General features: G+C 71.1%; 56 protein-coding genes and 1 pseudogene (2 of these 57 cut by a window edge). 27 read left to right on the top strand and 30 right to left on the bottom strand.

Features of this window, described 5'->3' with window-relative positions:
• The 7 genes from ABFX55_RS49080 to ABFX55_RS49050 all read right to left on the bottom strand — a co-directional run.
• A protein-coding gene (locus ABFX55_RS49080) for a FecCD family ABC transporter permease (RefSeq protein ID WP_346131493.1) crosses the window boundary here: on the bottom strand, positions 1–803 show its 5' portion. Its footprint begins 157 nt before the window's first position; the window shows 803 of its 960 coding nt (coding positions 1–803); the start codon lies at positions 801–803; its stop codon lies off the left edge, out of view.
• A 71-nt stretch (positions 804–874) separates the two neighbouring features.
• Complete coding sequence (locus tag ABFX55_RS49075) at positions 875–1,831, bottom strand: ABC transporter substrate-binding protein (protein WP_346131068.1); 957 nt, start codon at positions 1,829–1,831, stop codon at positions 875–877.
• Between the two features lie 196 nt (positions 1,832–2,027).
• Entirely contained in the window at positions 2,028–2,888 is an 861-nt protein-coding gene (locus ABFX55_RS49070) for a Gfo/Idh/MocA family protein (RefSeq protein WP_346131066.1), read from the bottom strand.
• Between the two features lie 5 nt (positions 2,889–2,893).
• Complete coding sequence (locus ABFX55_RS49065) at positions 2,894–3,694, bottom strand: SDR family NAD(P)-dependent oxidoreductase (protein ID WP_183658492.1); 801 nt, start codon at positions 3,692–3,694, stop codon at positions 2,894–2,896.
• Positions 3,691–4,878, bottom strand: a complete 1,188-nt coding sequence (locus ABFX55_RS49060; RefSeq protein ID WP_346131064.1) for a cytochrome P450 — start codon at positions 4,876–4,878, stop codon at positions 3,691–3,693. Before ABFX55_RS49060 ends, ABFX55_RS49065 begins: the two co-directional genes overlap by 4 nt.
• Positions 4,824–5,825: a phosphotriesterase family protein gene (locus ABFX55_RS49055; RefSeq protein ID WP_346131062.1), complete on the bottom strand. Its 1,002-nt coding sequence runs from the start codon at positions 5,823–5,825 to the stop codon at positions 4,824–4,826. Before ABFX55_RS49055 ends, ABFX55_RS49060 begins: the two co-directional genes overlap by 55 nt.
• Positions 5,816–6,565, bottom strand: a complete 750-nt coding sequence (locus tag ABFX55_RS49050; protein ID WP_346131060.1) for a phytanoyl-CoA dioxygenase family protein — start codon at positions 6,563–6,565, stop codon at positions 5,816–5,818. The genes ABFX55_RS49055 and ABFX55_RS49050 overlap by 10 nt, the downstream gene beginning before the upstream one ends.
• A gap of 90 nt (positions 6,566–6,655) precedes the next feature.
• Here ABFX55_RS49050 and ABFX55_RS49045 point away from each other — a divergent pair, with 90 nt between their 5' ends.
• From ABFX55_RS49045 to ABFX55_RS49040, 3 genes and pseudogenes are all read left to right on the top strand, one after another.
• Positions 6,656–7,312 carry a hypothetical protein gene (locus ABFX55_RS49045; RefSeq protein WP_346131058.1) on the top strand — a complete coding sequence of 219 codons (657 nt, stop codon included), beginning with the start codon at positions 6,656–6,658 and terminating at the stop codon, positions 7,310–7,312.
• A gap of 95 nt (positions 7,313–7,407) precedes the next feature.
• A pseudogene (locus tag ABFX55_RS50125) lies at positions 7,408–7,842 on the top strand (LLM class flavin-dependent oxidoreductase); the annotation flags it as partial.
• Positions 7,843–7,927: 85 nt separating this feature from the next.
• Positions 7,928–8,320 (top strand): hypothetical protein, encoded by a 393-nt coding sequence (locus tag ABFX55_RS49040; protein ID WP_346131056.1) that lies wholly within the window; start codon positions 7,928–7,930, stop codon positions 8,318–8,320.
• Between the two features lie 3 nt (positions 8,321–8,323).
• On the opposite strand, the gene ABFX55_RS49035 is transcribed toward ABFX55_RS49040, so the two are convergent.
• On the bottom strand, positions 8,324–9,268 hold the full coding sequence (locus tag ABFX55_RS49035) for a zinc-binding dehydrogenase (protein ID WP_346131054.1): 945 nt from the start codon (positions 9,266–9,268) through the stop codon (positions 8,324–8,326).
• Positions 9,269–9,375: 107 nt separating this feature from the next.
• Between ABFX55_RS49035 and ABFX55_RS49030 the strand changes: the two genes are divergently transcribed.
• Entirely contained in the window at positions 9,376–9,957 is a 582-nt protein-coding gene (locus tag ABFX55_RS49030) for a histidine phosphatase family protein (RefSeq protein ID WP_183658480.1), read from the top strand.
• On the opposite strand, the gene ABFX55_RS49025 is transcribed toward ABFX55_RS49030, so the two are convergent.
• The 4 genes from ABFX55_RS49025 to ABFX55_RS49010 form a co-directional block, all read right to left on the bottom strand.
• Positions 9,935–10,696: a hypothetical protein gene (locus tag ABFX55_RS49025; RefSeq protein ID WP_346131052.1), complete on the bottom strand. Its 762-nt coding sequence runs from the start codon at positions 10,694–10,696 to the stop codon at positions 9,935–9,937. The genes ABFX55_RS49030 and ABFX55_RS49025 overlap by 23 nt on opposite strands.
• Positions 10,697–10,811: 115 nt before the next feature.
• Entirely contained in the window at positions 10,812–11,069 is a 258-nt protein-coding gene (locus tag ABFX55_RS49020) for a hypothetical protein (protein WP_183658475.1), read from the bottom strand.
• 87 nt (positions 11,070–11,156) lie between these two features.
• A complete protein-coding gene (locus ABFX55_RS49015; RefSeq protein ID WP_183658472.1) occupies positions 11,157–11,393 on the bottom strand; it encodes a DUF397 domain-containing protein in 237 nt (78 codons plus the stop codon).
• On the bottom strand, positions 11,394–12,215 hold the full coding sequence (locus ABFX55_RS49010; RefSeq protein ID WP_183658469.1) for a helix-turn-helix domain-containing protein: 822 nt from the start codon (positions 12,213–12,215) through the stop codon (positions 11,394–11,396).
• A gap of 224 nt (positions 12,216–12,439) precedes the next feature.
• Between ABFX55_RS49010 and ABFX55_RS49005 the strand changes: the two genes are divergently transcribed.
• Positions 12,440–12,949, top strand: a complete 510-nt coding sequence (locus ABFX55_RS49005; protein ID WP_346131049.1) for an ATP-binding protein — start codon at positions 12,440–12,442, stop codon at positions 12,947–12,949.
• Between the two features lie 1,810 nt (positions 12,950–14,759).
• Complete coding sequence (locus ABFX55_RS49000; RefSeq protein WP_346131047.1) at positions 14,760–15,545, top strand: helicase-associated domain-containing protein; 786 nt, start codon at positions 14,760–14,762, stop codon at positions 15,543–15,545.
• On the opposite strand, the gene ABFX55_RS48995 is transcribed toward ABFX55_RS49000, so the two are convergent.
• Both ABFX55_RS48995 and ABFX55_RS48990 read right to left on the bottom strand, forming a co-directional pair.
• On the bottom strand, positions 15,529–16,548 hold the full coding sequence (locus ABFX55_RS48995; protein ID WP_346131045.1) for an ABC transporter substrate-binding protein: 1,020 nt from the start codon (positions 16,546–16,548) through the stop codon (positions 15,529–15,531). The genes ABFX55_RS49000 and ABFX55_RS48995 overlap by 17 nt on opposite strands.
• Positions 16,549–16,591: 43 nt before the next feature.
• Complete coding sequence (locus ABFX55_RS48990) at positions 16,592–17,527, bottom strand: ABC transporter substrate-binding protein (RefSeq protein WP_346131043.1); 936 nt, start codon at positions 17,525–17,527, stop codon at positions 16,592–16,594.
• A gap of 79 nt (positions 17,528–17,606) precedes the next feature.
• Between ABFX55_RS48990 and ABFX55_RS48985 the strand changes: the two genes are divergently transcribed.
• The 4 genes from ABFX55_RS48985 to ABFX55_RS48970 all read left to right on the top strand — a co-directional run bounded on the left by ABFX55_RS48985 (position 17,607) and on the right by ABFX55_RS48970 (position 21,779).
• The gene (locus ABFX55_RS48985) at positions 17,607–18,662 is read left to right on the top strand and encodes a FecCD family ABC transporter permease (RefSeq protein ID WP_346131041.1); all 1,056 of its coding nucleotides are present in this window, start codon (positions 17,607–17,609) and stop codon (positions 18,660–18,662) included.
• Positions 18,659–19,672: a FecCD family ABC transporter permease gene (locus ABFX55_RS48980; protein ID WP_346131039.1), complete on the top strand. Its 1,014-nt coding sequence runs from the start codon at positions 18,659–18,661 to the stop codon at positions 19,670–19,672. Before ABFX55_RS48985 ends, ABFX55_RS48980 begins: the two co-directional genes overlap by 4 nt.
• Positions 19,672–20,475 (top strand): ABC transporter ATP-binding protein, encoded by an 804-nt coding sequence (locus tag ABFX55_RS48975; RefSeq protein ID WP_346131038.1) that lies wholly within the window; start codon positions 19,672–19,674, stop codon positions 20,473–20,475. The genes ABFX55_RS48980 and ABFX55_RS48975 overlap by 1 nt, the downstream gene beginning before the upstream one ends.
• A gap of 83 nt (positions 20,476–20,558) precedes the next feature.
• Entirely contained in the window at positions 20,559–21,779 is a 1,221-nt protein-coding gene (locus tag ABFX55_RS48970) for a DNA glycosylase AlkZ-like family protein (RefSeq protein ID WP_346131492.1), read from the top strand.
• A 23-nt stretch (positions 21,780–21,802) separates the two neighbouring features.
• Here the strand turns inward: ABFX55_RS48970 and ABFX55_RS48965 are convergent, their stop codons facing one another.
• Complete coding sequence (locus ABFX55_RS48965) at positions 21,803–22,462, bottom strand: TetR/AcrR family transcriptional regulator (RefSeq protein ID WP_346131037.1); 660 nt, start codon at positions 22,460–22,462, stop codon at positions 21,803–21,805.
• Between the two features lie 36 nt (positions 22,463–22,498).
• Between ABFX55_RS48965 and ABFX55_RS48960 the strand changes: the two genes are divergently transcribed.
• Positions 22,499–22,834, top strand: coding sequence for a rhodanese-like domain-containing protein (locus ABFX55_RS48960; protein WP_183658433.1), 336 nt, complete (start codon positions 22,499–22,501; stop codon positions 22,832–22,834).
• Between the two features lie 44 nt (positions 22,835–22,878).
• Entirely contained in the window at positions 22,879–23,811 is a 933-nt protein-coding gene (locus tag ABFX55_RS48955) for an endonuclease/exonuclease/phosphatase family protein (protein WP_346131036.1), read from the top strand.
• A 16-nt stretch (positions 23,812–23,827) separates the two neighbouring features.
• Here the strand turns inward: ABFX55_RS48955 and ABFX55_RS48950 are convergent, their stop codons facing one another.
• Complete coding sequence (locus tag ABFX55_RS48950; RefSeq protein ID WP_346131035.1) at positions 23,828–24,391, bottom strand: DUF1349 domain-containing protein; 564 nt, start codon at positions 24,389–24,391, stop codon at positions 23,828–23,830.
• 19 nt (positions 24,392–24,410) lie between these two features.
• Positions 24,411–25,100 carry a spherulation-specific family 4 protein gene (locus tag ABFX55_RS48945; RefSeq protein ID WP_346131034.1) on the bottom strand — a complete coding sequence of 230 codons (690 nt, stop codon included), beginning with the start codon at positions 25,098–25,100 and terminating at the stop codon, positions 24,411–24,413.
• 108 nt (positions 25,101–25,208) lie between these two features.
• On the opposite strand from ABFX55_RS48945, the gene ABFX55_RS48940 reads away from it, so the two are divergent.
• The gene (locus tag ABFX55_RS48940; protein WP_346131033.1) at positions 25,209–25,529 is read left to right on the top strand and encodes a GroES family chaperonin; all 321 of its coding nucleotides are present in this window, start codon (positions 25,209–25,211) and stop codon (positions 25,527–25,529) included.
• A 14-nt stretch (positions 25,530–25,543) separates the two neighbouring features.
• On the opposite strand, the gene ABFX55_RS48935 is transcribed toward ABFX55_RS48940, so the two are convergent.
• The 4 genes from ABFX55_RS48935 to ABFX55_RS48920 all read right to left on the bottom strand — a co-directional run bounded on the left by ABFX55_RS48935 (position 25,544) and on the right by ABFX55_RS48920 (position 30,641).
• Complete coding sequence (locus ABFX55_RS48935; protein WP_346131031.1) at positions 25,544–26,449, bottom strand: TolB family protein; 906 nt, start codon at positions 26,447–26,449, stop codon at positions 25,544–25,546.
• A 12-nt stretch (positions 26,450–26,461) separates the two neighbouring features.
• Positions 26,462–27,328 (bottom strand): TolB-like translocation protein, encoded by an 867-nt coding sequence (locus tag ABFX55_RS48930; RefSeq protein ID WP_346131030.1) that lies wholly within the window; start codon positions 27,326–27,328, stop codon positions 26,462–26,464.
• A gap of 61 nt (positions 27,329–27,389) precedes the next feature.
• The gene (locus ABFX55_RS48925) at positions 27,390–27,830 is read right to left on the bottom strand and encodes a TIGR02611 family protein (protein WP_346131028.1); all 441 of its coding nucleotides are present in this window, start codon (positions 27,828–27,830) and stop codon (positions 27,390–27,392) included.
• 201 nt (positions 27,831–28,031) lie between these two features.
• Complete coding sequence (locus ABFX55_RS48920; protein ID WP_346131026.1) at positions 28,032–30,641, bottom strand: cellulose binding domain-containing protein; 2,610 nt, start codon at positions 30,639–30,641, stop codon at positions 28,032–28,034.
• A gap of 202 nt (positions 30,642–30,843) precedes the next feature.
• Here ABFX55_RS48920 and ABFX55_RS48915 point away from each other — a divergent pair, with 202 nt between their 5' ends.
• The 4 genes from ABFX55_RS48915 (at position 30,844) to ABFX55_RS48900 (ending at position 35,171) form a co-directional block, all read left to right on the top strand.
• A complete protein-coding gene (locus tag ABFX55_RS48915) occupies positions 30,844–31,746 on the top strand; it encodes a phosphotriesterase family protein (protein ID WP_346131024.1) in 903 nt (300 codons plus the stop codon).
• Positions 31,747–32,010: 264 nt separating this feature from the next.
• Positions 32,011–33,189, top strand: coding sequence for an ROK family protein (locus ABFX55_RS48910; protein WP_346131023.1), 1,179 nt, complete (start codon positions 32,011–32,013; stop codon positions 33,187–33,189).
• Between the two features lie 223 nt (positions 33,190–33,412).
• Positions 33,413–34,459, top strand: coding sequence for a sensor histidine kinase (locus tag ABFX55_RS48905; RefSeq protein ID WP_346131021.1), 1,047 nt, complete (start codon positions 33,413–33,415; stop codon positions 34,457–34,459).
• Between the two features lie 16 nt (positions 34,460–34,475).
• Positions 34,476–35,171: a response regulator gene (locus ABFX55_RS48900; RefSeq protein WP_379479177.1), complete on the top strand. Its 696-nt coding sequence runs from the start codon at positions 34,476–34,478 to the stop codon at positions 35,169–35,171.
• Between the two features lie 11 nt (positions 35,172–35,182).
• Here the strand turns inward: ABFX55_RS48900 and secY are convergent, their stop codons facing one another.
• Positions 35,183–36,454, bottom strand: a complete 1,272-nt coding sequence (gene secY / locus ABFX55_RS48895) for a preprotein translocase subunit SecY (RefSeq protein WP_346131018.1) — start codon at positions 36,452–36,454, stop codon at positions 35,183–35,185.
• Between the two features lie 85 nt (positions 36,455–36,539).
• Here secY and ABFX55_RS48890 point away from each other — a divergent pair, with 85 nt between their 5' ends.
• Entirely contained in the window at positions 36,540–37,136 is a 597-nt protein-coding gene (locus ABFX55_RS48890) for a P-loop nucleotide/nucleoside kinase family protein (protein WP_346131016.1), read from the top strand.
• Here the strand turns inward: ABFX55_RS48890 and ABFX55_RS48885 are convergent.
• A complete protein-coding gene (locus ABFX55_RS48885) occupies positions 37,078–37,686 on the bottom strand; it encodes a TetR/AcrR family transcriptional regulator (protein WP_346131014.1) in 609 nt (202 codons plus the stop codon). The genes ABFX55_RS48890 and ABFX55_RS48885 overlap by 59 nt on opposite strands.
• Positions 37,687–37,725: 39 nt before the next feature.
• On the opposite strand from ABFX55_RS48885, the gene ABFX55_RS48880 reads away from it, so the two are divergent.
• Positions 37,726–39,882: an ATP-binding cassette domain-containing protein gene (locus ABFX55_RS48880; RefSeq protein WP_346131013.1), complete on the top strand. Its 2,157-nt coding sequence runs from the start codon at positions 37,726–37,728 to the stop codon at positions 39,880–39,882.
• On the opposite strand, the gene ABFX55_RS48875 is transcribed toward ABFX55_RS48880, so the two are convergent.
• The 4 genes from ABFX55_RS48875 to ABFX55_RS48860 are packed head-to-tail and all read right to left on the bottom strand — an operon-like array spanning position 39,860 to position 43,743.
• The gene (locus ABFX55_RS48875) at positions 39,860–40,630 is read right to left on the bottom strand and encodes a putative hydro-lyase (RefSeq protein ID WP_346131011.1); all 771 of its coding nucleotides are present in this window, start codon (positions 40,628–40,630) and stop codon (positions 39,860–39,862) included. The genes ABFX55_RS48880 and ABFX55_RS48875 overlap by 23 nt on opposite strands.
• A gap of 9 nt (positions 40,631–40,639) precedes the next feature.
• Positions 40,640–41,866, bottom strand: a complete 1,227-nt coding sequence (locus tag ABFX55_RS48870; protein ID WP_183658381.1) for a sugar ABC transporter permease — start codon at positions 41,864–41,866, stop codon at positions 40,640–40,642.
• Entirely contained in the window at positions 41,859–42,623 is a 765-nt protein-coding gene (locus tag ABFX55_RS48865; protein ID WP_346131009.1) for an ATP-binding cassette domain-containing protein, read from the bottom strand. The genes ABFX55_RS48870 and ABFX55_RS48865 overlap by 8 nt, the downstream gene beginning before the upstream one ends.
• A gap of 1 nt (position 42,624) precedes the next feature.
• Positions 42,625–43,743, bottom strand: coding sequence for a sugar ABC transporter substrate-binding protein (locus tag ABFX55_RS48860; protein ID WP_346131008.1), 1,119 nt, complete (start codon positions 43,741–43,743; stop codon positions 42,625–42,627).
• A 118-nt stretch (positions 43,744–43,861) separates the two neighbouring features.
• Here ABFX55_RS48860 and ABFX55_RS48855 point away from each other — a divergent pair, with 118 nt between their 5' ends.
• From ABFX55_RS48855 to ABFX55_RS48840, 4 genes are all read left to right on the top strand, one after another.
• Positions 43,862–45,649 (top strand): sodium:solute symporter family protein, encoded by a 1,788-nt coding sequence (locus ABFX55_RS48855; protein WP_346131006.1) that lies wholly within the window; start codon positions 43,862–43,864, stop codon positions 45,647–45,649.
• Positions 45,650–45,723: 74 nt separating this feature from the next.
• Positions 45,724–46,767, top strand: a complete 1,044-nt coding sequence (locus tag ABFX55_RS48850) for an AAA family ATPase (protein WP_346131004.1) — start codon at positions 45,724–45,726, stop codon at positions 46,765–46,767.
• Between the two features lie 16 nt (positions 46,768–46,783).
• Positions 46,784–47,830 carry a vWA domain-containing protein gene (locus ABFX55_RS48845; RefSeq protein ID WP_346131491.1) on the top strand — a complete coding sequence of 349 codons (1,047 nt, stop codon included), beginning with the start codon at positions 46,784–46,786 and terminating at the stop codon, positions 47,828–47,830.
• Entirely contained in the window at positions 47,827–48,477 is a 651-nt protein-coding gene (locus ABFX55_RS48840) for a hypothetical protein (protein ID WP_346131002.1), read from the top strand. The genes ABFX55_RS48845 and ABFX55_RS48840 overlap by 4 nt, the downstream gene beginning before the upstream one ends.
• Here ABFX55_RS48840 and ABFX55_RS48835 read toward each other — a convergent pair.
• Entirely contained in the window at positions 48,471–48,707 is a 237-nt protein-coding gene (locus ABFX55_RS48835) for a hypothetical protein (RefSeq protein ID WP_346131001.1), read from the bottom strand. The two genes, ABFX55_RS48840 and ABFX55_RS48835, sit on opposite strands and share 7 nt — an antisense overlap.
• Positions 48,704–48,919: a DUF6158 family protein gene (locus tag ABFX55_RS48830; protein ID WP_346130999.1), complete on the bottom strand. Its 216-nt coding sequence runs from the start codon at positions 48,917–48,919 to the stop codon at positions 48,704–48,706. Before ABFX55_RS48830 ends, ABFX55_RS48835 begins: the two co-directional genes overlap by 4 nt.
• A gap of 98 nt (positions 48,920–49,017) precedes the next feature.
• On the opposite strand from ABFX55_RS48830, the gene ABFX55_RS48825 reads away from it, so the two are divergent.
• The 4 genes from ABFX55_RS48825 to ABFX55_RS48810 all read left to right on the top strand — a co-directional run bounded on the left by ABFX55_RS48825 (position 49,018) and on the right by ABFX55_RS48810 (position 54,720).
• Positions 49,018–49,947, top strand: a complete 930-nt coding sequence (locus ABFX55_RS48825) for a LysR family transcriptional regulator (protein ID WP_346130998.1) — start codon at positions 49,018–49,020, stop codon at positions 49,945–49,947.
• Positions 49,948–50,035: 88 nt separating this feature from the next.
• Positions 50,036–51,481, top strand: coding sequence for an alpha-lytic protease prodomain-containing protein (locus ABFX55_RS48820; protein ID WP_346130996.1), 1,446 nt, complete (start codon positions 50,036–50,038; stop codon positions 51,479–51,481).
• A 114-nt stretch (positions 51,482–51,595) separates the two neighbouring features.
• Entirely contained in the window at positions 51,596–52,627 is a 1,032-nt protein-coding gene (locus ABFX55_RS48815) for an LLM class flavin-dependent oxidoreductase (protein ID WP_346130995.1), read from the top strand.
• A gap of 977 nt (positions 52,628–53,604) precedes the next feature.
• Positions 53,605–54,720 (top strand): ligand-binding sensor domain-containing protein, encoded by a 1,116-nt coding sequence (locus ABFX55_RS48810; RefSeq protein WP_346130993.1) that lies wholly within the window; start codon positions 53,605–53,607, stop codon positions 54,718–54,720.
• A 60-nt stretch (positions 54,721–54,780) separates the two neighbouring features.
• On the opposite strand, the gene ABFX55_RS48805 is transcribed toward ABFX55_RS48810, so the two are convergent.
• Positions 54,781–54,858: the 3' portion of a CU044_5270 family protein gene (locus ABFX55_RS48805; RefSeq protein ID WP_346130992.1), read on the bottom strand. 822 nt of this gene lie beyond the right edge of the window; only the last 78 of its 900 coding nucleotides appear in the window; its start codon lies off the right edge, out of view — the gene reads right to left on this strand; the stop codon is at positions 54,781–54,783.

The raw sequence follows: 54,858 nt of genomic DNA, 5'->3' as shown, positions 1-54,858 counted from the left end.
AGCGGCAGGACGACCCGGTAGGAGCCGCCCGCGAGGCGGCGCACGACGTGCGGGACGACGATGCCGACGAAGGCGATGAGCCCGCTGACCGCGACGGCCGCCGCGGTCGCCAGGCAGGCGGCTACGAGCACGACGAGCCTGACCCTCGCGGCCCTGACGCCGAGCGCGGTCGCCTCGTCGTCACCGACCGACAGCACGTCCAGCATCCGCCCGTGCAGCAGGAGCACGGCGGTCGAGACCAGCGCGTAGGGGGCGATGAGCGCGATCTGGTCCCACCCGCCGTGCACGTCACCGAGGATCCAGGAGTAGATGCGCTTGAGCTCCTCGACCTTGAGCTGCTGGATGAACGTCTGGATGGCGGTGAGGAAGGAGGTGACGGCCACGCCCGCCAGGACCAGGGTGACGGTGCCACCGGACCGTCCCGCGGTGTTGCCGAGGGCGTAGGCGAGCAGGACGCCCCCGACCGCGCCCGCGAACGCGGCGGGAGGGATGGCGGCCCCGCCGCCGGGGACGAGCACGATGACCATCGTGACCGTGAGCCCGGCGCCCGCGGCGGCGCCGAGCAGATAGGGGTCGGCCAGCGGGTTGCGGAACACGCCCTGGTAGCCGCCGCCCGCGATGGCGAGCAGCCCGCCGACCGTGGCGGCGACCAGCACACGCGGCAGCCTGATCTGCCACAACAGGCCCTGCTCGATGGGGGCCAGCCCCGCGTCGATCTCGACGCCGGGCAGCCAGTCGAGCACCTGCAGCACGACCTGCCAGGGCGAGATGCCCGCCGCGCCGCCCAGCATCCCGGCGATCATGGAGAGCGCGAGGACCACGAGGGCGGCCACGATCCAGAGGGGCCTGGCCCTGGCGGGCGCGTGCGCGACCACTAGCGGCCGTTGGCCTTCTGCACGGCCTGGCCGATGGTCGTGGCCAGATCGACGATGCGCGGACCCCAGCGGGAGGCGATGTCGTCGTCGAGCTGGACGACGCTGTCGTTCTTGATCGCCTTGAGCTCCTTCCAGCCCGGCCGCTCGGACAGCGTCTGCCTGCTCTGCTTGCAGCACTTCACGTCGGCCAGGAAGATCAGGTCGGGGTCGGCCTGTGCGACGAACTCGGCCGACAGCTTGGGATAGCCGCCCGCCGCGTCGGGGGCCTTGTCGGCCACGTTGACCAGACCGAACATCGAGTAGATCTGGCCGATGAAGGTGTTGGAGGTCGCGGCGTAGGGCGTGGTGTCGAGCTCGTGGTAGTAGGTGAGCTTCTTGCCGTCCGTCGCCTGGGCGGCCAGCTTCTCCATCGCCGACTTCATGTCCGCGACGACCTTGTCGGCCTTGTCCTTGTTGCCCGTGGCGAGGCCGAGGTCGGCGATCTCGTCGTAGGCGTCGTCGATCTTGGTGGCGGCCGGCTCGACGAGGACGGGCACGTTGACCTTGGCCAGCTCGGCGGCGATCGTGTCGTCGGAGGCGATGACCAGGTCGGGCTTGTGGGCGATGATCGCCTCGACGTTCGGCTTGAAGCCCGACAGGTCGGTCTTGGGCGCCTCGGCCGGGTGGTTGGACAGCGCGTCCACCGCGACGACCTGCGGGCCCGCGCCGATCGCGAAGAGGGATTCGGTCGCGGTCGGCGAGATCGAGACGATGCGCTCGGGCCGCTTGGCGATCGTGATCTCGCCGTTGGCCGCCTGCACCTTGGCGGGGAAGGCGGCGCCCTGCGAGGCGGAGGGGGCGGAGGAGGGGGCGTTGGACGAGGGAGCGCCGGACGGGGTCGCGCTGGTCTGGCCGCAGCCTGCCAGCATGACCGTTCCCAGCAGCGCGCCCGCGAAGGCCGTGCGTACGGGCCTCACGAGGAGTCCTTTCTGTCGGAACCGAGAGACCCGCGAAAACGCGACGGATCACCCTTTTCCACGAGGGTTGATGACGTCAGCGCAGCGGCAGGCGACCTGGCTTTGACAGTTGCGGGACAGCGCCGGAATCACACCGGACTTCGCTGCGGCACTACGCGTCGGACAAACGTTATCAATTCTCCCCGTGGGCCCGAAGTCAAGGGGTGTTGAGCTGGGCCTCCGCCTCCGCGATGACTTCCTGCAGGTGGAGACCGCGCGCCGCGTCGAGCGGGTGGCCGCCGCCCCGGCGTACGGTCATGGCGAACTCCTCGGCCACGACGGAGAGCGGGTCGTCGTCGAAGTGGGGCAGGCGGGCGCTGCCGAGCGTGCCGTAGACCTCGACGCGCTGCGGCGGCAGGTCGCCGGCCGCGGCCATGGACAGCGACACCTCGCTGACCGCGCCGCCCTCGTGCTCCAGCAGCAGGCCGACCCACCTGAGCGGGTGGCCGTGCGCGCGGACGCCGACCACCCTGCCGAGCGCGGCGTCGAGCAGGTCGATGACGTGCGGGCCGACGTCGAGGAGCGCGCCGCGCTCGAGCCGCCAGGGCGTGGCGAAGGGGCCGCCGCTGGTCAGCGCGCCCGAGATGTTGGCCGCGTGGCCGCCGAACGCCTCGATCTGGGCGCACCTGGCCAGGAAGTCCTTGGTCTGTGGGGCGTAGCGGAGCGTGAGCAGCATCTGGGAGGCGACGCCCGCCTCGGCCACCGCGTCGGCCAGCCTGCGCGCGCCGTCGAGATCGGCCGCGAGGGGCTTCTCCAGCAGCAGCGCCTTGCCCGCCTTCGCGGCCTTCACGGCCAGCTCGGCCTGGACGGCGGGCGGCACGCAGAAGGCCACCGCCTCCACCGCGTCGAACAGCTCCTCGATCCGCTCGTGGACGGGGGCGCCCAGCCTGGCCGCGGCCTCGGGACGGCGCGCCCACACGCCGGCGAGCCTGGTGTGAGGCCCCTTGGCCAGCATGGGCGCGTGCGCCATCTCCGCCCAGGGTCCAGCGCCGATCAGTCCTACCGCGACAGGCTCCATGATCTTCACTCTAGGCCCTGCCATGTGTGGATGGCGTGCTCGGGCCGGTGCGCGGAGGTGCCCGAATCGATGACCAGGCTCTGTCCCGTGACGCAGCGCGCCTCGTCGGAGGCGAGGAAGGCGACCAGCGCGGCCACGTCCTCCACCTCGCACGGCCACGGCAGCAGGCGCTCCGCGGCCTTGTCGGCCAGGCGGGAGGGGCCGAGCGCGAGCCTGGCGGCCTCGGTCATGACGAGGGCGGGGGCGACGGCGTTGCAGCGGACGCCGCGGGAGCCGTACATGGTCGCCACATAGCGGACGAAACCGGTGAGCGCCGCCTTGGAGGTGCCGTAGGCGGCGTGGTCGACGTCGCCGAGGTAGCCGGAGAGGGAGGAGGTGATCACGATGGCCGAGCCGCTGCCCATGGCGGGGACGGCGTGCTTGACCATGAGCATCGCGCCGCGCAGGTTGACCGCCATCGTCCTGTCCCACACCCGGACGTCGAGGTCGGCCAGGTCGCCGTCGCGGCCGTAGACGTCGGGGTCGAGGCAGGCGGCGTTGGAGTGCAGCACGTCCAGGCGGCCGAAGCTGCCCACCAGATCGGCCACCGCCGCCGCGACCTGCACCTCTTCGGAGACGTCGCAGGCGATGGCCATGGCGGTGCCGCCCCTCGCCCTGATCGCCGCCGCGGTGCTCTTGGCGGCTGCCGAGCGCAGGTCGGCCACGCCGACGCAGGCGCCCTCGGCGGCGAGCCTGGCCGCGCAGGCGGCGCCGATGCCCGAGCCCGCCCCCGTGACCAGCGCCACCTTGCCGTCGAAGCGGCTCACCACTCCACCAGCAGGGACGGCAGTCCGCGCCCGACGATCGACCTGCGGTAGGCGACGGGCGTGCCGGGGACCAACTTGAGCTCGGGCAGGCGGCGGCCGAGCACCTCCAGTGCGGTGCGCAGCTGCAGCCTGCCGAGCGCGGCGCCGACGCAGAAGTGGATGCCGTAGCCGAAGACCATGTGCGCGTCGGCATTGGCCCTGTCGATCACGAAGGTCTCGGGATCGGGGAAGACGGTCTCGTCGTGGGCGGCGGAGTCGGTCGACAGCAGCACCAGCTCCCCGGCCGGGATGCGCACGGCGTGCAGTTCGACCTCGGCGGTGGTGTGGCGGAAGGAGCCGAGAGAGGCGCCGTCGATCCGCATGCACTCCTCGACCGCGTTCGGGATCCGCTCGGGCGGCACCGGCCAGAGGCCCTCGCGCAGCAGGCGCAGCACGCTGTTGCCGAGCTGGTTGGGCACGGTGTCGTTGCCGCCGAGCAGGATCGTGGAGATCAGCTCGACCACCTCGCGGTGGGTGAGCTCCTTGCCGATGAGGGAGGTCATCAGCGAGGTGAAGTCGTCGCGCGGCTCCTTGGCCCTGGCCGCGACCAGCCTGTCGACGTAGTCGAGGTAGGTGAGGAAGCTGTCGGCCAGCTCCAGCTGCCTGTCCGGCGGCTGGGGCGAGAGGAACAGCTGGAACCAGTCCTTGACCCTGTGCTGGACGAAGCTCTCGTCGGACTCCGGCACGCCGATGAAGGCGGCGGTGAGCTTGACCGAGGGCTCGTGCGCGATCTCCTGGACGAAGTCGGCCTCGCGGCGCCCGGCCAGCCGGTCGAGCAGGTCCTCGTTGAGCTCGCGGAAGCGGCGCTCCATGGCGGCCACCGCGCGCGGGGTGAAGGCGCGCGAGACCGAGCGGCGCAACCGGGTGTGGTCGGGCGGGTCCACGTTGGCCACGAAGCTGGACAGGAACGAGCCGTGCTCGCCGAGCTTGCTCCTGGTCTCCTGGGTGAGGCTGCGCGAGATCGTGAGCGAGCCCTTCGAGGAGAAGACGCGCGGGTCGCCGTAGGCCGCGCGCACGTCGGCGTACCTGGTCAGGACGTAGGCGCCCAGGTGTGGGCTGCGGAAGACCGGCTGCTCGTGCCGCAGCGTTCTCAGGAAGTCGTACGGCGAGGCGACGTGCCAGTCCTGGGTGACGTCGAAGTCCATCCGAGGATCCTCCGCGGGTTGTCGACGAGCATCTGGTGGATCTGTTCCTCGGTCACGCCACGCCTTCGCAGCTCGGGCAGGACGTCGGCGGGAATGTGGAGCAGGTGGTAGTTGGGGTGGCGACGCCGTACGACGTCGGGGTCGAACCTGTCGTTGAAGCAGTAGGAGTCGTGGGACAGCACGAGCCTGCCCGCGTGGCCGCGCTCGCACAGGGCGGCGACCACCGAGCACCTGTCGGCGAAGGAGCTGATCGTCTCGATGCCGAAGCGGTCCATGCCGAGGAAGGAGCCGTTGGCGATGAGCTCCTCCAGGTAGGCGAGGTCGGTGGAGTCGCCGGCGTGGCCGATGACCACCCTGGTGAGGTCCACGCCCGCCTTGGCCAGGACGCGCTGCTGCTCCAGCCCTCCCGGCTGGGCGCTGTGGGTGGTGATGGGCGCGCCGGTGGCCACGTGCGCCTCGGCCACCGCCCTGAAGACCCGCTCGCAGCCCCGCGTCATGCCGAGGTGGTCGGAGGCGCACTTGAGCATCGCCGCCCGCACGCCCGTCCTCCCGATGCCCTCGGTGAGGTCCCTGACGAAGAACTCCGCCAGCCGGTCGGCGCCGCCGAACAGGCTCCCCGGGCCGCGGTTGCCGAAGTAGGGCGGCAGCGCGTCGTAGGTGTAGAGCCCGGTGGCCACCACGATGTTGACCTCGGTCAGCTCGGCGACCCGCTGGACGGCGGGCACGTAGCGGCCGAGGCCGACCACGGTGAGGTCCACGATGGTGTCGATGCCCGCCGCCTTCACCGCGTCGAGCTTGGCGGCGGCCTCGCGCGCCCTGACCTCCAGGTCCCACCCCTCGGGGATGTCGGGCCAGTTCCAGAGGATCTCAGGGCTCAGGCCGAAGACGTGCTCGTGCATGAGCGTGGCGCCGAGGTCGCCGACCTCGCCCTTCACCGTCACAGGCATGGGAACCTCGGGTGGTCGAAGGGCTGGTTCACCGCGAGCCCCAGCCCGTCGGTCTGGCCGTACGGCATGCCGGTGTAGAGCGCGTCGGCGTCGAAGTAGGTGGCGGTGAACGACAGCCTCGGGCTGTCGCGCCGGTTGGCCGGCGCGCCGTGCACGGTCAGGGCGTGGTGCACGGTCGCGTCGCCCGCCCTGAGGTCGAGCGGCGGTGAGGTCTCCAGCTCCTTGAGCCACGGATGCTGGGTGAGCTGGTCGTCGCCCGCCCTGGTGAAGCTCCTGCCGAGCAGGCCGTGGCGGTGCGAGCCGCTGTAGAAGCGCAGCGAACCCATGTCGGCGGGCACGTCGACCAGCGCGAGCCAGATGGTCAGCATGGCCGAGCGGTCCATGGGCATCCAGGGGAAGTCCTGGTGGAACTCGGTGGCGCCGTGCTCGCCCGGCTCCTTCACCAGCAGGTTGGTCACCTGCAGCCGGACGGAGGCGACACCGTGCAGCAGCCGCACGGCGTTGGGCGCCAGAGCGGCGCTCAGCTCGCCGAACAGCGGGTCGTCCGCCGCGACGTCGCGGGACTGTCCGAAGGCCTGGTCGACCAGCGTCGCGTGGACCCTGGACCTCTCGCCGATCCTGGCCAGAGCGCGTTCGCGCAGGACGGACACGCCTGCGGGGTCGAGCAGGCGCGGCAGCCGTACCCAGCCGTCGGTGTGGAAGAAGGCGACCTCGTCGTCGGTCGCGGGGCGCACGTCCATCCCCACAGTGTCTGAGCAAGCGCTTGGTAAAACAAGATTGAGTAGGGACCTACTCATGCGCCGGATCGGCGCCGGGCGGAGTCTCTGAGCATGACCAGCCTCGACACGACTCCCCGGTCGGGAGCCGACACCTTCGCCCGCTACGCCATGATCGCCTCGGCGGTCGTCGCACCCCTGACGCTCGGACTCACCCTCCTGCTCGCCCCCGGCGACATCACCGCCGAGGGCGCGGCCTACGTCGGAGGCTTCGTCGCCGAGGCGGGCTCCTACCCGACCGCGGCCTGGCTCTCGGCCCTCAGCGCGATCACCATCATCCCCGGCGCCCTGGCGGTCGCGAGGGTCGCCCGGGCGGGCAGGCCGGCTCTCGGCCTGGTCGCCATGATCCTCGCCTTCGTCATGATCGTGCCGGTGGGGGGCAACTCCGACGACGTCCTGTACGCGGGCGTCCAGGCGGGAGTGGATCCCGCCACCCTCACCAAGATCTACACCGCCTACGGGGAGAGCCTGCCCACCTCGATCTTCGGCATGTCCTTCTTCCTCGGTCTGCTCGGCTTCCTCCTGCTCGGCGTCGCGGCCCTGCTCGGCGGGACCGCCCCCCGATGGGCGGCGATCACGTTGATCGTCGCTCCCGTGCTGGTGCCCGTCCCCTGGTTCGCAGGGCTGGGCGACCTCGCGGCGGGCGGCGCCTGGCTGCTGATGGCGATCGGGATGGGCGGCGTCGCGCTCGGCCTGCTGAACGAGCGGTGACCTCCACGGCGGGCCGTACAGGACAGGAGGGGAACCCTGTACGGCCCGCCCTCCTCCGCCTAGCCTGTCTACCAAACGCTTGCTAGGGAGACGGGATGCGGCGGTTCAGGTTCGCGGCGGTCGTACGGCAGGCCGAGTCGGGCAAGGCATGGGCGGACAGGGCCAGGCGCCTTGAGGCCACGGGCTTCGACGTGCTCCTCGTACCCGACCACCTCGTCGGCCCCCGCCTGGCGCCTTTCGCGGCCATGACGGCGGCCGCCTGCGCGACCTCCAGACTGAGGGTCGGCACGCTGGTGGCCGCCAACGACTTCAGGCACCCCGCCGTGCTGGCCAAGGAGAGCGCCACCCTCGACCTGCTGTCCGACGGCCGCCTGGAGCTCGGGATCGGCACCGGTTGGATGGCGGCCGACTACAGCGCGGCGGGGCTGCCGCTCGCCCCTCCCGGCGTGCGGGTGGCCAGGCTGGCCGAGGCGGTGACCGTGCTCAAGGGGCTGTGGGGCGAAGGCCCCTTCTCCTTCTCCGGCGCGCACTACCGGATCGAGGCGCTGGACCAGCAGCCCAAGCCCGTCCAGCGCCCGCACCCCCCGGCTCCTGCTGGGCGGCGGCGGCCCCCGCATGCTCACCCTGGCCGCCCGCGAGGCCGACGTGGTCAATCTCGGGATGCGGGTGCGCGCCGACGGCACGGGCCCCGACGGCGCGGACGCGGGGCTCGCGGCGTTCCTCTCCAAGCTCTCCCTGGTTCGCGAGGCCGCAGGGGAGCGCTACGACCGGCTGGAGCTCGGGACCAGCATCCAGCAGGTGGGCACGGCCGGCCCGGTGGAGTCGTGGAGCGCGGCCGACCCCTCGGGACAGGGCGAGACTCCGCAGGTGCTGCTCGGAACGCATCGCGACATGGTCGACAGGCTCCGCCACTGGAGGGACGGCTACGACCTGTCTTACTTCGTCCTCCACCACGAGCGCGACCTGGACGCCTTCGCCCCGATCGTCGAGGAGCTGTCCGGCCGCTGAGGGTCAGGGGATCAGGACGACCTTGCCCGTCGTGGCGCGGCTCTCCAGCGCGGCGTGCGCGGCCGCGGCCTCGGCCAGCGGGAAGGCGTGGATCTCCGGCGACAGCCGGCCGGCGGCGGCGGCCTCGAGGGCGCGCTCCTCCAGGCCGCGCAGCCCGCCGGGCCAGCCGAGGATCCGCTCGATGGCGTAGATCGAGGTGATGTCCCTGGCCTTCACCTCCTCGGGCGTGGGCCCTTCGGCCTCCTCGCGCGAGGCGTTGCCGTACACGATGTGCCTGCCACCGGGGGCCAGCAGCGAGAACGCCTCGCGGCCCCTGCTGCCGCCCACCCCGTCGAAGACCAGGCTCACCTCTCCGACCTGCGCGCTCCAGCCCGGCACGTCGTAGTCGACGGCGGGCCCCTGCACCTTCGCCACCTTCGCCGGCCCTCCCGCCGCCCCCACGACCCTGGCGCCGAGGTTGCGCGCGTGCTGAACGAGCAGGCGGCCGATGCCACCGGCGGCCGAGTTGACCAGGATGACGTCGTCGGCGGTGGGCGCGGCCAGGTCGATCAGCGCCATGGTGGTGGTGCCCGTCACGATCATGGCCGCCGCCTCCTCGAACCCGAGCTCGCCCGGCACGGCGTGCAGCGACTCGACCGAGGCCACACTCAGCTCGGCGTACCCTCCGGGCCTGCTCCTGCCGGTCACGACCCTGCGGCCGATCCACGACCCGTCGACGCCGGGCCCGACGGCGTCCACCACGCCCGCCACCTCACCGCCGAAGACGGCAGGCAGCTCGGGCACCGGCGGGCCGATCGTCACCCCGGTGCGCAGCAGCGTCTCGATGAGGTGCACGCCCGCGGCCTTCACCGCGATGCGCACCTCCCCCTCGCCGGGCACAGGGTCCTCGACGCTCTCGTAGGAAAGGTTCTCGGCGGGGCCGAAGGCGTGCAGGACGACGGCGTGCATCAGCTTCTCCATTCGTGGTGCTCGCCACCCACGATGCAACCTCAAGCCGAGTTGAGGTCAACCCGGGGGGCAGGCGGGCGGGCGCGGTCGGAGATGATGGTCCTGATATGGACGAGATGATGCTCTTGAGACACGGCGAGACCGAGTGGAGCAGGGCGGGCCGCCACACCGGCCGCACCGACCTGCCGCTGACCCCCCACGGCGAGGACCAGGCGAGGGCGCTGGCCCCGCTGGTGAAGGCGCGCTCCTTCGACCTGGTGCTGGTGAGCCCCGCGGCCAGGGCGCGCCGTACCGCCGACCTGGCAGGACTGACTGACTACGAGGTCGACCAGGACCTGTGGGAGTGGGACTACGGCGGCTACGAGGGCATCACCACGCCGACGATCCGCGAGAGCCGTCCTGGCTGGTACCTGTGGAGGGACGGCGTCGTCCCCGGCGACCACGACCATCCCGGCGAGAGCGCCGAGCAGGTGGCGGCCAGGGCCGACCGGGTGATCGCGCGGGCGAAGGGGGCCGAGGGCCAGGTGGCGCTGGTCGCGCACGGTCACTTCCTGCGCGTGCTCACCGCCAGATGGCTGGGCCTGCCGCCGCAGAACGGCAGGTTCTTCAGGCTCGACACCGGGACCTACTCCCGGCTGGGCTTCGAGCACGCCGAACCGGTGATCCTCAACTGGAACGCGCCGGTGTAGGCGAGAGCCTGCTACCGGGGAACGGCACCAGAAGCGTCTCCCTCCAGGGCCCCGACAGGTAGTCGCGGGCCCGCTTGCCCCAGGTGAGCAGCCGCTCGTCGGGAACGGCCTCGTCGTCGAGCCCGAGGGCGGCGTCCCTGGCCCGCTGCGTGGCCAGGTGCGCGTCGAGGGTGGTGCCCCAGACCGTGACGACCTCACTGTCACAGAACAGCACCTCGTACAGGCCGACCAGCGTGTGGCCGTGGTCGGCCAGGATGGGCAGGCGTTCGGAGCGGACGGCCTCGAGATAGTCGAGGGCGGCGCCCGGCCGTACGGAGGCGCTCTCGAAGACGAACAGCGGAGCGGGCCGCGCCGAGGACAGCGCGGGACTGCCGTGGACGGCGCCGAGCGGCCTGGAGAAGGCAGAGAAGCGCAGGTCGTCGATGTCGGACAGGAACAGGCGCGAGTCGACGCCCGAGTAGATCTCCATCATCTGCCGCCAGCCGCCCTCCCACCCGCCGTGGCAGTCCCACAACGTGACGGCCTTGAACTGCTGGTGGCCGGTGATGCCGACGGCGTAGAAGGCGCCCACGAGGTCGATCTCGCGGGAGCGGATGGACATCCCCTCGGTCAGTTCGGGCGCGGCGCGCCCGGCGTCCTCCTGCTTGTAGCGCGTCAGCCAGGTGAGGTACTCCAGCGGCCTGCGGGAGTTCATCGGCCGGAAGTCGACCTCCTCGAGCAGGTGGATCCCTCGTCGCACACGGGCCTCCCGAGATCGAACCAAGCGATTGCTCGGGTTCGAGCGTATCTCAACGAGCGACGTGCGCAACTCTCTCCATGGTCGGCGATCGGCCGAACCGGCACGTTCCTGTTGATCAGGCCACGGCAGGCACCGGCTGGGGCCCGCGCCCCGTGAGCCACTCGAGCACCCTGCGGTGCCCCGAGGCGGCGTCCTCGAAGTGGCCCCAGTGCCAGTAGCGGGGCTGGTCACGCACCCCCGTCACCCAGGTGCGGTAGGAGACCGTCCCGTCGGGGACGGCGGCGCCCACGCCGTAGGTGCGGATCACGACCTTGCCGCCTGGCGCGATGAGCACGTCGTCGGCGATCGGGTAGAGCGTCATCTGGTCGATCATGAGTGAATCCTGCAGGAGCCTCGAGACCGGACTATTACGCCTTCCGGCGCACCCCGTTAAGCGGGTGCGCCGGAGGTGAACACCGTGTTAAACCAGCAGGCCGTCGAACTCCCCGTCCTTCACCCCGAGCACCAGGGCCCGGATCTCGTCACGGGTGTAGATCAGCGCGGGGCCCTCGGGGAAGCGCGAGTTGCGGACCGCGATCCCGCCGTCTGGAAGCTCCGCGAGCTCCACGCAGTTGCCCTGCGAGTTGCTGTAGCGGCTCTTGCGCCAGGCGACCTCGGTGAGGTCGGTGGCGGGCATGCCGTTGTAGGTGTGCTCCATCTACATCTTTCTGAGAAGACCGTCGATGAGCTCCACGGTGCCGCCCGGCGTGGTGCTCTCCACGCACAGCTGCTCCATGGCGGTGAGGTACGGGTCGATGTCCTCACGCTTGTCCAGGTACAGGGCACCCCAGAGCTGTTCGACGTAGACGACGTCCGACAGGTCGGACTCGGGAAACCGCATGATGCTGAAGGCGCCCCCTTCGGCGGCGTGCATGCCGTACCTGAAGGGCATCACCTGAATGGTGATGTTGGGGAAGGTCGCCACGTGCAGCAGATGCTGAAGCTGTTCGGACATGACCTCTCCGCCGCCGATCGTCCTCCGCAGGGTCGCCTCGTCAATGACCGCCCACAGACGGGGGCCGTCCTTGCGGGTGAAGCGCTCCTGCCGCTGCATGCGCAGATGCACGCGCTGATCGATGTCCTCGGGAGTGGCGTCGGGGTTGCCGAGCTGGTAGACCGCCCTGGCGTAGTTCGCCGTCTGCAGCAGGCCGGGCACGAACTGCACCTCGTAGGTGCGGATCAGGCTCGCGGCCTCCTCCAGGCCCACATAGGTGGAGAACCACTGGGGAAGGACGGCAGAGTACTTGTGCCACCACCCGGGGGTGTTGGCTTCGCGGACCATTTCCAGCAGGGCCCGCCGCTCGGCGTCGTCGCTGACGCCGTACAGCGTGAGAAGGTCTTCCACATCACGTGTCTTGAAGCCGACGCGGCCGAGCTCCATGCGGCTGATCTTGGACTCGGAGGCCCTGATGTGGAATCCGGCCACATCACGGGTGAGTCCGCGCTCCTCGCGCAGGCGACGCAGGCTGGCGCCGAGCATGATGCGCCGAACGGTTGAGCCAGAACCCGGCGGATCCATGGACACGTGCTGCTCCTTGGTCGTTTCCGTACCAGACAGTCTGTCACCTCGCGCCCCAAAGATCATGGGTCGCGACAAGATCCCCCTTTGCCACCCGATTTACCGATACCTGGCAAACCGTAGCGGCTGGCCCTTACTTCTGCACGTGCATTCGCTCTTGCACCTGCACGAGACTCTGCCCCAGAATGATCAATGTGCAGTCCACCAAACCCCTCGGCCTGTGGACCACCCTCGACTGGTGGCCCCCGGTCGGCTGGTGGCCTGAGGCGGCGCGCGACCTCGTCGTTCCCGGCACGGCGATCGGCGCGAGCGCCACCTTCGTCCTGCCGCCCTCGGCCGCCTCCGTCCACTCCGCCCGCAGCTTCACCCTCGGCACGCTCTCGGGCTGGGGGCTCGGCGAGCTCTCCGACAACATGGAGCTCGTGGTCTCCGAGCTGGCCACCAACGCGCTGCGCCACGGCCTCACCCTGGCCGAGGCCAGGCACCACGAGCCGGTGCGCATGTCGCTGGTGCGCAGAGGCGCGCTCGTCACCTGCGCGTTCACCGACCCCGCCGCCTCCGTGCCCGTGCTGCGCTACCCGGGCCCGCTCGACGTCGGAGGGCTCGGACTGCACATCGTGGAGTCGCTGAGCCTGCGCTGGGGCTGGTCGGCGCTCTCGCCGTACGGGAAGATCGTCTGGGCCGTTCTCTCCTGAGTGCGAAGCCCGGACACCCGGGCAACGAGCGCGTATGCTGAGTTCTGCCTCGCATCACATGAGAAAACGTGCGCCAGCCTCCGAGTCTGGGACGCACGTTTCTCATTGGTAGTGAGGGCCACGTGGATGGTCAAGGCTCAAGGCGAGTCCCCGCGCGCGACCCACTGAGAGTGCTGACAGATGGATGATCACCTGCTCGGCTGGCTGCGAACACTGGACGAAGCGAGGCTCGCGCGCGTCCTCTCCAACCGACCTGATGCCATAGCGGCACCGTGGCCGCGGCGGCTCGACACGCTCGCCCAGCGCCTGGGCAACGGCTTCGCCGTCATGGAGGCCATGCGGGCGCTCCCGCTGCCGTGTCTGGAAATCGCGCAGGCCTGCCTGGTGCTCGGCGACCGCACTCCGCCCGAGCGCCTGGCCGCCTTCCTCGACGCGCCCGTCGCCACGGTCGCCCCCTGGCTCGACGTCCTCTACGACCACGCACTGGCCTGGCCCGACGACGAGGGCCGCGTCCACCTGGCCGAGGCGGTCTCCCGCTGGTGGGCGGCGCCTCTCGGCCTCGGCGAGCCGCTCGACCACTACCTCAACTCCTGGACCGTCAGCAACGACACCCTGCGCGCGCTGGCCCGCAACCTCGGCCTTCCGCCCCACGGCAACAAGCGGCGCACGATCGCCAGGGTGACCGAGGTGCTCTCCGACGGCGTACGGCTGGCGGCCCTGCTGCGCAACGCCCCCGAGGGCACCGAGCGGCTGCTGGCCGACTTCGCGTGGGACGGCCCCGTCCGCGACGTCGACGGCGGCAGGTTCGTGATGCTGGGCACGCCGGAGAAGTGGGCCGCCGACCACGGCCTGCTCTACCGCCCTCGATGGGAGGTCGCCGAGATGCCGCGCGAGGTCGCGCTGTCGGTGCGCGGGCCCGGCTATCACCCGCCCTTCTCCCCCGAGCCCCCCGAGATCGCGACGATCCCCGTCGACCCCGAAGAGGTCGACCACCTGATGACACTGGCCGCCCCGCACGTCGTCGAGCGGTGCGCGGCGCTGCTCGACAACACCGCCAAGACCCCGCTGCCGCTGCTGAAGACCGGCGGGGTGGGCGTGCGCGAGGTGCGCAGGGTCGCCAAGGAGACCGGCTGCGACGAGGACGAGACCAGGCTGCTGCTGGAGATCTGCGCGGTCTCCAGGCTGCTGGCCTTCGACGAGAAGTCGGGCGGCATGGTCCCCACCGAACGCTTCGACAGGTGGCGGCTCGATGAGGGCTCGGCCAGGCTGCGGGTGCTGCTGTCGGCCTGGTGGCGCATGGAGCGCTCGTCGCTGCGCAAGGTCGAGGGCAAGTACCCCACCGTCCTCGGCGACGACCAGAGCGGCGCGGCCGTCGCCAGGGTCCGCAGGGCCGTGCTGGGGGTGCTGTCTCACCTGCCCTCGGGCACCGCCTTCGCCGACAGGGGCAGCCTGGTCCGCAACGCCCACTGGCACGCGCCGCTGCTCGACCAGGCCCTGCTGACCGACTGCGCGGCGGCGGCGCTCGAGGAGGCCAGGCTGCTCGGCGTGCTGGCCAACGACGCGCTCACCGACCTCGGAAGGGCGCTGGCGGGGCTGGGCGCCCACGCGGGCGACGAGAACGACGACACCGTCCCGCTCGTCGAGCACGACCCCGTGCTGGTGGAGGCCTCGACCAGGGCGCTGGCCAGCGTGCGCAGGAGCGCGCTGTTCGGCCCCGACCTGACCGCGGTGGTCACGGGCCCGCCCTCCACCGAGCTGGCCGAACTGCTCGACAGGGTGGCCGAGCGCGAGTCGCGGGGGGGCCGCCTCGGTGTGGCGCTTCACCACCGAGAGCGTCCGCGGCGCGCTCGACGTGGGCTACGACGCCGACGAGCTGCTCGCCGAGCTGAGCGAGGTCGGCCAGATCCCCCAGCCGCTGGAGTACCTCGTGCGCGACGTCGCGCGCAGGCACGGTGAGGTGACGGTGACGACGGTGGCCTGCATCGTGCAGGCCTCCGACCCCGCGCTGCTGGCCGAGATCGCCGCGCATCGCCGCCTGTCCAGGCTGGGGCTGCGGCTGCTGGCCCCCACCGTGCTGGTCAGCTCCACACCCGCCGAGCGCACACTGGCCGCGCTGCGCGAGAACGGCTACGCCCCCGTGCCGATCGCCGACACGGGGGAGATCACCATCAGGCGCTCCAGAAGCGCGGGCTCAGACGACGCGCAGAACGGCAAGCTGATCCTGCTGCCCGGCGGCCAGGTGGCCGAGCTCGACTCCCAGCTCCACCACGGGGCCCACGCCCTGGCCGAGCCGCTGCCCGACCCGCACGAGCACGCCCGCCGCCTGCTGGAGTCGCAGGAGGGCGCCGAGCAGAACGGCCGCACCTGGGCCATCATCGGCAGGAACGCCACCAGGCTGCCGACCGCCCAGCAGTCGCTGCTCGGCTTCGTCGTCGACCGCGGGGTGCGGGCGGGCATCACGCTGACCGACGGGCTGACCGCGACGATAAGCCACGGCGAGCTGCGCGGCGGCACGCTCGACGCCTGGTGCGAGGAGGCGGGAGACTACCTCGAGTTCCCGCTGGCCGAGATCGTCGAGGTCAGGGGAGCTTACTAGCCTTCTGCAGGTTGGCGACGAGCTCTTCGAGCTGGTCGGCCCACTTCTGGTAGCTGTAGGGAGTCTCCACCCACATCGGGTAGACCTGGCCCTTGGCGACCGCGGGAAGCTTGGCGAAGGTCGGCTTCTTCCTCATCTCCTCCAGGCCGAGCGCCTGGGTCCTGCTGTCGAACAGGACGACGTCCGCCTCGTACTTGTCGGCGTTCTCCCAGCTCAGCGGCTCGAAGTAGCCCTGGGCGTCGACCTTGGGCTTGACGATGTCGAGCCCCGCGTCGCTCAGCAGCTTGAAGTCGGGGACCATCTCGGGCGTCGAGACGTACATCGCGTCGGGGCTGCCGGAGACCAGCTCGATCTTCAGGCCCTTCGCCGCGAGCTTCTCGAGCTCGGCCAGCGCCGCCTCGTAGCGGGTCTTGGCCTGGGTGATCTCGGGGGCTTCGAGGTTCGCGCCGAGCTTGGCGGCGAGCTCGCCGTACTTGGTGATGACCTCGGTGGCGTTCCTGCCGGTGAGCATGACGCCCGCGGTGGGGGCGACCTTCTCGATCGTGTCCTTGGACTTGGCGGGCACGTACCAGAGGTCGTCCTTCAGGTACATGCTGCTGACCAGGAGCTCGGGCTGCAGGCCGATGTACTGCTCGACGTTGAACTCGTCCCACACGTTGCCCAGGCCCTGGACCTTGGTGATGTCCACGTTGCCGACCTGGGGGTCGGTCTTGCCGTTCTCGAGCTTGTGGGGGCCGAAGACGGCGATGGGGCGCACGCCGAAGTCCCAGAGCGCGGCGGCCGAGCCGACCTGCGCGACGATCCTCGTGGGCGTCTTCGGCAGGTCGATCTTCTTGCCGCGGTCGTCGGTGTAGGAGAAGGGGGTGACGGCGGCGCTCGTCTGCGCGGCGTTCGCGGCGGAGGCGGCGGGCGCGGACGCCGGCTCCCCGCCGCAGGCGGCGAGGGCAAGGAGGGCGCCCAGGCCGGTGGCCGCCGCGACGAATCCCCTACGGGATACCGACATTTGGAACTCCTAAGGTGAGCCTTACCTAAAACGGGCTGAACGGTTAGCTTAGCCTTACCTTTGCCAGGTTCGCCGCCAGCTCCTCCAGCAGCACCGCATAGCCCTGGTGGCTGAAGCGCATCTCGGCCCGCCACGGGTACACCTGAGCGCCCTTCGGCCAGGTCGGCTTCGCGATCACCTCCGAGGCCTTCATCGACTGGGCGCGAGCGTCGAGGAAGATCGCATCGGCGTCGTACTTGTCGACGTTCTCCCAGCTGAGGGTCTCGTAGTAGCCGTCGGGCCGGTCGGGTACGACGATGTCGAGCCCCTTGGACAGCAGGTACTGCAGGTCGGGGAACTTCCGCGGGTCACACACCCAGAACTGGTCGGGCGAGGCGGCACAGAACAGCACCTTCGGCCCCACCGCCTTCACGAGCGCCTTCTCCGCCGCCACGAATCTCGCCCTTGCCTGCTCCTGCGCCGCGCCGCCGAGCGCGACGGCCAGCTGCTCGTAGCGCCTGATGAGCTCGTCGCCCGCCTTGTTCTCCTGCTGGATGCCGATGGTCGGGGCCACCTGTTCGATCGCGGCGCTGGACTTGGCGGGCACGTACCACAGCTCGTTCTTCAGATACATCCCCGCGATGAGCACCTCGGGCCTGAGCGCGATGTACCGCTCGACGTTGAACTCGTCCCACGCGTTGCCGATCGCCTGGACCTTGGCGATGTCGATGTCGCCCGCCTCCGGGTCCTTGGCTCCGCTCTCCAGGCGGTGCGGGCCGAAGACCGCCATCGGGCGCACACCGAAGTCCCACAGCGTGGCGGCGGCGCTGACCTGGGCGACCACCCGGGTCGGCCGCGCCGGCAGATCGATCTTCCTGCCGCGGTCGTCGGTGAAGGACCACGCGTTACGTGCGGCGGCGGTCGGGGTCGTGCGCGACTCGGATCCACAGGCCGTGGCCGCGAGCACGAGGCCCAGGAACCCCCTCCTGGATACAGACATATCGGCTCCTAAGGCTAGGCTTACCTCATTCATGACTTGTTAGATTAGCCTTGCCTAACCCTTTACGACGAGAGGGACCATGACCGCGCCTCCCCTGGCGGACACCGCGAAGACGGAGCCCTCCGCCGCCGAACGGGGCCGCTCCGCCGTACTCGCGGCGGGGCTGCTCGCCGCGCTCGGCCTGCTCGTACTGGTCGCGTTGCTGAGCGTCGCACTCGGCGCGCGCTCGGTGCCGCTGTCGACGGTTCTCACCGCCTTCACCGCGCCCGACGGCTCCAGCGACCACACCGTGATCCGCGAGCTGCGGGTGCCGCGCACCATCCTCGGCCTCGGCGTCGGAGCCGCGCTCGGTCTCGCGGGCGCGCTCATGCAGAGCCTGACGCGCAACCCGCTGGCCGATCCAGGGCTGCTCGGCATCAACCAGGGCGCGGCGCTCGGCGCGACGATCGCGATCGGGCTGCTCGGTCTCACCAACCCCGCCGTCTACGTGTGGTTCGCCTTCGCGGGCGCCGCGCTGGCCTCCGCGCTGGCCTACGCGCTCGGCTCGGCCGCGCGTTCGGGCGCCTCCCCCGTACGGCTGGCACTGGCAGGCGTGGCGCTCGGCATGGTCTTCACCGCCGTCTCCTCGGCGATCCTGCGCATGGACTCCCAGGCCTTCGACCGGATGCGGTTCTGGCTCACCGGCTCGCTCGCCGCGCAGACCTCCGACGTGATCATGCGCCTGGTGCCCTTCATGGCGGCAGGCATCGCGCTCGGCCTGCTGCTCGCCAAGCCGCTCAACGCCCTGGCTCTGGGCGAGGAGGCGGGCAGGGCGCTCGGCGTGGCCGTCGGACGCACCAGGGTGCTGACCGCCGTCGCCGTGACGCTGCTGTGCGGCGCGGCCACCGCGGGGGCTGGGCCGCTGTGGTTCGTCGGGCTGGCGGTGCCGCACGCGGTCAGGGCGGTCGTGGGGCCCGACCAGCGGTGGCTGCTGCCGTACGCGGCGGTGCTGGCGCCGGTGCTGCTGCTCGGCGCGGACATCGTGGGGCGCGTCATCGCGACCCCCGGAGAGGTGCAGGTGGGCATCATGTGCGCGGTGGTCGGCGCGCCCGTCTTCATCCTGCTGGCCAGGCGCAGGAGGTTGGCCGCGCTATGACGACTCCTGTCAGGGTCGGGCCCTACTCCATGCGGCCCGCCCCCCGTGCTCTCGTGGTGAGCCTCGCGCTGGTGGCGGCCGCGGTCGCGCTGGCGCTGGTGGCGGTCTCCACGGGCGAGTTCACCGTGCCGGTCGCCGACATCGTCACCGCCCTGTTCGGGCAGGGCACGCCGGTGGCCGAGCTGATCGTGAGCGAGCTGCGCGCCCCCCGCGTGGTCACCGGGCTCGCCGTGGGCGCCGCCTTCGGGCTGAGCGGGGCCATCTTCCAGAGCCTCACCCGCAACCCGCTGGGCAGCCCCGACTTCATCGGGTTCACCGCGGGCGCGGCCACCGGCGGCGTGCTCGCCGTGGTGATGGGCGGTACGGCGGTGCAGATCGCCGCGGGCTCGATGCTCGGCTGCGTGATCTCGGCGGTCCTGGTCTACGCGCTCGCCTTCCGCAGGGGCGTGCAGGGCTACCGGCTCGTCCTGGTCGGCATCGGCGTCAACGCCGTCCTGCTGGCCGCCGACAACTACCTGCTGACCAAGGCCAACATCAACGACGCGGCCAACGCGGGCGCCTGGCTCAACGGCAGCCTCAGCGGCCGCGGCTGGGATCACGCCCTTCCCGTCGCGATCGCGCTGGCCGCGCTGGTCCCCGTGTGCTGCGCGGTCTCCAGGCCGCTGCGGATGATGGAGATGGGCGACGACGCCGCGCGGGCGGTCGGCATCAGGGTCGAGCCCGTGCGGGCGGCGGCGATCGTGGCGGGCGTGCTGCTGTGCGGCGTGGCCACGGCCGCCGCGGGGCCCGTGATGTTCGTCGCCATGGTCGCGCCTCAGCTGGCCAGGCGTCTGACCCGCTCCCCCGGCGTGACACTCATCGCCTCCGCCCTCACCGGCGCGGTGCTGCTGACCGCGGCCGACCTGGCCGCCCAGCGGCTGCTCGCCCCCACCCAGCTGCCCGTCGGAGTGCTGACGGCCGCCATCGGCGGCACCTACCTGGCTCTGCTACTGAGAAAGGACCGCCGCTGATGGCTCGTCTGACCGGCTCCGACCTCACCCTCGCCTACGAGCAGCGGGTGGTGGCGTCGTCGTTGAACGTGGAGATCCCCGACGGATCCTTCACGGTGATCATCGGCCCGAACGCGTGCGGGAAGTCCACGTTGCTGCGAGCGCTGGCCCGCATGCTCAAGCCCAGGACGGGCGCGGTCCACCTCGACGGAAGCGTGATCACCTCGCTGCCCTCAAAGGAGGTGGCGCGCAGGCTCGGGCTGCTCCCCCAGACCTCCATCGTGCCCGACGGCATCACCGTGGCGGACCTGGTGGCCAGGGGGCGCTATCCGCACCAGCGGCTGATGAGGCAGTGGTCCAAGGCCGACGAGGTGGCCGTGGCCTCGGCGATGGCGGCCACCGACGTCACCTCGCTGTCGGAACGCATCGTGGACGAGCTGTCAGGCGGGCAGCGACAGCGGGTGTGGCTGGCCATGGCGCTGGCACAGGAGACGCCCATCCTGCTGCTGGACGAGCCGACCACCTACCTGGACATCTCCCACCAGATCGAGGTGCTGGACCTCTGCGCCGACCTGCACGAGCAGGGACGGACCATGGTGGCGGTGCTGCACGACCTCAACCAGGCCTGCAGGTACGCCACGCATCTGCTCGTGATGCGTGACGGCGTGCTGGTGGCCGAGGGCGAGCCCGCCTCGGTGATGACGTCCGACCTGGTCGAGCAGGTCTTCGACCTGCGGTGCGAGATCATCGCCGATCCGCAGTCGGGCACCCCGCTGATCGTCCCCGAGGCCAGGAGGAGGGCGCGCACCCCTGTCGCGCACTAGAGGCGCGGGGCACCGTAGGGTATGCCACCGGACCGCACGCCCACGGGCCCAGGTGACGGAGCGAGGAACCCCGCGATGCCCCCATCCCAGCGACCTCTGACGATCAGCCAGGCGGACGCGCGCCGGCTGGCCCTCACGCGGCAGCACCTGGCGGCCCCCGCCTGCCCGCACGGGCGGAGAGCCTGCGCACGGTCCTCCGGTCGCTGCGCTACCTGCAGCTCGATCCCGTCAGCGTCGTGGCCCCGAGCCACGATCTCGTCCTGTGGAGCCGCCTCGGCCCGCAGGCAGGCTCCCACCTGCCCGGACTGTGGTGGCACGAGCGGTGGCTGTTCGAGTACTGGGCCCACGCCGCGGCCCTCGTGCTCACCGAGGACTACCCGCTCCACCGGGTGACGATGGACTCCTATCCCCCCGCGAACCGGTCGTACGCCAGAGGCTGGATGCAGGCGAACGACGCGCTTCGCCTGCACGTGCTGCGCCGGCTCGGCGAAGGCGCTCCCCTGCCCACCGACGCCTTCGAGGACTGCTCGGTGGTGGACTGGCCCTCCAGCGGCTGGACTGCGGGCCGCAACGTCGAGCGGATGCTGACCTTCCTGTGGCTGCAGGGCAGGATCATGGTGGCCGGCCGCGCCGCGGGGCAGCGGCTGTGGGGGCTACCCGACGCCTGCCTGCCGCCGGACGCCGACAGGCAGGCGGTGTCACCGTTGGAGATGGTCACCGCGGCCACGGAGCACACCCTGCGCGCCCTCGGGGTGGCCCGCCCGCTGGACGTCAGGCAGTACTTCATCCGTGGGCAGTACACCGGCCTGCCCGAAATCCTGCGCACCCTGAAGGAGCAGGGCCGCGTCGTGCCTGTACGGGTCGACGGCGGCCCTCCGTCCGAAACGTGGTACGTGCACGTCGAGGCGCTGGACGAGCTGGAGGCGATCCGCGCGGGCCACTGGCAGGGACGGACCGCGCTGCTGTCGCCGTTCGACAATCTGATCAACGACCGGCGCCTCACCGAACGGCTGTGGGGCTTCGCCTTCCGCAACGAGATGTACGTGCCGAAGGCCAAACGGGAGTACGGCTACTACCTGCTGCCGATCCTGCACGGCGACCGCCTGACAGGCCGGCTCTCACCTCGCTTCGACCGGAGCCGGGCGGTCCTGGTGATCGAGGGTCTGTACCTGGAGGCAGACGTCCGGCCGACGGCCGCGCTGCGCGAGGCGGTCACCGAGCAGATCGCCGATCTGGCGGCGCTCGTCGGCGCCACCGACGTCGAATACGGCGACAAGGTGCCCGAGGGCTGGCACCGGTCCTGAGCAGGGAACCGTCCTGATGGCCGTCACGTCGCGGGGCAGAGCGCCAGGGCGGTCGTGGCGAGGGCGCCCTTGGCGCGCTCCTCGCCGTACCTGTCCTTGAGCGCGGCGGCGCTCTCCCCGGCCAGGACGGCGAGGACGGCGTGGGACAGCACCTCGGCGTCCTCGCCCGGCAGCGCCTCGCCCAGCAGGATCGCCACGTGCCTGTGCCAGAAGCCGTACGCGCCGATGCGGTAGCGCGCCCCCGGGCTGGCGGTCTCCGACATCCGCACCAGGTCGAGGTGGGCGAACAGGTAGTCGAGATAGGCCTGGACGAAGGCCGCCAGCCGTTCGGCCGGCGTAGCGACGGGCCGTCCGGCCTCAGATGACGGGCCCAGCGGCGGCGGACCCGACAGGATCCGCTCCTGCAGGTCGCGCTCGCGGGCATCGAGCAGCGCCACGGCCAGCCCCGACTTGTCGCCGAACCTGCGGAACAGTGTCCCCTTCCCCACGCCCGCCGCCGCGGCGATCGCGTCCATGGAGACCGCCTCGACGCCCTTGTCCGCGAACAGCGCGGCCGCGGCGGCCAGCACCTTCTCACGGTTGCGGGCCGCGTCGGCCCGCTCCTGGGGCGGGCGGGTGCGCAGGATCTCCAGTACCTCGCTTGACGAACCGGACTGCGGTCCGCTAATTTCAGTGGCATCCACGAAACGGACTGTAGTCCATTTATCTCGGAGGTCGCAATGACCGTGCACATCTCCCGCGACGATCTCAAGGCAGCGATCGAGGCAGGCGCCGTCACCGTCGTCGACGCCCTCGGCGGCGACTACTACGCGCAGCAGCACCTGCCCGGCGCCATCGCCCTGGTCGAGAGCGAGGTGGCCGAGCGCGCCGCCGCGCTGCTGCCCGACAGGGACGCGGCGATCGTCACCTACTGCTCCAACCCGTCCTGCCCCAACAGCAAGGCCGTGGCCAACCGCCTGACCGCGCTGGGCTACACCGACGTCCGCACCTATCGCGAGGGCATCCAGGACTGGGTCGAGGCGGGCCTGCCCGTCGAGTCCTCGGTGACCGTCTGACCTTCTTCACGGTTTCTGCACATTGACCCGGTAGGTTCCGCTCCATGATCCGCACTCTCCTCGCCTGGCTGGTGGTCGTGCCGTTCGCCGTGTGGGCGGTGCTGAGAGTGACGGGGGCCGACCTCGCCGACCGGTGGATCCAACTGGTCGCCTTCACCCCCTACGTGGCCGCCGCCTCGGTGGTGCCGGTGCTGCTGGCCGGCCTGCTGAGGCGGTGGGTCCCCATGGCGGTGGCCGTGGTGACGGCTGGAGCGCTGGCGCTGGCCGTCCTGCCCCGGTACTTCACCGACGCGGAGCCGCCCGCGAACGGCGCCACGTTCAAAGTGCTGGCGGCGAACCTGGCGGTAGGGGCGGGAGACACCACGGAGCTGGTGAAGCTGGTCGAACGGCTCAAACCAGACGTTCTCGCCATCCAGGAGCTCACCCCTGACGCCAGGAAGCGGCTCGACGCGCTCGGCCTGCGCAAGCGGATGCCGCACGTCGTGGACAGGTCCCAGGGCGGGGTCTGGGGGTCCGGCATCTACTCCCTGCACCCGCTGACCGAGCGGCCGCTGATCGCGCTGGGCAGGTTCCGCCAGGCCAGAGCGGTGATCAAGCCTCCGAATGGACCCGAGATCGAGGTGGTGTCGGTGCATCCGTGCGCGCCCAGCCATGCCGAGAAGATGGCGTGCTGGCGCTCGGGACTGGCCGCGCTGCCCAGGGCGGGCGAGCGGCTGACGGTGCTGGCGGGCGACTTCAACGCCACCCTCGACCACTGGCCGGTGCGGGCGCTGCTCGACTCGGGCTACAAGGACGCGGCCGACGTCACGGGGCAGGGCTTCACCGCGACCTGGCCGCAGCAGGGATGGCGGCCGCTGCCGGGGGTGACGATCGACCACGTGCTCGCCGACAGGCGGATGGGAGTGCGCGCGTTCAGCGTGCACGAACTCAGTGACACCGACCACCGGCCGGTGTTCGCCGAACTCACGCTGCCGTGAGCCCTGGACCCGCCGGTCAGAGGGCGGTGACGCGCACGTCGTCGAAGCGGGCGGCGAAGCCCTTGCCGACGGGGGCCGCCGCCATCGCGCCGGCGAGCGCGGGCACCCCCTCAGGGAAGGCGGCGAGCCTGAGCACCTCCTCGGGCTCGGCTCCGTCCAGGCCGTAGCGGACGGTCACCGCGTCGCCTCTGCGCTCCAGGTCGAAGGTGACACTGCCGGTGGCGCGCCCGAGCGGCAGGACCGACCAATCGGACACCTCGCGGGTCACGACGGTGCTGAGGTGGAAGGCGCCGTCGACGTACTCGACCCCGGCCTTGATCCAGGTGGCCTCGTCGACCCGCAGAACCGCGCCCGCCTGGTCGTACTGCTCGGCGTAGTCGCCCGAGAACGTCAGCGTCAGCCGGAAGTCCCCCGAGACGATCCTCCCGAACAGGTGCGCGGTGTCGTAGGTGTAGCCGTAATGGGTCTTCCGCCACATGTCCGTGCCGGGATCGCAGACCAGACTGAGCCCGTCGTCGGCGGTCCACTCGCGGGGAGGGTTGATCCATTGCCAGTCGGAGGAGCCAAAGGCCATGATCATGGCGGTCATCCTGCCATGCTCACCCGAAATATGTTGGAAGATCCCGCCATGGAGCGGCGCCCGTCCTGTCCGTCACGTGCACGACGGCGGCGTGCCGTACGGCTCTGCGCAGGGTCGGCTCCACCTGCCTGTGGGGCACGTCGTGGACCAGGTGACAGAAGCGGCCCCTGGCGAAGGCGCGGGCCCAGGCGGGCTCGCGCATGGAGCGGTAGGCCGACAGCGGGCCCTCGAAGGTGACCAGGAGGTCGGCGAGCGCCGCGTAGCCGGAGTCGGGGTAGACGCCGGGGTTGAGGACGATCGTCCCGCGCACGCCGTCGACCAGGTCGGCGTAGTGCGGCAGGCGCTCCTCCGAGGCCGCGACCTGGTCGAGGAAGACGCCGCGCAGCCCGTACCAATCCCGGTAACGGCGCAGGTCGGCGCGGACCTCCTCGGATGGGCGCAGGCCGAAGTCGGTGTCGACGTAGCCGAGCACCTCGCAGCCGGCCGCCAGCAGGGCCGCCACGCACGGCACGTAGGCCGCCTGCCTGGCGGCGCCAGGGCCGTGGTCGACGGAGACGACGACCAGGCGCGGAGGAGCGGCCAGCAGCCGCCGCCACGCCCCCTGGGCGGCGTCGGGAGGGAAGTAGGCGGGCACCAGCGCCCCCGCCCGCGCCCCGGCCGGCGGCTCGGGCCGCGGCCCCTTTCTGACGGGCCCGCCGGACAGGATCACGCGTGCCGCCTCAGGGAAAGTCGCCGGTGTTTACCGGAACGTTATAGCCCACGGCCAGGCCGCCCGTCGGGGAAATCGGCCGGTCAGGCGCCGCGTACACTGACGTTCGTGGCAGACCCCAAGTTCGAGATCCAGATGCTCCACGACCGGGTGATGATCCGGCTGGAGAAGGACGGCGAGGAGCGGCGCAGCGGCGCAGGCATCGTGATCCCCGCGACCGTCAAGATGGCCAACCGGCTGGCTTGGGGAGAGGTCTGCGGCGTCGGCTCCAACGTGCGCTCGGTGAAGGTCGGCGACAAGGTGCTCCTCAACCCCGAGGACCAGTACGAAGTCGAGCTGCACACCCAGGTCTACCTGGTGATGAGAGAGCGCGACCTGCACGCCGTCGCCACCCAGGAAACCGACCACGGCACCGGCCTCTACCTCTAGCCGGCGGCACCCGCTCAGCGGCGGGTGTAGCTCAGGTAGAGGTCGTAGTCGCGCCAGGCGGTGCGGCTGATGGTGGCCAGGGGGCGTACGGGCTTGCCGTCGAGGTCGATCACGACGCTCGCGTAGCCCTTGCCGTGGTGTCCGACCGCGATCAGGTGCTCGCGGTCCCACCAGCCGTACGAGGCGACCGCGGGAACCTTCACCTTCTTGTCGAGCTTGCCGTTGTAGGGGTTCCAGGTGCACAGCGTCGCCTTGTGCTTCTTGGGGCACCACGTCGCCATGCGCCTGCCGTCGGGTGAGAAGGCGCTCTCGCCGCCGACCAGCCCGCCCGTACGCCAGAGGGTCCAGGCCACCCGCCCGTCGGTCAGGTAGAAGCGCACGCCGTCCCAGTAGTCGGAGACGACCCGCCTGCCGTCGGGCGACCACTGGAAGAGCGCGTCATGGTAGGCGCCCGAGACCTTGACCAGCCTGGCGCGCTTGGCGGCGACGTCCACGACGACGAAGCCGACGCTGCGCCAGCCGCCGCCTCGGCCGTCGCTCTTGGAGACCGTCAGCACCACCTTGCGCCCGTCGGGCGACCAGTACGGCGTGCCCGCCACCATGGGCGCCTTCACCGTGCGGATCTTGGAGACCCTGCCGGTCGCCCTGTTGACGATCGCGACCCTGTCGTAGCCCTTGGCGAACTTCCTCGGGATCGCGGCCACGAAAGCGCCGCCCGGCGAGACGGCGAGGTCGTTGTAGGAGCGCTGCCCCGCGAAGTAGCCGCCCGCCCTGAGGTAGGACGAGTTTCCTGTCGTGTAGGCGCTGACCCTTTTGGGGTCGCCGGGCTGCTCGTGCAGGGTGACGCCGAGACCTGGCAGTTTGACGTCGGCGCCGGATAAGACGAGCGCCGCGGCGAGAAGGAGCGTGCTTGGACTCACGGAGGCACCCTCTCACTTACGGGTGAAGCTCAGCCAGAGTTCCGCGCGCCAGGTGCGGGCGGGGATCTCGGCGAGCACCCGTTCGACGGCGCCCGCGGTGTCGGCGACCACGAGCCGGTAGTCGTTCCTGTACGGCACGACGGCGATCAGCGAGCTGTCGTTCCACCAGCCGACCACCGCCTCGGGCCTGAGCTTCGAGCGGGAGACGATCGCCCCTGTGGCCGGATTCACCAGGCAGACGTGCTCGGCCAGCCTGGAGGGGCACCAGGTCGTCATGCGCCTGCCCGAGGGCGAGAACAGGTCGGGTCCCGTGAGCGTGCCGACGCCCTTGAGCACCTTCGGCTTGGCGCCCGCCCTGTGGACCACCACGTCGCCCCTGCGCTGGGCGATCACCGCTCCGTCAGGGGTCCACCAGAAGGTGGCGGCGGGGTCGGCGCCCGCCACGACGGTCGTGTGGGAGGTGCCCGCGGCGACGTCGACCGTGACGTAGCCGATCGAGCGCCACTTGCCCGAGACCTTCTTCTCCAGCGTCAGCAGGACCTTCCTGCCGTCGCGCGACCACGAGGCGTAGGAGGCCATCAGCGGCCTGGCGACGGTGCGGATGCGCCTGGACCTGCCCGTTGCCCTGTCGGTGACGACGAGCGTGTCGTGGCCGCCCAGGTAGGCGGCGGGTACGGCGGCGGCCCTGCGCCCGTCGGGCGAGACGACCATCTCGGAGGCGCCGCGCTGCCTGACGAAGGCGGCCGGGCCTCGCAGATAGGCGTGCTGGGTGCCCAGGCCGTACGCGGTCAGCCGTACGGGGTCGGCCTGTCTCTCGTGGAGCACCACGGAGGCGCCGGGCAGGGGAATGAGGGCGAGCGCTACGAGGACGGAGAGCACGGCGGCAGCTTAGGGAGCGCTCACCTCGTCCGCTTCCGCGCAGACCGAACCGGTATGGAGGCTAGACGCCGAGCAGCTTGCGCCCCTCGGTGACCAGGTCGATGCCGAGGCTGAACTTCAGCGCCGCCCAGATGATCACACCCATGACGGCCAGCGTGACGAGCAGGACGATGATGCGCACCGTCCAGCCGCGCTGCTTGTACCACTCGGTCCAGGCGTGCAGGACGCTCTTGCCGAACTCCAGCACCTTGTGCGCCCACTGGAACTCGGTGGCCAGCACCGCCAGCCCCGCGAAGACGACCAGCCAGCCCGGCCCGGGGAAGGGCACCATGATCAGGCCGCCCACGACCATCACGGTGCCGATCACACCGATGACGATCTTGAGTGTGAGGGCACCGGTCCGAGTGGACCGGATGCCGTCGAGCCAGCCGTGAATGCCGGAGCGGCGCGCCGCTTCGTCCTTCAGCTTGTCGGCGTCACCGGTTTCGGAGTCGATTGCCACCCATCCAGCCTAATAGCCCGAATAGAGCTGCTCGGCAGATCGCCGCGCCCAAGCCATGACCAAGGGGCGGAAATGGGCATCCATGTACCGTCCGATGCCCCTCATTCTCCCTCCTGTACGGCAAGCCCCCGCACGGCCACCGGGGTCACCGGTGACCGTCCGTCCATCACGCGTGCTCCAGCGGGACTCCGGTCCCCGCCGTCACGAAGCGGCGCAGCCGATCGGTGAAGGCGCGCCGTTCGACCCTGTCCACGATCCGGTGAAGCCGAACGTCGCCGTCGCGCCCTGGGCCAGCGAGCCGTTCCACGCCACGTGCCTGACCGTCACGTCGGCGCCCTCCTGGGTGTGCGCGCCGTTCCAGAGCTGGGTGATCCGCTGGCCTGCTGGGAAGGCCCACGACACGGTCCACCCCTTGATCGCCTTGTCGGCCTTGACCGTGACCTCGCCCTGGAATCCGCCCTGCCACGAGTTGGTCACCTTGTAGGCGGCCGAGCACCCGCCGGTCCCCGGGGTGGGAGTGGGCGTGGGCGTCGGGGTCGGGGTCGGCGTCGGGGTGGGGGTCGGGTCGGAGCCCGAGCGCTCGGCGTACAGGATGCCGCGGCCGTTGGTGCCCAGGTAGACCCGCCCGTACACGCGGGGGTCGCCGGTGATCGCCTCGCCCATGTTCCCGTACTGGTGCCTGTCGTCGTTGATGCGGGTCCAGGTGGCGGCCGTGTCGTCGGATCTGTGGACGCCCGTCACGCCGTCGATCGTGGCGACCGCGTACAGCGCGGGGTAGGAAGCGCCAGGGGCGGCCTTGCCGTACCCGATGTTGACCGCGCCGGTGACCCCCGGCACCTTGGTGAAGGTGGCGCCGGAGTCGGCGGAGCGGAACAGCCCGCCCTCGCCGGCCAGCCAGAGGTGGCCCTCACGGCCGGGGACCGCCTTGAACTTGCCCGCGCCAGGAGCGGCGGTCTCGGTGAAGGTGGCGCCGCCGTCGGTGGAGCGGTAGAACGTGCCGCCCGCCACGGCGTAGAACGTCGACGGGTTCACCCGGTCCGACTCGACGACCGCGCCGGAGGGCAGGCCGGCCGAGGCGGTCCACGAGGTGCTGAAGCCGACCGAGTAGTGCGGCGCGGCGCCCTGCGGAGACCACACGAAGCGCGAGCCGTCGGCCGCCGCCGCGATCGTGCCGCCTCCCGTCACGCCCGAAGGCTCCGAGCCCTGGAACCAGTTCGCGCCGCCGTCGGTGGAGAAGGCCACGTTGCTGCCGTCGGCGTTGCCGGAGCGGGCCATCACGGCGGGGTTCTTCTCGGCGTAGTCGAGGCTGGTGGTCGAGGTGAAGCCGGGCGAGGTGAACATCATCGGCGGCACCGCGTCTAGCGAGGCGTGCCTGAACCCGCCGATGTCACCGAGACCGCTGACGAGCGGGGCTCCCGTGGGCGGGCTGACCAGGTCGAGCACGGCGGTCTCCTCCAGCCCCCTCACCATCGGCCTGATCGTGAACTGGCCCCCTGTGTCCCACTTGAGCAAGTCTTCTGTGCCGTAGATGGTGGCGCCGGTGCCGTACATCATCCTGTTGGAGTCGAAGGGGTCGATCTCCAGCGACTCGGTCATCCAGCCCAGCTTCGGCGTGACCTCGGGCGGCTGCGGGTTGCCGCCGAACGTCAGCCACGGAGCGGACGAGACGTCCATCGTGTAGCGGAAGGACCTGTTGGGATAGGAGGCCCAGTCCCACACCCTCGTCCAGGTCGCGCCCGAGTCGGTGGACCTGAAGAAGATCACGTCGGGCCACCAGGAGATCTGGGTGGCGACCATGAGGGTCTGCGGGTCCTGCCTGTCGATGGTCAGGCCGCTGTAGCCGAAGTAGTCGTCCTCGCTGGTGGAGGGGATCGGGCTGATCCTGGTCCACTCGCCTGTGCGGGTGTCGAGGCGCCACACGTCGCCCTTGGCCCCGTCGTAGGGGCCGGCCGTGTCGCTGGTGGCCAGGTAGAGCAGGCCGTTGACGTGGTCGAGCACGCCCTTGTGCGGCAGATGGCCGGTCGGCTGGCCCGGCACGCGCTGCCAGGTCGCGCCGTTGTCGGCGGAGCGGTAGAGGATGTTCTCCTTGTCGGCGACGCCCGCGTAGATCGCCCTGGTCACCGGATCGATCGTCACCCAGACCACGCCCGGCCTGTGGCTGGAGTAGCCGTTGGGGTCGCTCGGGTCGGGCGCGTAGTCGCCAGGGTTGGGAAAAGAGGACACCTTCGCCCAGGTCGCGCCGTAGTCGGAGCTCTTCCAGAGGCCGTTGCCGTTGGGCGCGCCGAGATAGAGGATCCTGTTGTCCCTGGGGTCGACGGCCAGCCGCTCACCCATGCCCCTGCCCGGCATGTTGCCGCCCAGCTTGAACGGCAGCGGCGAGACCTGCCAGGTCGCGCCCTTGTCGGCCGAGCGCAGGATCGCGCCGTTGTTCGGGTCCCAGCTGTTGGTGTACATCCCGACCGCCGCGTACACCCTGTCCGGCTGCACCGGGTCGGTGGCCAGGCTGTCCACGCCGTTGTAGCCCCACCTGTCCCAGCCCACCCAGTCGAGCAGCGGGGTCCACGTCCTGGTGGCCTGCTCCCATCGGTAGGCGCCGCCGATGTCGGTCCTGGCGTAGATCAGGTTCTTCTCGCTCTGGTTGAAGACGATCGCGGGGACGAAGCCGCCTCCGTCGATCCTCACGTTCTTCCACTCGTAGGTCTCCTGCTGCGCGGGGGCGGAGAGTGCCGCGGCCTCCTGCGGCGCGGGCGCGGAGACCACCGCCGCCACCGCCGAGATCGTCAACAGCGCTGCGAGTATCCACCGAATCATGTACGGCGTGTCCCTTCGTCCAGGAGTCGCCCGGAGACCCTGACCGTCGACCGCGGCGCGCATGTCGCGTGGAGAGTCACTCGCGCGCCGTCAAGCCGTCAAACACGGCCGGACTCTTCGCAGGTCAGCGCTGAAACATTCATCAGGTAAAGCTTTCGGCAGACATGAGGCGTTTAGCGGCAAATACGGGTTAATGTCGTCCATGCCTGAGGCCCTTCTACGGACCGTCACCGGTCAGATCCGCGCCGACGCGATCACCGGCGCCGTCCTCCCCCATGAGCACCTGCGCTGCGACCTGCGCTGGGCGGTCGGTATCGACTCCGACCCGCACCGCTGGCTCGACGAGGAGCGCACCGTCACCCACGAGCTCCGCGAGCTGCGCCAGTCCGACGATCTCGGTCTCACCGTCGAGCTGTCCTGCATCGGCATGGGCAGGGACGCCACCTCCCTCGCCCGCGTCGCCGCGGGCAGCAGGGTGCCCGTCATCGCCTCGACGGGGCTGTTCGCCGAGCCGTTCACCCAGGTCCGCGAGGACGACGTCGACACCCTCACCGCGCGGCTGATGGACGAGATCACCTCGGGCCTGGACGGCACGGGCGTGCTGCCAGGCGTCATCGGCGAGGTCGGCGCCTGGGGTCAGGAGCCGTCGCCGGTGGAGGAGCGCTGCCTGGTCGCCGCCGCCCGCGCCTCCCTGTCCAGCCGCCTGCCCGTCGCCACCCACGGCCAGAACGGGCCCGCGCTGCTGGAGATCCTGCTGGGCGAGGGTCTGCCCGGCTCGCGGGTCAGCGTCTCCTTCACCGGCAACGACGTCGCCGTCGCCCGCAAGATCGCCGAAGCCGGGGCGTACGTCAGCCTCTCCTCCGTGGGCCTCGGCGCCCCGCAGGCGGCCAGGGTGGCGATGGAGCTGATCTCCGAGGGGCACGGCGACCGCCTGCTGCTCGGCAGCGGCGTCTCCCGCGTCGCCCAGCTCCAGAGGTACGGCGGCGCGGGCTACTCCCACGTCTTCCGCACGCTGCTCCCCCTGCTGCGCGAGGGCGGCGTGGAGGAGGAGACGATCCAGGCGATCACCCGGGTGAACCCGATCCGCTGGCTGACCAACGGCTGACGCGCCCCCACCGACACCCCCGCCCGCCGGACCACCCTTCCCGGCGCACCCCCTTTCGCAGGGCTCCCCCGCCTGCCGGGACCACCCCTTCCCTGCACACCCCCCGCCCCCTCGAGACCCCTCCTCGCCCCAAGAACACGCCAGCTCGGACCAGGCGGCACACTAAAGGAGGACATGATTCTTCCGCCGATGGTCAAGCAGAAGTGTGATTCAATTCGACATATCATGTTTCAGGCGGCGGAAGGAGCGGCGTTGTCTCCGGACATGCTGAACGAACCGGTCGGCACGGTCGCCGGAGCAGGCGCGCTGCTCGCGATCCTGAGGGACGGCCAGGCCCGCACGAGGGCCGAGCTCGTCCAGCTCACCGGTCTGGCCAGGTCCACGGTCTCGCAGCGCCTCGACGCCCTGCTCACCCACCAGTGGATCGTGCCCACCGAGGACGCCATCTCCTCCGGCGGCAGGCCCGCCGTGGCGTTCGCGTTCAACAGCTCCGCCCGCGTCGTCCTGTCCGCCGACCTCGGCGCCACCCACGCGAGGGTCGCGGTGACCGACCTGGCCACCACCGTCCTCGCCGAACGCACCTCCGACCTGGCCATCGACAAGGGTCCCGAGCCGACGCTGCAATGGCTCCTCGACACCTTCCTCGAGCTCCTTGACGAGACCGGACACACCGTCGAGCAGGTGTGCGGCGTGGGCGTGGGCCTTCCAGGGCCCGTCGAGCACGCCTCAGGACGGCCGATCAACCCGCCGATAATGCCCGGCTGGGACGGCTTCCCCGTCCCCGAGTGGCTCGGAGAACGGCTCGGCGCCGCCGTCCTGGTGGACAACGATGTGAACATCATGGCCCTCGGCGAGCACTGGGCCGCCAGGCCCGAGGCCGACCAGCTGGTGTTCGTAAAGATCGGCACCGGCATAGGGTGCGGCATCATCTCCGACCGCCGCCTGCACAGGGGCGCGCAGGGCGCGGCGGGGGACATCGGCCACGTGCGGGTCTCCTCGGCGGCCGACGTGGTGTGCAGGTGCGGCAACACCGGCTGCCTGGAGGCGGTCGCGGGCGGCGCCTCCGTGGCCGCCAAGCTGGCCGCGGCCGGGGTGCCCGCGTCCAACAGCCGCGACGTGGTCAACCTCGTACGGCAGGGCAACACCCAGGCCGTCCAGCTCATCAGGCAGGCGGGGCGCGAGGTCGGCGACGTGCTGGCCTCCATCGTGAACTTCTTCAACCCCGCGGTGATAGTGATCGGCGGCGACATCGCCGAGGCGGGCGAGCACGTGCTGGCGGGGGTCCGCGAGGTCATCTACAGCAGGTCGCTCCCGCTGGCCACCCAGCACCTGAGCATCAGGACCAGCGAGCTGGGCGACAGGGCGGGCGTCGTGGGGGCGGCCGTGATGGTGATCGAGCACGTCCTGGCCCCCGGAACCGTCGACCGCGCCGTCCTGCACTGAGCGCGCCCTGCCGGAGGCGGCACCCCGGCCACTGTCCGCGGGCCGGGTAGCGGCTCGTCCGCCCTCCTCCCGATCCTCCCGAGCGCCGGCGGCGACCGCGTACGGAGATCATCGTCGTGCGGCGGGCAGGGGATGTCGGCGAACCGCTCCCCCTGAAACTGGCTAGGATCGGGGCGGAATGGTGACACGGGAACGACGCCCTGTCCGCCGCCTGTGGGAGTCCATGTCCGCGGCGGTGTCCCGTGCTGCCCGCCTGGGCGACATGCCCGCCGTGCTCGTGCTGGTGTGGGCGGGCTGGCTGGCCGTCCCGTTGTCGCTCAGCGGTCTGGCCCAGGCCCGAGCGGCGATCGCGGCGGGACACGAGAGCCCGCAGGGAGCCGCGGAGACGGCAGTGGGCCATCGCGCGGAGACCCGGACGTTCACCGCCCCGCCGAAGCCCGGACGGGGCTGGGCCGGGTTCACCCGCGGCGCCACAGCATCCGACGCCTGGCCAGGCCCCCAGCCCGCGGCCTACGCGGGAGACGGCGGCTTCCCCTGCCTCGCCGCCCACGCCACCGGCGGGATCTCCGCCCCGCCTCCCCACGCAGCGGGCGGCTCCGGATCGCAGATCCCGGGCCCGGCCTGGGGTTCGCCCGGTGCCGGCGAGGCATCCCGCGCTGACGGCGCGGCGGTGGCACGGGAGCTGGCGCGGGAGCGGGCCAGGATCGCCGGCGAGGTCCACGACGCGGCGGGACACGGCTTCTCGACCATCGCGATGCAGGCGGGACTCGCCCTGCTCGTGCTGGAGGAGAGCCCCGAGCAGGCGCGCGAGTCGCTGCGGGCGATCCGCGAGACCAGCCTCGGCGCGCTGGCCCAGCTGCGGGCCGCTCTCGATCTCATCGACCCAGGCGAGTCGGTCGCGAGCCGCGACGACCTGCCGGCCCTGATCGACGGCGTGCGGGCGGCGGGGCTGCCCGTCGACATGGAGCCCGGCGATCTCGCCGTCCCCTCACACCTGCGCGGCACCGTCTACCGGGTGGTGCGCGAGTCGCTGACGAACGTGATCAGGCACGCGGGGCCGACCAGGGCGCTCGTCAGGGTGGCCAACGACCCCTGCGAGTTCGTGCTGGAGGTGGCCGACCGCGGCATCGGCGTCACGGAGGCAGGCGAGGGCAGGGGGCTGGCGGGGATGCGCGAGCGGGTGCGGAACGCGGGTGGCCAGTTCACCGCGGGCCCGAGGGACGGCGGCGGCTTCCAGGTGATCGCCCGCTTCCCGCGGGCGACCGCGTGACCTCAGGGACGACCGCATGACCCCCGGGCGGGAGGGTGCGGGCGTGGGAGGCGGACGTGTGATCAGGGTCGGGGTGGCCGACGACCAGGCGGTCGTGCGGATGGGGCTCAGCGCGCTCATCGCCAGGGAGGCCGACCTCGAGCTGGTCGGTGAGGCGGCCGACGGCGGGCAGGCGGTGGCGCTGGTGCGCAGGCAGCGCCCCGACGTCCTGCTGCTCGACATCAGGATGCCCGGCATGGACGGCCTGCAGGTCCTGCGCGCCATCGCGGCCGACCCCTCCCTCCACGGCACCAGGATCGTGGTGGTGACGACGTTCGCCGTGGACGAGTACGTCTTCGCCGCCCTGCAGGCCGGGGCGAGCGGCTTCCTGCTCAAGGACAGCGCCCCCGACGAGCTGGTGAGCGCCATCAGGGTGGTGGCCGCGGGCGAGGCGCTGCTCTCCCCCGCGATCACCCGCAAGGTCATCGGGCTGTTCGGCAGGCACGGCGGCGCGGAGCCCGTGGACGGCGTCGACACCCTGACCCCTCGCGAGAGGGAGCTGGTGGCGTGGGTGGCGACCGGCCGGTCGAACGAGGAGATCGCCAAGGAGCTGGTGATCAGCCGCGACACCGTCCGCACGCACGTCAGCAGGGCCATGGTGAAGCTGCACGCCCGCGACAGGGCCCAGCTCGTGGTCTTCGCCATGCGCGCGGGCCTGGTCCTGCCCTCCTGACCGAAGCCGGCCTACCTGAGCAGGCCCTCGTAGGCGCGCTGCTGGAGCTGGGCCTCGATCTGCTTCACCGTCTCCAGGCCCACCCCCACCATGATCAGCACGCTCGTCCCCCCGAAGGGGAAGTTCTGCTGCGTGGAGGGGTCGCGCAGCAGCGCGAAGGCCACCAGCGGCACCAGGGCCAGCACACCCAGGTAGAGGGCCCCAGGCGCGGTCAGCCGCGACAGGACGAAGCCCAGGTACTCCGCGGTCGGCCGTCCGGGCCTGATCCCCGGCACGAAGCCGCCGTAGCGCTTCATGTTGTCGGCCACCTCCATGGGGTTGAAGGTGATCGAGACGTAGAAGTAGGCGAACCCGACGATCAGCAGGAAGAAGACGAGCATGTAGAGCGGGTGGTCGCCGGCGAGGTACTGGTTGATCCACGGCACCTGGCCGCCGACCAGCGTGGGGATGTAGAGCAGCGACGAGGTGAAGATCACCGGGACGATGCCCGCCTGGTTGACCTTGAGCGGGATGTAGGTGTTGGTCCCTCCGTACATGCGGCGCCCGACCATCCGCTTGGCGTACTGCACGGGCACGCGCCGCTGGGCCTGCTCCATGAAGACCACGGCCGCCACCAGGAACAGGCCGGAGACGAGGATCACCACCGCCGTGAAGGGGCTCATCACGAAGAGGTTGGACATGTAGGAGGGGAAGACGGCGACGACCTGGGTGAACATCAGGATGGACATGCCGGTGCCGATCCCCTTCTCGGTGATCTTCTCGCCCAGCCACATCACCGTGCAGGTCCCCGCCACCAGCACGGCCACCAGCACGCTCACCCCGAACAGGCTCGTGTCGTACAGCACCTGCTGCGAACAGCCGGGGAACAGCATGCCTCCCCGCGCCAGCGCGACCACCGTGGTGGCGTTGAGCACGGCCAGGGCCACGGTGAGGTAGCGGGTGTACTGCGTGATCTTCGCCTGGCCGTTCTGCCCCTCCTTGCGCAGCGCTTCGAGGCGCGGGATGAGCACCGCCATCAGCTGCATGATGATGCTGGCCGTGATGTACGGCATGACCCCCAGCGCGAACACCGACAGCTTCAGCATGGCTCCGCCGCTGAACAGCTGCACCATGTCGACCAGCCCGCCGCGCGCGCCGCCGAGGCACTGCCGGACCGCCGCCGTGTCCACCCCGGGGGACGGCAGGATCTGCCCGAACCTGAACAGCACGATGACGCCCAGCGTGAAGAGCAGTTTCTTGCGCAGTTCCGGGATGCCGAAGGCACGCACGACCATGGTGAGCATGCGCCGAGTCTGGCCACGAACGGGCGGCAGGGCGTCCGCCCGTACGCGGCACCGGCGTACGCAGATCCGCGTACGCTCTGACCCTGTGGTTCCTGTCTGGGTGATCAGCGGCCCGCCGGGCGCGGGCAAGTCGACCGTCGCCGCCGCGCTGCTCGGGCGACTCGACCCGGTCCCCGCGCTGCTCGACAAGGACACCGTCTACGGCGACTTCGTCACCGAGGTGCTGAGCGCGTACGGCAGGCACCAGGGCGAGCGCGAGGGCCCCTGGTACGATGAGCACGTGAAGCGGCACGAGTACGACGGCCTGACCAGGCTGGCCAGGACGATCAGGGGGCACGGCTGCCCCGTCATGCTCGACGGCCCCTTCACCTCCCAGGTGCACTCCGCGACGCTGTGGGAGAGGTGGGTCGAGCAGCTCGGAGGGCCGCCCGTCCACCTGGTGTGGATCCGCTCCGACGGGCCCACGCTGCGCGAGCGCCTGACAGCCAGGGGCCTGGCCAGGGACGACGGCAAGCTGGCGGCTTTCGACGCCTACCTGAAGGCGATCAGGGTGGACGAGCCGCCGGCCGTACCTCATCTGGAGATCGACAACCGCAGGGGGGCGCCCGACCTGGAGTCGCAGCTCAGGGCGGCGGGTATGCCGCCGCGAACACGGCGGGAAGGCGCGGAACCAGCCGGGTGAAGGCGCCCGACTCGTAGGTGGCGCCAGGCTCGTTGGCCAGCTGCTGCGAGATCACGCCCGCGATCAGGCTCGCGGCCAGCGCGAGGCCCTCCTCGCCCGCCGCGTCGGGATGCACCTCGCCGCGCTCCACTGCGGCGCGGATCAGCGTGGCGAAGTGCCGGTGGATCTCCAGAGCGGGGGCGTAGGCCTCCCGCGAGGGTGTGAAGCCGGGGACGGGCCGCCAGAACAGCAGCTGGGCCAGCACCTGGTGGTCCATGATCCACCGCGCGCCCGCCTCCAGGGAGGCGCCCATCGCGGCCAGGCCCTCGTGTCCGCGCGCGGCCTGCCGTACGGCGTCGAGGTAGCCCTCCTGGCCGATCCTGAACAGCTCGTCGTAGACGGCCGCCCTCGAAGGGAAGTACTTGTACAGCGAAGGCGGCTGGATGCCGAGCCGCCTGGCCACGGTCGCCATGTTCAGCGCCGCGACCCCGTCGGCCGCCATGACCTCCAGCGCGATGCCGAGGATCTCCTCCTGCGTCTCGGCCCTTCGACGAGCCCTGCGATCTGACATAAGCTAATACTAGTAGCCAAAGCTATTGGGAGTGGCTCAATGGACATCGTTCTCGCCGGACTTCGACAGAACAACCTCAAGAACATCTCCCTCCGCCTGCCCAAGGAGCGGCTGACCGTCTTCACCGGCGTGTCGGGCTCGGGCAAGTCGTCGGTCGTCTTCGGCACCGTCGCCACCGAGTCTCAGCGGCAGTTGAACGCCACCTACGGCGCCTTCATCAGGAACAGGCTGCCCAAGTTCGAGCGCCCGCTCGCCGAACGGCTGGCCCACCTGACCCCCGCGGTCGTCATCGACCAGAAGCGGGTGGGCGGCGGCGCCCGCTCGACCGTCGGCACCATGACCGAGATCCATCCCATCCTGCGCGTGCTGTTCTCCAGGTACGGCACGCCGTCGGCGGGCCCCGCGACCGCCTACTCCTTCAACGACCCCCAGGGCATGTGCCCCGAGTGCCACGGCCTGGGCAGGGCCGTACGCCTCGACCTCGACCTGGCGATCGACAGGACGCTCTCGATCAACGAGGGCGCGATCAGGGTCTTCCCCGTCGGCTCCTACGCCTGGCGCCTGTACGCGGACTCTGGCCTGTTCGACCTGGACAAGCCGGTCGGCGAGTTCACCGAGCGGGAGTGGCGCCTGCTCCTGCACGGCGAGAAGTTCAAGCTGGAGCGCGGCACCTACGAAGGCGTGGTGGACCGCTTCAACCGCCTGCACCTCAAGCGCGACACCGAGGCGACCAGGCGAATGATCACCGAGGGCCCCTGCCCCGCCTGCGCAGGCGGGCGGCTCAACGCCGCGGCGCTCGCCTCGCGGATCGATGGGCTCAACCTCGCCGACCACTCCGCCATGGAGATCAGCGACCTGGCCGAGACCCTCAGGGGGCTCGGCAACGCCGTCGCCGAGCCCGCGATCGAGGCGCTGAACAGGATCGAGGCGATCGGGCTCGGCTATCTCAGCCTCGACAGGGCGACCAGCTCGCTGTCGGGCGGCGAGGCGCAGCGGCTGAAGACCGTGCGGCAGCTGGGCTCGTCGCTGTCGGGGCTGACCTACATCTTCGACGAGCCGAGCGCCGGCCTGCACCCCCGCGACGTGCACATGCTCGGCGAGCTGCTGCTCGAACTGCGCGACGCGGGCAACACGGTGATCGTCGTCGAGCACGACCGCGACATCATCGCCATGGCCGACCACGTCGTCGACATGGGCCCAGGGGCGGGCGCGAGCGGAGGCGAGGTGGTCTTCGAGGGCACGGTGGCACGGCTGAGCAGGTCGCGGACGCTCACCGGCCGCATGCTCAGGCGTGTCACGGGCCTGAAGCCCGAGCCCCGCGAGCCGAAGGGCTGGCTGCCCATCGAGGGGGCGTCGCTGCACAACCTCAAGAAGGTGAGCGTCAGGGTGCCGCTCGGCGTGCTCACGGCGGTGACGGGGGTGGCGGGCTCGGGCAAGAGCACGCTCATGACGTACGCCGAGGGCATCGCGATCGACCAGTCGGCGATCGGCGGCTCGATCCGCTCCACCCCCGCCACCTACCTCGACCTCATGGACAGGATCCGCCGGCTCTTCGCCCAGGCGAACGGCGTGGACGCGAGCCTGTTCAGCTTCAACGCGGCCGGCGCCTGCCCCGCGTGCGGAGGGCGGGGCACGATCACGATGGATCTGGCGTTCATGGACCCGGTGACCACCGTCTGCGACACCTGCGAGGGCCGCCGCTACAGCTCCGAGGCGCTCTCGCACCGCTACGAGGGGCGGACGATCGCCGACGTGCTGGCCATGACCGCCGACGAGGCGCACGAGCTGTTCGGGCTCGAGGGGCTGGCGACGCTCGGCGAGCTCGGCCTCGGCTACCTGACGCTGGGCCAGCCGCTCACCACGCTGTCGGGCGGTGAGCGGCAGCGGCTGAAGCTGGCCCACCGGCTGCGCGAGAGCGGCAACGTCTACGTCTTCGACGAGCCGACGACAGGACTGCACATGGCCGACGTCGACACGATGCTGGCGCTGCTCGACCGCCTCGTCGACACGGGCAACACCGTCATCGTGGTGGAGCACGAGCTCGAGGTGGTCAAGCGCGCCGACTGGGTGATCGACATGGGGCCCGAGGCGGGCAGGCACGGCGGCGAGGTGGTCTTCGAGGGCACGCCCGCGCAGCTGGTCCACGCCTCCACGCACACCGCCAAGCACCTGGCTAGGTCTCTCGAAGGTCGGTGATCGCCATGTGGCCCGGCAGGTGGCCGATGGCGTACTCGACGCCGGAGGCCATCACGGCCTGCTGCGGGGTGACGCCGCAGGCCCAGAACAGGGGCACCTCGCCTGGCCGTACGGGGATGGGGTCGCCGAAGTCGGGACGCGACAGGTCGCCGATGCCGATCGCGGCGGGATCGCCCACGTGCACGGGCGCGCCGTGCACCCGGGGGTAGCGGCCGCTGACCTCGATCGCGGTGGCCACCAGCGCCTCGGGCACCGGCCGCATCGAGACCACGAGCGGGCCGTGGAGCACCCCCGCGGGAGCGCAGGCCACGCTGGTGCGGTACATCGGCACGTTGACGCCCAGCTCGACGTGGCGCACGGGGACGCCCGCCCTCGCGAGCGCCGCCTCGAAGGTGAAGCTGCAGCCGATCAGGAAGGGGACGAGGTCGGCGCGCCAGTGCTCGACGACCTCGTCGAGGTCGGCGACCGGTCTGCCCTCGCGGTAGACGCGGTAGCCGGGCAGGTCGGTGCGCAGGTCGCCGTTGAAGATCGCGGTGCTGGTGGCTCCCGGCTCGCCGGCATCGAGCACGGGACAGGCCTGCGGGTTGCGCTCGGCGAACAGCTTGAGGTCGCCTGCCAGGCTCTCGGGGACCGCGATCAGGTTGGCCTGGGTCCAGCCGTCGCACCACCCCGCTGTCGGCCTGCGCTCCCCCGCCCTGAAGCGGCGCCTGGCCTGGTCGGGGGTCAAGGCACTCCGGGGGTCTGCCATGACCCCACGTTACGCCCGGCCTGCCGCCTTCTGGCTCCTGCGCGAGATCGAGTCGATGACCACCGCGGCCAGCAGCACCGCGCCTGTGACCATGAACTGGATGGAGTTGCTGACACCCTGCAGCGCCATCCCTGAGGCGATCGACTGGATGACGAGCATGCCCAGCAGCGCCGAGTACGTGGTGCCGCGCCCGCCGAACAGCGAGGTACCGCCGATCACCGCCGCCGCGATCGCCATCAGCAGCACGTTGCTCTGCCCCGTCGCCTGGCTGGCGCTGGAGATGCGGGAGGCGGCGAAGATGCCGCCGACCGCCGCGAACGAGCCCGAGATGACGAAGACCGAGATCCTGATGAACGGCACGTTGATGCCGGCCCGCCTTGCGGCCTCGATGTTGCCGCCGACCGCGAAGATGCTGCGCCCGTACCTGGTACGGCGCAGGACGAAGTCCGTGCCGACGACGACCACCAGGAAGATCAGCAGCGCGAGCGGGAGCCCCTGGTAGAGGTTGAGGATGTAGGCCGCGCCGAAGGCCACCACCGCGAGCACGACTGTGCGGAAGACGATGTCGCCCGTCGTCCTGTACGGGATCCCCGCCGCGCGGCGCCTGTTGTTGCCGATGAGCGACACGGCGAGGAAGCCCGCCACGCCCAGCGCCGCCAGGCCGTAGGCGGCGATCACGTAGATGAAGTAGGTGCTGGTCAGGCCGGCGACGAAGCCGTCGCTCGGCAGGTTGATGGTGCCGTTGGGCCCGAGGACCCACAGCTGGAAGCCGGTCCAGGCGAGAAAGCCCGCCAGCGTGACCACGAAGGAGGGCACCCCGATCTTGGCGAAGAAGAAGCCGTGGATCAGGCCGAGCACGGCGCCGACGGCGACGGCGAGCAGGATGGCCAGGCCCGGGCTCATGCCCATGTTGACGTTGAGCACGGCCAGGACCGCCGCGCAGGCGCCGCTGACCGCGCCCGCCGCCAGGTCGATCTCCCCCAGCAGCAGCACGAACACGATGCCCACCGAGATCAACCCGGTCGGGACGATGTCGACGCTGAGGTTGGACAGGTTCTGCGCGGAAAGGAACTGGCTGTTCAGGCTCTGGAAGACGAGCCAGATGACGATCAGGCCGATGACGACCGGCAGCGGGCCGAGCTCGCCGCCCTTCACCTTCCGCCTGAACTCGCCCAGATATCCAGTGAGACCCTGTTCGCTGACCACCAGCCGCGGGTCGACCGGGGATTCACTCACTGAGCCTCCTGCTCCTGCGGGACGCGGCGTTGTCGGTGGCGCCGGTGATCGCCGAGATGATCTCTTCCTGGGTGGTGGTCTTCGCGTCGAAGACCCCGTTGTTACGGCCGAGCCTGAGCACCGCGATGCGGTCGGCCACGGCCTTCACGTCGACCATGTTGTGGCTGATCAGGATGACGCCGTGCCCCTGGCCGCGCAGCCGTTCGACCAGGTCGAGGACCTGCGCGGTCTGCTCGACGCCGAGCGCGGCGGTCGGCTCGTCCAGCAGCACGATCTTGGGGTCGCCCAGCAGTGAGCGGGAGATGGCCACCGTCTGCCGCTGGCCTCCCGACAGCGACGCCACGGGGATCCGCACGCTGGGGATCTTGATCGACAGCGTCTCCAGCAGGTCGCGCGAGCGCTTCTCCATCGCGACCTCGTCGAGGACGCCCATCGTCGCCACCTCGTTGCCGAGGTAGAGGTTGCCGACCACGTCGAGGTTGTCGCAGAGCGCGAGGTCCTGGTAGACGGTCGCGATGCCCAGCGCCTGGGCGTCGGAGGGGGTGGCGATCGTGGCCTGCCTGCCCTCCCACATGATGCGGCCCTCGTCGGGAGGGCCCACCCCGGCGATCACCTTGATCAGCGTGGACTTGCCCGCGCCGTTGTCGCCGACCAGCGCCACGACCTCACCCGCGTCGACCTCGAGCTCGACGTCCGTCAGCGCCTGGACGGCGCCGAACCGCTTGGAGATGCGCTCGAGGGCGAGGACCGGAGCCATCTCAGGAGATCCCAGCCGCTACGCAGGCCGGCTTCACTGCCGCGGTGCAGATCTCCTCGACCTTCCAGAACCCGTCCTTGATCACGGTGTCCTTGATGTTCTCCTTGGTGACCACGATCGGCGCGATGATCTGCGCGGGGATCGCGGAGTTGGCGCCGTTGTCCACGGTGGTGGTGCCGGTGACGCCCTGCCCCGTGGCGAGGCTGATCGCCAGTTGGGCGGCGTTCTTGGCCTCGGGCCTGATCGGCTTGTAGATCGTCATCGTCTGGGTGCCGAGCAGGATCCGCTGGATCGCGGCGAGCTCGGCGTCCTGGCCGGTCAGGGGGGTGCCCTTCTTGACGCCCGCGTTCTGCATGGCCCTGGCGATGCCGCCCGCCATGCCGTCGTTGGCCGCGTACACACCGACGACCTTGTCGGCCCCCAGCGCGGTGAAGGCGCCCGCGGCCTCGGTGTTGGCCTGGTCGGGGCTCCAGTCAGGGGTGTCGTACTCCTTGCCGATCGTGACCTGGCCGTCGAGCACCGAGTGGGCGCCCTTCTTGAAGTCGGCGGCGTTCGGGTCGGTGGGCGAGCCGTTGACCATGACGACGGGGCCGCGCTTGGGGTCGCCCCCCGCCTTGATCGCGTCCAGCAGCGCCTGTCCCTGCGCCTTGCCGACCTGCAGGTTGTCGAAGGAGGTGTAGGCGTCCACGGGACCGCCCGCCAGCCGGTCGTAGGCGACCACCTTCGCGCCCTGGCTCTTGGCCTTGGCGACCGAGGAGGCGATGGCCTTGGCGTCCACCGCGTCGAGGATGAGGATCTTCACCCCGTTGGTCAGCATCGAGTCGACCTGTTGCTGCTGCTGGTTGGGATCCTGGTTGGCGTTGTTGTAGACGACCTCGCACTTGGGGCACTGGGCCTTGATGTCGGCGGTGATGTACGGCCTGTCGAACTTCTCGTACCTGGCCGTCTTCGACTCGGGCAGCAACAGGCCGATCTTGAAGCCCTCGTCGATCGAGCCGATGGCGTTCGGGCTGGCGGTGCCGCCCCTGGCGCCGCCTGTCTGGCCGGACTGTCCCGCCGTGCCGCAGCCGGCCAGCAGCCCCACAATGGCCAGCACACCGCCGATGACCTGTGCTTTCACCGCGCGCCCCCTGAATCGCCGTGTCAGGAGTGGCGGTACCCTCCCCTTTCGCAGAGGTGTGCGAACTTGTCACATTTTTGCCAGGTGATGCGGTGATTTTCCGGGGTAGCGGGCCGCGGTGCGACTCGACGTCAACCTGCTGGACTACGCCCTCATCGCGATCTACTTCGCCACCGTGCTGGCCATCGGGTTCGCCGCCCGCCGCCGGATCACCACCAGCCTCGACTTCTTCCTCGCAGGACGTGGGTTACCCGCGTGGATCACCGGGCTCGCCTTCGTCTCGGCGAACCTGGGCGCGATCGAGATCCTCGGCATGGCGGCCAACGGCGCCCAGTACGGCGCGATGACCGTGCACTTCTACTGGATCGGCGCGATCCCCGCGATGGTCTTCCTCGGCATCGTGATGATGCCCTTCTACTACCGCTCCAAGGTCAGGAGCGTCCCCGAGTTCCTGCGCAGGCGCTTCAACGGCGCCACCCAGCTGCTCAACGCGATCACCTTCGCGGTGGCGCAGATCCTCATCGCGGGCGTGAACCTCTACGCGCTCGCGCTGGTCATGGAGGCCCTGCTGGGCTGGCCGCTGCCGGTCTCCGTGGTCGTCTCCGCGGTGATCGTGCTGTCGTACATCACGCTCGGCGGCCTGTCCTCGGCGATCTACAACGAGGTGCTGCAGTTCTTCGTGATCCTGGCGGGACTGATCCCGCTGACCGTCCTCGGCCTGATCAAGGTCGGCGGCGTGTCGGGCCTGTTCGAGAAGGTACGGCAGAGCCCGCTCGGTGAGGGCGGCCTGCACACCTGGGCGGGCACCGCAGGCGACAACCCCATGCACGCCCACTGGATCGGCATCGTCTTCGGACTCGGCTTCGTGCTGTCCTTCGGCTACTGGACCACGAACTTCGCCGAGGTGCAGCGGGCCCTGTCGGCGCGCAACACCAACGCGGCCAGGCTCACCCCGATCATCGCCGCGTACCCGAAGATCTTCATCCCGCTGGTGACGGTGCTGCCCGGCCTGATCGCGCTGGTGCTCTTCGGCGATCTCGGGCAGGGCAGGGCCTACAACGACGCGATCCCGCTGCTGATGGGCGACCTGCTGCCCAACGGCGTGCTGGGCGTGGCGGTCACCGGGCTGCTGGCCTCCTTCATGGCGGGCATGGCGGCCAACATCAGCGGGTTCAACACGGTCTTCACCAACGACATCTGGCAGGCGCACCTCGTCAAGGACCGCCCCGACGGCTACTACCTGCGGGTCGGCAGGATCGCCACCGTCGTCGGCGTGGTCATGGGCGTCGGGACGGCGTTCATCGCCGCCGGTTACAGCAACATCATGAACTACCTGCAGGCGCTGTTCTCCTTCTTCAACGCGCCGCTGTTCGCGACGTTCATCGTCGGGCTGTTCTGGAAGCGGATGACGCCGTGGGCGGGCTTCTGGGGCCTGCTGGCGGGGACGCTGGCCGCCTTCACGTCCTACATCCTCTACAAGTCCGGCGTGGTCGCGTTCGGCACCGAGCTCAACGCCAGCTTCTGGGGCGCGGGCATCGCCTTCGGCGTCGACGTGCTCGTGTCGGTGGTCGTCACCCTGGTCACCACGGCGAAGCCGGAGTCGGAGCTGCGCGGGCTGGTCTACGGGCTCACGGTCGACCTCGAGGACGACGCGCTCGCGGGAGACGCGAAGTGGTACCGCTCCCCCCGTCCTGCTCGGCGCGGGCGCGGTCGTCCTGGCCATCGCGATGTACGGAGTGATCCTGTGAAGGACATCAGGCTGGTGATCGGCGGGCTCTTCCTGGTCTACGGGGTGATCCTGATCGTGGCGGGGGTGTTCGGCACCCCCGTCAACCTCTGGACGGGCATCTCCATGGCCGTCGTGGGCGGCGTCTTCCTCCTCTGGTCCCGCATCCGGCCCATCTGACCACGTTGACAAAACCGCTGTGCGTCAACCAGAGTTGACGTCAACATCAGTTGACGCACAGAGGTGGAACCACCATGGACGCGCTGGCCGTAGCCGTCACCGCCAACCTCCCTGTCATCCTGTGGGGAGCGCCGGGAACGGGGAAGACCTCCTCGGTCCTGGCGCTGGGAGCGAGCCTCGGGCTGCCCGTCGAGGTGGTCGTCGGCTCCATCAGGGAGCCCAGCGACTTCGCGGGCCTTCCCGTGATCAGGGAGGGCGGCACCTGGCTCGCGCCGCCCCGCTGGGCCGAGCGGCTGGCCAGGGCGGGGCGCGGCATCCTGTTCCTCGACGAGCTGACCACCGCGCCGCCCGCCGTCCAGGCCGCGATGCTCAGAGTGGTGCTCGAGAGGACCGTGGGCGACCTGGCCCTGCCGGGAGAGGTGCGGATCGTCGCCGCGGCCAACCCGCCCGAGCAGGCCGCCGACGGGTGGGAGCTGTCCGCCCCGCTGGCCAACCGGCTGATCCACCTCGACTGGCGGGTGAGCGCGGTCTCGGTGGCCGAGGGCTTCACCGGCGGCTTCGCCGTACCGGAAGTGGGAGCATGGCCCGCGCCTTCGCTCGCGGCGGTGGGCCGGGCGAAGGCGCTGGTAGGTGCGTTCCTGCGGGTGCGGCCCGAACTCGTGCTCGCCGTGCCCGAGGGGCCTGCGAGGGCGTGGCCGAGCCCGCGCACCTGGGAGCTGGCCGCGACCGCGGTGGCCTGCGCGCACGGTGAGGTCGCGGCCGAGCTGGTGCGGGGCGCGGTGGGCGACGCGGCGGGCTTCGAACTCCTGTCGTGGCTGCGCGACCTCGACCTGCCCGACCCCGAGACGCTGCTGTCCGATCCCGGCGCGCCGCTGCCCGAGCGGCTCGACAGGGTGCACGCGGTCCTCGGCTCGGTGGTGGCCTACGTGGCCGCCGACGGCGGAGCGGAGACCTGGCAGCGGGCCTGGCCGCTGATCGCGAGGGTCGCCCGCCGTACGCCTGACGTGGCGGCGGGGGCGGCGCGGTCGCTGGCGGCCGCCCGCCCGTACGGCGCGCAGCTGCCCTCCGCGATGCTGGAGCTGGCCCCGATCCTGCGCGCGGCGGGACTGCTGCGATGAGCGGGGCACGAGCGTGATGGAGCGCTTCGCGGCGGCGCGACTGCTGGCGGCGACCCGCGCGCCCTACCTGGCCTCCGCGCTGTTCGCGCTGACCCCCCTGGTCCACGAGGACGCCGAGGGCGCGTGCGCCGACGCCAACTGGAACCTGCACCTCGGCCCGGGACCTGTGCCCGTGGAGGAGCTGGCCTGGTCGCTGCTGCACCAGGTCGGACACCTCCTGCGCGGGCACCTCGGAGCGGGAGAGGACGGCCCCGGCTGGAACATGGCGCACGACGCGGAGATCAACGACGACCTCGACGGCGCGCCCGCCACGGCGGTCACCCCCGACAGGCTGGGCCTGCCGAGCGCCCTGATGGCCGCCGAGTACCACCGGCTGCTCGACCTCATCGAAGCGCCGCCCGAGCTGGAGGCCTGCGCGGGCGCGCCGTTCACCGGCCCTGCCGGCATGTCCGCGCTGGAGCGCGACCTGCTGGCCAGGGCGGTCGCCTCCCGGATCAGAGGCGAGGCGCCGTACGGCTGGCGGCGCTGGGCCGAGTCGATCCTGCGCCCGCAGGCGGACTGGCGGGCCGTGCTGTCCGCGCTCGTACGGCGCGGCCTCGCCCAGGCCTCCGGCAGGGTCGACTACAGCTACCGGCGCCCCTCCAGGCGCAACGTCCAGGGCGTCGTGCTGCCCTCGCTGGTACGGCCCCTGCCGCGCGTCGTCGTCCTGGTCGACACCTCGGGCAGCGTCACCGAGCCCGCGCTGCGGCGGGTGCTCGGCGAGATCGACGGCATCCTGCGCGCCTGCGGAACGGGGCAGGTCGAGGTCATCTGCTGCGACGCGGCGGCCCATCCGGTCCAGCGGGTCACCAGGGCCGCCGACGTCGAGCTGGTGGGAGGCGGGGGCACCGATCTGCGGGCCGGGTTCGAGGCGGCTCGCGCTCTGAGGCCGGACGTGCTGATCGCCCTCACCGACGGCGACACCCCGTGGCCCGAACGCCGTCCGCCTGCGCAGGTGCTCGTCTGCCTGCTGGGGGAGCGGCCCGCTCCCCCGTGGGCGCGCGTGGTGCGGGTGGCGGCATGAGGGAGAGCGAGTGGGAGGGGTTCACGCAGGGTGAGATGCGGCGCTGGCGGCACGCGGGCTTCGAGCCCGCGCACGCCTCCGCGTGGAGGGAGGCCGGTGTGGAGGATCCCGGCGACGCCAGGCTCTGGCGCACGGCGGGGGCCACGCCCGAGACCGTCATCACCTGGCAGCGGGCGGGGATGACGCCCGCCGAGGCGGTGCGCTGGCACGAGCTGGGCGTGGCTCCGCACGACGCGGCCAGGAGGCACCTGTGCGGCGAGCGGCCGAGGAGGGTGTCGTGGTTCTCCAAGGCCCCCGCCGTGCCCGCGGGCCCGATCAGGGACCTGCTGCGCGCGGGGATCCCCGCCGACGTCGCGCGCGGGTACGCCGACGCCGGATGGGAGGGGCAGGAGGCCGAGGAGTGGGCCGGGCGCAGGATCGACCCCGGTGACGCGCGGCTGTTCGCCGCCCTGGGCTTCACCGCGGCGGAGGCCGCGCGCGCGGGCGTCGACGCGGTCACGCTCGTCACCTCATGGTGGGGGGCGGTGCCCGTCGAGGAGGTCGCCGCCTGGTGCGCGGCGGGCCTGGACCCTGTCGAGGCCGCGGCCCAGCGGGCCCGAGGGGTCACCGCCGAGCAGGCCGCGGTGCTGAGGGCCCTCGGTCAGTAGTCGACCTCGAAGTCGTGGCGGCCCAGCGTGAACCCGTCGCCGCTGGGCACCACCTGGCCTCTCTCCACGAGGGTGGCCAGGCTGGCCCGCGTCTGCTCCTCGGTCAGCCCTGTCATCCCGGCCACGCCCGGCAGCGACGCCGCCTCGCCGCCGACCGCGATGGCCGCGACGGCCTCGTAGACGGTCAGGTCGGTGCCGGACAGGGACTGGACGTCATGGGGCCTGCTCACCTGGCTCTCGCCCCCTCCCTCAACCGTCCGGGGTCGATGTCGCGGACGGGGTGGCGGCGCAGGTACTCGCTCTCCAGCTCGTTGGTGCGCGAGGTGTGCCGGGCCAGCGCGTCGTCAGGCCCGTGCATGAGCGCCTCCATCCTCGTCTGGTAGAGGTGTGCCAGCTCGCGCATCAGGTCGTCTTCCGAAAGGTCCTTTGGATCGATTCCCATGCCCCTTCACCTACCCGGAGAACCCTCCCCACAACATCCGTCAATTTTCCTGACATATGGGGATTGCGGGGACGTTGTGGCGGTTTTACGTTCCCGGTATGGACCTCGAGCTCCGGCACCTCAAGATCGTCCGAGCGGTCGCGGAGTCGGGCAGCGTCAGCAAGGCGGCGACCCGGCTCGGGGTGGCCCAGCCGGCGCTGACCGCCCAGCTCAAACGCATCGAGCGCGCGCTCGGTGGCACGCTCTTCGAGCGCGACCGCTATGGCGCGAGGCCGACGCCGCTCGGCGAGCTCGTGCTCTCGCGCGCCCGCGTGCTGCTTCCCGCCGCGCAGGAACTCCAGGACGAGGCGCTGCGCTTCGCCAACGCCACGGAGGGCGGCTACCGCATCGGCGCGACCAACGGGCCCGTCCTCGGCGGCCTGGTGGACCGGCTGGCCGCGGCCGGTCCCGTCAGCACCTACACCTCGTGGTCGGCGCGCGAGCTGGCCTCGATGATCGCCCAGGGCAGGCTCGACTACGTCCTGGCGGGCGCGTGCGGCGAGGGACCGCCCGCAGGAGACATCACCTGGGTCACCATCGGGATCGACCCCGTCTTCGTCCTGCTCGCCGAGGACCACCGGCTGGCCGGCGCGAAGGAGCTGGCCTTATCCGACCTGGCGGACGAGCAGTGGGCCGTCACCCCTGGCGACGGCTGCTTCGGCGACTGCTTCGCCGCCGCCTGCACACGTGCGGGGTTCACCCCCTCCACCATGTACGAGACCGACGTGGCCACCTGCGTCCACCTGGCCCAGGTGGGCAGGGCGGTGGTGCTGTGCCAGGCCACCCACCCCTTCGCCCAGGGCCTGGTGATGGTGCCGCTCGCCGGCGCTCCGCTGCGGTGGCGTCAGGTCCTCGGCCACCATCCGGCCTCTCCCTGCGCGTCGTGGGTGGCCGAGCACGCCAAGGCCGCCCACGCCGACGCCGTACGGCGCAGCCCCGTTTACCACGACTGGCTGGTGCGCAACCCCGGCTGGGGCACCTCCCCATAACACCGCGATAGGGGTGAAGTGGTAGCTCCTCCGCCGACTGGACGGCCGTTACGTTGACGGCACCCCCAGCAAGCGAAGGAGACCCCCCATGCTTCGCACCCGCACGCTGATCGCCATCGCGATCGGCGCGTTAGCGCTGACCGCCACCCCCGCGGTCGCCTCGGCCCCGGCGGGCAACCCGCCCGACGGACTGGTCAAGGCCATGCAGCGCGACCTGAACCTCACTGAGGAGCAGGCGAAGAAGCGTCTGGTCAACGAGCAGAAGGCCGGCCGTACCGCACCGGGGCTCGCCAAGCGCCTGGGCGCCGACTACGCGGGCGCCTGGGTCGAGGGCCCCGAGAGCACGCTCGTCGTCGCCACCACCAACCCGTCGCAGCGCCGCGTCTCCGGAGCCGAGCTCAGGGTCGTCGCCCACTCCATGGCCAAGCTCGACGCCGTCAAGGAGGCCCTCGACAAGGCGGCGGACAAGGCCCCCAAGACCGCGCCGGTCTGGTACGTCGACGTGCCCACCAACAGCGTCGTGATCCTCTCCTCCGTGCCCGCCGACGCCGAGGCGTTCATCGCGGCCAGCGGCGCCGACAAGGCGCTCATCAGGGTGGAGCAGTCGAACGAGCAGCCCGTGCCCTACGCCGACATCCGCGGCGGCGACGCCTACTACATCGGCAGCGGCTCGCGCTGCTCGGTCGGCTTCTCCGTCACCAAGTCCGGCACCAACGGCGGCTTCGTCACCGCAGGGCACTGCGGGAGCGTCGGCGCCACCACCCGGGGCGCCAACCAGCAGGCCCAGGGCACCTTCCGCGGCTCCTCCTTCCCCGGCAACGACTACGCCTGGGTCGAGGTCAACACCAGCTGGACCCCCGTCGGCGTCGTGAACGGCTACAGCGCGGGCATCATCCCGGTCAACGGCTCCACCGTCGCGCCCGTCGGCTCCTCCATCTGCAGGGCCGGATCGACCACCGGCTGGCACTGCGGCACCGTGCAGCAGCTCAACACCAGCGTCACCTACCCCCAGGGCACCGTCAACGAGGTGACCAGGACCAGCGTGTGCGCCGAGCCAGGCGACTCCGGCGGCTCCTACATCTCCGGCAACCAGGCCCAGGGCGTCACCTCGGGCGGCTCGGGCAACTGCAGCTCGGGCGGCACCACCTACTTCCAGCCGGTCAACGAGATCCTCTCGGCGTACGGGCTCACCCTGGTCACCGGCGGCGGCAACCCGCCCACCGGCTGCCAGAACTACCGCGAGACCTACAACGGGTCGCTGGCCAGTGGCGCCAACCAGTACCAGCCGAACAACTCCTACTACCAGTCGACCGTGTCCGGCACCCACGCCGGCTGCCTGGACGGCCCCAGCGGCGTCGACTTCGACCTCTACCTGCAGAAGTGGAACGGCTCCACGTGGGCCACGGTCGCCACGAGCGACAGCCCCAACCCTGACGAGTCGATCAGCTACAACGGCTCGGCGGGCTACTACCGCTACCGCGTGCACGCCTACAGCGGCTCAGGCTCCTACACCCTCGGAGTGAACCGCCCGTAAGCCCCTCCAGCCGGCGGCCGTCCCCCAGGGGGCGGCCGCCGCCTGCTGTCCGGCGGAGGCGACAGGCGGAGCAGGAAATGGAATAACCCTCCGCTTTCGCTGGTTGCCCGAGGAATGACCGATCAGATCAGGGGCCTCGCGCGAGGCGAGGCCGACGTCCCCCTGTCCATCCTCGACCTGGCCACCGTCAGCGAGGGCGGCACCGCCACCGACGCCCTGCGCACCAGCACTGAGCTCGTACGGCACGCCGAGCGATGGGGTTACCACCGCTACTGGGTGGCCGAGCACCACGGCATGCCGAGCGTGGCCAGCTCCTCCCCCGCGGTCCTGATCGCGCACCTCGCGGCCCACTCCGAGAGCATCCGCCTCGGTTCCGGCGGCGTCATGCTGCCCAACCACCCGCCGCTCATCGTGGCCGAGCAGTTCGCCACCCTGCACGCCCTGCATCCCGGCCGCATCGACCTCGGACTCGGCCGCGCCCCCGGCACCGATCCCGCCACCGCGAGCGCGATGCGCAGGGGCGACGCCGACGCCTTCCCCGAGGAGGTCGCCGCGCTGGCCGCCTTCCTCGACGGCGAGGCGCCCGGCGGCCTGCAGTCCTACCCGCTCAACGCCGACCGCCCGCCCATCTGGCTGCTGGGCTCCAGCGGCTTCAGCGCCCAGCTGGCGGGGCTGCTCGGCCTGCCCTTCGCCTTCGCCCACCACTTCAGCGCGGAGAACACCGAGCCGGCGCTCGACCTCTACCGCTCGACGTTCCGCCCTTCGCGGTGGCTCGACAGGCCGTACGCGATGATCGGCGTGAGCGCCGTCGCCGCCGACAGCTCCGAGCAGGCGCTCCGCCTGTCGCGCACGCTCGCCCTCGCCATGCTCCGCCTGCGCCGCGGGCGGCCCTCGCCCATTCCCTCGCCCGAGGAGGCGGAGGCCTACCCGTACTCCGACGTCGAGCTGACCTTCGTCGACGGCTACCTCCGCAACGTCGTCAAGGGCACGGGCGCGGAGGTCCGCGCCGGGTTGGCCGCCCTGCGCGAGCGCACGCAGGCCGACGAGCTGATGATCACCACCGGTGTGTACGGCGGCGCCAACCGCATCCGCTCCTACGAACTGATCGCCGAGGCCCACAAGCTCAAGGCACCCGGCGACGCCTGACGGAGCAGACCGGCTTCCTCCATATTCGGTCTGAACCGGAATCCAGGTCTTGACGGCATCAAGACCAGTTCTTAGGTTTCCGGTCATGACCTTAATTCGCAGGCTGATCGCGGCCGGGATGGCGGCCACCGCCGTGTTCACCGCGTCCCCCGCCTATGCCGCGCCTCCCGTCATCGAGGACCTCGGCGTTCCCCTGCAGGACGTGCTCCTCCTCGGCGGCGTCGTCGCGCCTGGCCCCGGCGGCAGGACCGTGATCTGGAGCGCCTCCTCGGGAGTCCCCGCCCACCTGAACGCCGTCGACCCCGCCACAGGGGCCGAGGTGGCCAGGTTCGACCTGCCGGACGCGGGCGGGGCGTGGGCGGTCGACGCCGCCCCCGACGGCAGCGTCTACGCCGGCACGTACGGCAACAGCCACTTGTTCCGCTGGACGGAGAAGGACGGCGTCAAGGACCTCGGCAACCCCCTGCCGGGCGAGACCTTCGTCTGGACGCTGGCGGCGGGCGAGGGCGCGACCGTCTACGGCGGCACGTCGCCGGGCGGCAGGCTGTTCGGCTACGACCCGGCGACCGGCGTGCGCGACTACGGCAGACTCTCCCCCTCGCACGCCTACGTCCGCAGCGTCTCCTACGCCGACGGCAAGATCTACGCGGGCACGGAGGCCCCCGCCGCGCTCTTCGAGATCGACGCGGCCGGCGGCGCCGTCAGGCAGCTGCCCCTGCCTCCCGGCCTCGACCCCGCGGGCAAGTGGGCCTACGACGTGAACGTGGCGGCGGGCCATCTCTACGTGCGGTTCGGCGGCGCCTTCCCCGGCCCGCTGCACGTGTGGGACCTCGCCTCCGGCACGTGGATCGACAAGGTGGACCCCGCGCACGGCCTGGACGTGTCGCCCCCCCGACGAGCAGGGGCGCGTCTATTTCGTCAAGGCGGGCGAGCTGGTCCGCTACGACCCCGCGACCAAGGCCACCACACCGACGGGCGTGCCGGTCACCGGCAGGGTCGCCAACACCCGGGGCATCGGCTGGGCCGAGCTCGGCCTGCCCGACTACCCCGGCAGGAGCCTCGTGGGCCTGCTGTGGCGGGGCATGATGTTCCGCTACAACCCGCAGACCGGCGCCAAGTCGTTCGTCCAGTCCGGCATCAGGGGCGAGCCGATCGACGTGACGGCGCTGTCACAGGGCCCCGACGGGCGCATGTACGCGGGAGGCTTCCTCAACGGCGGCTTCGCCGCGATGAACGCCGAGACGGGCAAGGCCGAGGAGTTCCACACCTTCTCGCAGAGCGAGGACATGGTCAGCCACGACGGCAGGCTCTACGTCGGCGCCTACCCCGAGGCCAGGGTCTACTCCTACGACCCGAAGCTGCCGTGGAACAGCACCGAGTACTCCCCGAGCCCCGAGCCTGGCCCCGCGCCCAACCCGGCCAGACTGTTCGACCTCGCGGCCGACAAGCAGATCAGGCCGAGGGCCATGGTGTCCGCGGGACGGTATCTGGCCGTCGGCACCATGCCGGACCTCGGCCACCTCGGCGGCGTGCTGGCCATCTGGGACCCGGTCGAGGGCAGGCTCAGGCACTCCCAGCGCAACGTGGTCACCGACCAGTCGATCGTCTCGCTCGCCTACCGCGACGGCGTCGTCTACGGCGGCACCTCCATCTACAGCGGCCAGTCGGCCACCCCGCCCACCCAGAAGGAGGCCAGGCTCTTCGCCTGGTCGGTGGCGGAGAACAGGATGCTGTGGGAGATCACCCCCGCTCCTGGCAAGCCCGCCGTCCCGGCTCTGGCCTTCGACTCCCTGGGCAGGCTGTGGGGCATCGCGGGCGGCGAGGTCTTCGCCGTCAACACCCACCTGCGCAAGGTGGTCAAGCGGATCACGCTGTCCGACAGCAAGAGCTCCAGCGGGCAGCTCGCGTTCAACCCCCGTGATCGCCGGCTGTACGGCGCGCACGCGGGACGCTCGGTCTTCTCCCTCGACCCGTTGACCGGGCGGCACGCCGTCCTGAAGGAGGGACCCGTGCACCAGCTCGCGGTGCACGGGTCAGGAGACGTGTACTTCGCCGAGGGCCCCACGCTGTTCAGGTATCACCAGGGGCGGTGATCCGCGTTCGCCAGGGCGACGGGGCCACCGCCCTCGTCGCCCTGCCGTCCGCCGAACGGCCTACTCGGGCAGCTCGTCCGTCCACCCGGCGAGGAGCTTCGCGCTGCCGTCCGGCACCCAGGCCACCCCGCCGTCCGT

Origin of the sequence: Nonomuraea roseola (assembly GCF_039535395.1) — a bacterium.
Classification (GTDB): domain Bacteria; phylum Actinomycetota; class Actinomycetes; order Streptosporangiales; family Streptosporangiaceae; genus Nonomuraea; species Nonomuraea roseola.
The sequence above is the reverse complement of the archived record's forward strand: the minus strand, read 5'-3'. Positions and strand labels throughout refer to the sequence as shown.

Coding starts and splice junctions, on each gene's coding strand:
- ABFX55_RS48865 (WP_346131009.1), bottom strand. CDS start 42,623: ATGGCTCCGGTCCTCGCCCTCGAGCGCATCTCCAAGCGGTTCGGCGCC.
- ABFX55_RS49005 (WP_346131049.1), top strand. CDS start 12,440: ATGATCAATGTGCAGTCCACCAAACCCCTCGGCCTGTGGACCACCCTC.
- secY (WP_346131018.1), bottom strand. CDS start 36,454: ATGCTCACCATGGTCGTGCGTGCCTTCGGCATCCCGGAACTGCGCAAG.
- ABFX55_RS48815 (WP_346130995.1), top strand. CDS start 51,596: ATGACCGATCAGATCAGGGGCCTCGCGCGAGGCGAGGCCGACGTCCCC.
- ABFX55_RS48985 (WP_346131041.1), top strand. CDS start 17,607: ATGACCGCGCCTCCCCTGGCGGACACCGCGAAGACGGAGCCCTCCGCC.
- ABFX55_RS48955 (WP_346131036.1), top strand. CDS start 22,879: ATGATCCGCACTCTCCTCGCCTGGCTGGTGGTCGTGCCGTTCGCCGTG.
- ABFX55_RS48830 (WP_346130999.1), bottom strand. CDS start 48,919: ATGGGAATCGATCCAAAGGACCTTTCGGAAGACGACCTGATGCGCGAG.
- ABFX55_RS48910 (WP_346131023.1), top strand. CDS start 32,011: ATGCTGAACGAACCGGTCGGCACGGTCGCCGGAGCAGGCGCGCTGCTC.
- ABFX55_RS48875 (WP_346131011.1), bottom strand. CDS start 40,630: ATGGCAGACCCCCGGAGTGCCTTGACCCCCGACCAGGCCAGGCGCCGC.
- ABFX55_RS48905 (WP_346131021.1), top strand. CDS start 33,413: ATGTCCGCGGCGGTGTCCCGTGCTGCCCGCCTGGGCGACATGCCCGCC.
- ABFX55_RS49020 (WP_183658475.1), bottom strand. CDS start 11,069: ATGATCGACCAGATGACGCTCTACCCGATCGCCGACGACGTGCTCATC.
- ABFX55_RS48915 (WP_346131024.1), top strand. CDS start 30,844: ATGCCTGAGGCCCTTCTACGGACCGTCACCGGTCAGATCCGCGCCGAC.
- ABFX55_RS48990 (WP_346131043.1), bottom strand. CDS start 17,527: ATGTCTGTATCCAGGAGGGGGTTCCTGGGCCTCGTGCTCGCGGCCACG.
- ABFX55_RS48850 (WP_346131004.1), top strand. CDS start 45,724: ATGGACGCGCTGGCCGTAGCCGTCACCGCCAACCTCCCTGTCATCCTG.
- ABFX55_RS49040 (WP_346131056.1), top strand. CDS start 7,928: ATGCTCACCCTGGCCGCCCGCGAGGCCGACGTGGTCAATCTCGGGATG.
- ABFX55_RS48975 (WP_346131038.1), top strand. CDS start 19,672: ATGGCTCGTCTGACCGGCTCCGACCTCACCCTCGCCTACGAGCAGCGG.
- ABFX55_RS48845 (WP_346131491.1), top strand. CDS start 46,784: ATGGAGCGCTTCGCGGCGGCGCGACTGCTGGCGGCGACCCGCGCGCCC.
- ABFX55_RS48995 (WP_346131045.1), bottom strand. CDS start 16,548: ATGTCGGTATCCCGTAGGGGATTCGTCGCGGCGGCCACCGGCCTGGGC.
- ABFX55_RS49050 (WP_346131060.1), bottom strand. CDS start 6,565: ATGGACGTGCGCCCCGCGACCGACGACGAGGTCGCCTTCTTCCACACC.
- ABFX55_RS49015 (WP_183658472.1), bottom strand. CDS start 11,393: ATGGAGCACACCTACAACGGCATGCCCGCCACCGACCTCACCGAGGTC.
- ABFX55_RS48825 (WP_346130998.1), top strand. CDS start 49,018: ATGGACCTCGAGCTCCGGCACCTCAAGATCGTCCGAGCGGTCGCGGAG.
- ABFX55_RS48885 (WP_346131014.1), bottom strand. CDS start 37,686: ATGTCAGATCGCAGGGCTCGTCGAAGGGCCGAGACGCAGGAGGAGATC.
- ABFX55_RS48820 (WP_346130996.1), top strand. CDS start 50,036: ATGCTTCGCACCCGCACGCTGATCGCCATCGCGATCGGCGCGTTAGCG.
- ABFX55_RS49060 (WP_346131064.1), bottom strand. CDS start 4,878: ATGGACTTCGACGTCACCCAGGACTGGCACGTCGCCTCGCCGTACGAC.
- ABFX55_RS49030 (WP_183658480.1), top strand. CDS start 9,376: ATGGACGAGATGATGCTCTTGAGACACGGCGAGACCGAGTGGAGCAGG.
- ABFX55_RS49045 (WP_346131058.1), top strand. CDS start 6,656: ATGACCAGCCTCGACACGACTCCCCGGTCGGGAGCCGACACCTTCGCC.
- ABFX55_RS48960 (WP_183658433.1), top strand. CDS start 22,499: ATGACCGTGCACATCTCCCGCGACGATCTCAAGGCAGCGATCGAGGCA.
- ABFX55_RS49010 (WP_183658469.1), bottom strand. CDS start 12,215: ATGCTCGGCGCCAGCCTGCGTCGCCTGCGCGAGGAGCGCGGACTCACC.
- ABFX55_RS49035 (WP_346131054.1), bottom strand. CDS start 9,268: ATGCACGCCGTCGTCCTGCACGCCTTCGGCCCCGCCGAGAACCTTTCC.
- ABFX55_RS48880 (WP_346131013.1), top strand. CDS start 37,726: ATGGACATCGTTCTCGCCGGACTTCGACAGAACAACCTCAAGAACATC.
- ABFX55_RS48950 (WP_346131035.1), bottom strand. CDS start 24,391: ATGATCATGGCCTTTGGCTCCTCCGACTGGCAATGGATCAACCCTCCC.
- ABFX55_RS48920 (WP_346131026.1), bottom strand. CDS start 30,641: ATGATTCGGTGGATACTCGCAGCGCTGTTGACGATCTCGGCGGTGGCG.
- ABFX55_RS48840 (WP_346131002.1), top strand. CDS start 47,827: ATGAGGGAGAGCGAGTGGGAGGGGTTCACGCAGGGTGAGATGCGGCGC.
- ABFX55_RS49070 (WP_346131066.1), bottom strand. CDS start 2,888: ATGGAGCCTGTCGCGGTAGGACTGATCGGCGCTGGACCCTGGGCGGAG.
- ABFX55_RS48980 (WP_346131039.1), top strand. CDS start 18,659: ATGACGACTCCTGTCAGGGTCGGGCCCTACTCCATGCGGCCCGCCCCC.
- ABFX55_RS48900 (WP_379479177.1), top strand. CDS start 34,476: ATGACCCCCGGGCGGGAGGGTGCGGGCGTGGGAGGCGGACGTGTGATC.
- ABFX55_RS49055 (WP_346131062.1), bottom strand. CDS start 5,825: ATGCCTGTGACGGTGAAGGGCGAGGTCGGCGACCTCGGCGCCACGCTC.